A 46,343-nucleotide genomic window follows, 5' to 3' on the forward strand; every position below is an offset into this window, starting at 1 on the left:
CGCGAACAAGAGTGGTTGCTACTCGCGATTGAGAGTGCATTAACGGATTTTCGTCGCCTGCGTAAAAAGTTAGACAGTGAAATAAACAAAGATGCGCTAGCCATTTTTGATCTTTTCACGCACTTACTGAACGATCCTATGCTGCGGACGGATCTTAAAGCTCAAATCCAGAAAGGTGACAGAGCGGATTGGGCATTGAGGCAGGTTGTGGAGACTTATTCCAACCGCTTTGCTCGTATGTCTGATGTCTATCTTCGGGAGCGTGCACAAGATGTTCGCGAACTAGGGCAGCGACTACTCTATTTCCTCCACAGTCGAGAGCAAGAACAGCAGAAGCTTGATGAGCCAGTCATATTGGTTGTCCGAGAGTTAACGGCATCCATTTTAGCGTCCATCCCCAAAGATAAATTACTCGCGGTTGTTTCTATTGAAGGGGCGGCGAATTCTCATGCGGCCATATTATCTAGAGCGCTTGGGATCCCTGCCGTTATGGGGGTTAATCTTAATCCTAAAGCGATTAATCATAAGCAGGGGATTGTTGATGGCTATAGTGGCGAGATTTTCATTGAGCCGAATAGGCAGCTATTAGCAGAATACCAAGAGTTAGTTCACGAAGAGAGTGAGCTTTCAACCATGGTTGAGGCGGAGCTTTTCCACGATGCTCACACCTCAGATGGTGAATCGGTAGAGATACTTCTCAATGCGGGTTTAAGTGCTGATAGTAACATCGCGATCAATAAAGGGGTCGATGGTGTTGGGCTTTATCGAACAGAAATTTCATTTTTACTTCAGCACCGATTCCCCTCAGAAGAAGAACAAATTCAGCAGTATCGCTCGGTTTTAAATGCCTACCCTGACAAGCGAGTTGTGATGCGTACACTGGATGTTGGCGGTGATAAAGCGCTTCCCTATTTACCGATCGAAGAGGACAACCCATTCTTAGGCTGGCGTGGAATTCGTTTTACCTTAGATCATCCTGATATTTTTGTTATTCAACTGCGAGCGATGTTACGCGCGAGCACTCAGCATCATAACCTGAGCATTTTATTGCCGATGATTTCGAGTACTCAAGAGCTGGATGATGCATTACAGTTGATTGAACAAGCATTTAATGAGGTCAACCTGCAAGATGCTTCTATCCGAAAACCCCTGATTGGGATCATGATTGAAGTCCCTTCAATGCTTTATTTGTTGCCTTTGATTGCTGATAAAGTGGATTTTGTGTCGGTGGGTACCAATGACTTAACACAATATTTATTGGCGGTTGATCGAAACAATTCACGGGTTTCTGATGTCTATGAATCCATGCATCCTGCTGTCATCATGGCTCTTAAGCATATTTATGATACCTGTGAGCGTCATTCGTTGCCTGTATGTATTTGTGGTGAGTTAGCGGGTGATCCTATGGGCTCATTGCTACTGCTTGGGCTTGGTTATCGAACCTTGAGTATGAATACCTCTAATGTGGCTCGAATTAAATATTTGTTGCGTCATTCTGATGCTCAAGAACTTAAGGTACTTGCTGACACAGCCTTGATGCAGCCGTATGGTGAATCGATTTATACTATGATGCTGGAATATTTTGAACGTAAAGGTTTTGCTGGCTTCATCCGAGCGGGTAAAAAATAGGAACCACTTTGAATTACGAATTATTAAGCTTGCTGCTTGCGCTAGGTGCAGTGGTAGGTGTGATGGCTGGCTTGCTTGGTATTGGGGGAGGCCTAATCGTCGTTCCCGCGCTGCTCTTTCTCTTACCTATGGCGAATATTCAGCCTGATATCATTATGCAAATTGCATTAGCTACGTCGTTGGCCAGTATCATTGTTACATCTGGATCCTCAGCGTTAAACCACCTTAGGATCGGCAATGTCGATATGTTTGTTGTTAAATGGTTGATGCCTGGCGTGATTGTTGGTGGGTTTGTCGGTTCGAATATTGCCGAATTGATCCCCGCCCAATATTTGCCAAAAGTCTTTGGGGTGATTGTGCTTCTGTTATCAATCCAAATGTTATTGTCGATTAAAACGACGATTCAACGAGCCATGCCGAGTTCAATCATCACTATGTGCTGTGGAGCAGGAATTGGTGTCGTGTCATCGTTGGCGGGAATTGGTGGTGGCTCGCTGTCTGTTCCGTTTCTAAATCGTCATGGCGTTGAGATGCGTAAAGCGGTAGGCTCCTCATCTGTGTGTGGTTGTGTGATTGCCATTTCTGGCATGCTTGGTTTTATCTTGCATGGTTCAGCAGTTGAAAGTTTACCCGCGTATAGCGTGGGTTATGTGTATCTTCCCGCATTAATCGCGATCACTTCTACCTCTATGTTAACCACTAGAGTCGGTGCAAATTTAGCCACTCGACTGCCAACTCCTGTGTTGAAAAAGATTTTTGCTGTATTTTTAATTTTTATCGCTGGCACAATGCTGCTGTAGACTCACTTTAAAAAGAGAACTTTCTTATGTCTCAGGGATTTATCGAATTCCCCAATATTGATCCTGTTTTACTTGAATTAGGACCAATCTCTATACGCTGGTATGGGCTTATGTATTTGGTCGGCTTCATGTTCGCTATGTGGCTTGCTAACCGCCGAGCGGATAAACAGGGAAGTGGTTGGACGCGCGAAGAAGTCTCTGACCTACTTTTTGCTGGCTTTCTTGGTGTCGTGATTGGCGGCCGAGTAGGCTATGTACTGTTCTATAACTTTGATCTGTTTTTGCAAGACCCTCTCTACCTATTTAAAGTATGGACGGGTGGCATGTCATTCCATGGCGGCCTGCTTGGTGTCATTACCGCGATGTTTTGGTATGCGCGTAGAAACCAACGTACCTTCTTTGCGGTTGCAGACTTTGTCGCACCATTAGTTCCATTTGGTTTAGGGATGGGCCGTTTGGGTAATTTCATGAACAGTGAATTATGGGGACGTGTGACTGATGTGCCATGGGCGATTATTTTCCCAAATGGCGGCCCTCTGCCTCGTCATCCTTCTCAACTGTATGAGTTTGCGCTAGAAGGGGTTGTTCTCTTCTTTATTCTCAATTGGTTCATTCGTAAACCGCGCCCTGCTGGATCGGTGGCTGGTTTATTCTTGATGGGTTACGGCACCTTCCGTTTCCTTGTAGAATACGTTCGCCAACCTGATGCTCATTTAGGATTATTTGGTGGCTTTATCTCAATGGGACAGATTCTTTCTCTTCCTATGGTATTGCTAGGGGCTCTGCTTATTGCTTGGGCCTATAAAATAAATAACAAAGTAACACGCTAACAGTTAGCAAAGGATAGACAGTGAAACAGTATTTAGATTTATGTCAGCGCATTGTTGACCAAGGTACTTGGATTGAAAATGAGCGAACGGGTAAGCGCTGTTTAACCGTGATCAATGCTGATTTGACCTATGACGTTGGGCATAATCAATTCCCACTTGTTACCACGCGTAAGAGCTTCTGGAAAGCCGCAGTCGCTGAGTTACTTGGTTACATTCGAGGCTACGATAACGCTGAAGATTTTCGTAAGCTGGGCACGAAAACGTGGGATGCAAACTCGAACTTAAATGAAGTATGGCTCAAGAGTCCTTTCCGTAAAGGGGAAGATGACATGGGACGCGTGTATGGCGTTCAAGGTCGTGCTTGGGCGAAACCTGATGGTGGCACGGTTGATCAGCTACGTAAGATTGTTGATGACCTAACCAAAGGGGTGGATGATCGCGGTGAGATCTTGAACTTCTACAACCCTGGTGAATTTCATATGGGTTGCTTGCGTCCGTGTATGTACAGCCATCACTTTTCTCTACTGGGTGATACTCTGTACTTAAATAGTACTCAACGCTCGTGTGATGTCCCTCTAGGGCTTAATTTTAATATGGTTCAAGTTTATGCATTTCTTGCCATCATGGCGCAGATAACCGGTAAGAAAGCGGGTGTGGCATATCATAAGATTGTCAATGCACATATTTATGAAGACCAACTTGCACCAATGCGTGATATTCAGCTGAAGCGTGAACCTTTATCGGTTCCTCGATTTAAAATTAACCCGAAGATCCAATCGTTAGAAGATCTAGAAACATGGGTGACTTTAGATGACTTTGAGGTTGAAGGTTATGAGTCTCATGAAGGTATCAAATACCCATTCTCGGTGTGATGTCACTGTAAACTCATATTGCCGTAAACGAATCTAATACTAAAAAGCCCCAATACCTTTCGGTGTTGGGGCTTTTTTATTATTCATAGTTAACGAAGCTCATAGCGAACTAAGCTGAGAAATTAAACCGTTAATGCGAGGATTGTACCTGGCATGATGATAAACACGCTGACTAAGTAAGCGGCCACAATACCTCTATTCTTAACTGCCATGTCTGAAATAAAGTCAGCACACTTAACAGGCAGTTCACGAAGGAACGGAATACCGAAGATAAATACCGTCGCCAGAATGTTAAAGGCTAAGTGAACCAAAGCAATCTGTAGTGCGAACACGGCAAACTCACCAGATACAGCCGTTGCAGCTAATAGGGCTGTAATACACGTACCAATGTTTGCTCCAAGGGTAAATGGGTACACATCGCGAACTTTAAGCACGCCAGTACCAACCAGTGGCACCATCAAGCTTGTCGTTGTTGAAGACGATTGTACGAGTACCGTAACGATAGATCCTGAGACAATGCCATGAATCGGTCCACGACCAATCGCGTTCTTTAGAATCTCACGAGCACGACCAACCATTAGGCTCTTCATCAACTTACCCATGACGGTGATAGCAACGAAGATGGTCGCAATACCGAGAACAATAAGCGCAATACCGCCAGCGACATCCCCAAAGGTTGATAGAGGCTCTTTAAGCGCGCTGACAACAGGTTTAGTGATTGGCTTTATAAAGTTTAAGCCTTTAATGCTCATATCACCGGTTGCTAGCATTGGTGAAACTAACCAGTGTGAAATCTTTTCTAGAATGCCAAACGCCATCTCTAACGGTAAGAAAATAGCGACTGCGAGTAAATTAAAGAAGTCATGGATAGTGGCACTAGCAAAAGCTCGTTTGAACTCTTGATTACATCGAACGTGGCCTAGGCTCACTAATGTATTGGTGACTGTTGTACCAATGTTTGCACCCATGATCATAGGAATGGCGGTTTCAACAGGCAAGCCACCAGCCACAAGGCCAACAATAATCGATGTGACGGTACTTGAAGATTGAATTAAAGCTGTCGCAACTAAGCCAATCATTAAACCGGCTACAGGGTGTGAAGCAAATTCAAATAGAACTTTTGCCTGTTCACCTGTTGCTAATTTGAAGCCGCTTCCAACCATAGAAACAGCAAGTAAAAGTAGGTATAGCATGAACGCCAAGTTAGCCCAGCGTAGCCAACGAGTCGTGCTTGAAATCGGCGCTGCAGCAGCAGTTGCTTGGTTAATCATAGTTATCTCCGTTTGACCATTTAAAGTAGGTTTGGTCGATTGTTGAATCTGTCCGCGATGTTAGAGGTTAAATATTTCAGTAATATGACACTTATGTGGCGAAGAAAGTTTTTTGTATGAATTCTCAGGAAATATTCATTTTTCTTGTAATTTTTGGCTTTAAGTTGCTGATATTAAGGGTTTTTAAAGCGTAAATTGTTTGAGGTGTCTAGATGTCTATCGAGTAATTAATTTCAATTTAATGGCATTCCTATTACTTTTTTATTTTAAATATGAACATCATTGTTCGGGAAAAGTATGGAATTAGTTTGAACTGGTCGTAATTTCCGATAGTTTGTTGTGTGATGTAACATTTGCTATAAAGGCATACTCAAATGACTAGCACGATGGCTAACAATGTCTCATTTAAACTATAACCACCTATATTATTTCTGGATGGTGTGTAAACAAGGCTCAGTAACGAAAGCGGCGGATGCACTGTTTTTGACGCCACAAACAGTGACCGGTCAAATTAAAGCTCTCGAAGAGCGTATGGATGGGAAACTGACTAAGCGTAATGGTCGTAGTATCGAACCGACAGAGCTTGGGCAACTGGTTTTTAAATACGCTGATCGTATGTTCGGCTTGAGCTATGAAATGCTTGATATTGTTAACTACAGTCAGCACTCCAACATATTATTTGAGGTAGGGGTGGCGGATGCGCTCTCCAAGCGAGTGGTAAGTAAAATCTTAATGACTACTGTTCCTGATGATGACAGCATTCACCTACGTTGCTTTGAGTCGACTCATGAAATGTTACTAGAACGTTTATCTCAGCATAAACTGGATATGATTTTATCTGACTGTCCGGTTGATTCAGGCAAGATCCCGGGTTTATTTAGTAAGAAGCTTGGTGAAACAAATATGAGCTTCTTCTGTACGGGTAATGTGGAAAATGTGAGTTTTCCAGCTGTTTTGGAAGAACGCAAATTGCTCATCCCTGGGAGCCGAACATCAATGGGGCGGAAAGTTCTACAGTGGTTTGATCGCCAAGGGCTTCAGCCTAATATTTTAGGTGAATTTGATGATGTTGCTTTAATGAAAGCTTTTTCACGCTACCACCAAGATGTGATTTTCTTAGCCCCAAGCTTGTATATGAACGAGATAGAAGATGAGCGTACATTGCAGTTATTAGGGCATATGGATGAGCTAAAAGAAGAATATTATGTCATTTTTGCTGAAAGGATGATCCAACATCCAGCCGTAAAAAATGTATGTGACGCCGATTTTAGTCAATTGTTTAAATGATCGCTTTTATTATCGCCAGTAAATGGATTATCATCGAATTATTATAAAAACATATAAAGTTACACTTATTTTATTTTACAGGGGTAGTACATGAACCTTGAAGAGATGGAAAAAAACTCTGCGAACGCGGTTGTTTTGCTGAAGGCCATGGCGAATGAAAGACGCTTGCAAATCTTATGTTTATTGCACAATCAAGAACTCTCTGTCGGTGAGTTGTGCTGTAATTTAGAATTGAGTCAATCTGCATTATCACAACACCTAGCGTGGTTGCGTAGAGATGGCTTGGTTGATACTCGTAAAGAAGCGCAGACGGTTTACTACAGCTTAAGTAGTAAAGAAGTGAAGGCGATGATTGAGTTGCTTCATGGACTTTACTGTCAGGACTAATTTTAGATAGTCGCCATAGAGCGTGATCAATGAGAGAAGGTTGGTATGAAAATATCAGCCTTTTTTATCGTTTAAATATTTAATGATGCAGTCTGAAGGTGAGGTTTTGTTTACGGCTATAAAATTTAGATATAAAAAAACCGGCAAAAGCCGGTTTTTTTCGTTCACTAGAATCAAATTTCTATTAAAGAGCTTTGATTGCAGCAGTGAAACGAGACTTATGACGTGCAGCTTTATTCTTATGAATAAGGCCTTTAGTCGCCATACGGTCTAGAAGCGGTGTAACTTCTACTAGTGCAGCAGTTGCAGCTTCTTTATCGCCAGCTTCAATAGCTGCGATTGTTTTTTTCATGTAAGTGCGCATCATAGAACGACGGCTAGCATTGTGCTGGCGACGTTTCTCAGCTTGGATAGCGCGCTTCTTAGCAGATTTACAGTTTGCCAAGGGTCTAACTCCCAAAAACTTTAGTTCGGTGACAATTTAAGGGCGAGGACTATCCCTCATAGGCGCTTAAATGTCAAATGATTTGTGCAAAAACCCACCTGAACCAAACAAACTTTGGTATGGAAAGGTTATCGCGGTTAAGATGGCGGGGATTCTAACAGCATTTTTATACCAATGCTAATAAATATGATAGTTGAACGACGATAGTCATCAACATGACGCAAACTCAATGACATAGCATTGATAGCATTCCGAGGTTTTTGTGAGTAAACGACTATTAAAGTCAGGCTTGATTGTAAGTGCGATGACTTTTATTTCTCGTGTTCTAGGCTTAGTTCGCGACGTGGTAGTAGCCAATTTAATGGGAGCAGGGGCAAGTGCCGATGTATTTTTCTTTGCTAATAAAATTCCTAACTTTTTACGTCGCTTATTCGCGGAAGGTGCGTTTTCTCAAGCTTTTGTTCCTGTTCTAACGGAATATCACGCCTCTGGAGATAAAGATAAGACTAGAGAACTTATCGCGAGGGCGTCGGGTACATTAGGTGTCATTGTCACTATCGTAACGTTAATCGGCGTTTTAGGCTCTGGGGTCGTAACGGCTATGTTTGGAGCGGGTTGGTTTATTGACTGGCTAAACGATGGACCGGATGCCGGTAAGTTTGAGTTAGCAAGCTTCATGTTGAAGATAACGTTCCCCTATTTATGGTTTATTACTTTTGTCGCGTTATCTGGAGCGATCTTAAATACACTTGGTAAGTTTGCCGTCTCATCATTTACGCCTGTTTTTCTGAATGTGATGATCATTGGCTGCGCGCTTTTTCTTGCGCCTAACTTAGAACAGCCAGAAATTGGATTAGCGATTGGAGTTTTTTTAGGTGGGTTAGTACAGTTTCTTTTTCAACTGCCATTTCTTATCAAGGCGGGCATGCTGGTTAAACCTCAATGGGGTTGGCATGATCCGGGTGTGGTAAAAATTCGCACATTAATGATCCCAGCGCTATTTGGTGTGTCGGTAAGCCAGATCAATTTGTTGTTTGATACTTTCATTGCCAGTTTTCTCGCAACGGGATCAATCAGTTGGCTTTATTACTCAGACCGTTTACTCGAATTTCCTTTAGGGCTATTCGGTATCGCGATTGCGACCGTCATACTGCCTGCGTTATCGCGTAAACATGTTGATGCTCAAAGTGAAGGCTTCTCCCACACGATGGATTGGGGGGTTCGAATGGTGACTCTTCTTGGGGTACCAGCAATGCTAGGGCTGATGGTATTGGCAAAACCCATGTTGATGGTTCTGTTTATGCGTGGAGAGTTTTCTCCTCATGATGTCCAACAAGCTTCTCTTTCTCTCCTTGCTTACGCATCCGGCCTACTTAATTTCATGCTGATTAAGGTGCTTGCTCCCGGTTATTACTCACGTCAGGATACGAAAACACCCGTTAAATATGGCATTATTGCGATGGTGACCAATATGGTATTTAACGCCATATTTGCATCACTCTATGGATATGTTGGACTTGCCATGGCGACGGCGCTCTCTGCTTTTGTCAATATGGCGCTCTTGTATCGAGGTCTGCATATTCAGGGCGTGTATCGCCTCACAAAGAGAACATTACTGTTTGTCGCGCGGTTAATGGTTGCTGGTGGTGTTATGGTCGCTACGGTGATTTGGCTGCTTGATGATATGTCCCTTTGGTTGATGTGGAACTTTAGCCAGAGAGTGCTCACCCTTGTTTATTTGATCGCAGCGGGAGCGGGTTCTTATCTATTAACCGTGTTACTTCTTGGTTTGCGCTTGAAAGACTTAAAAGTGGGAACTGATTAAGCGTTTTTGGATGCTGACTGAGCAATAGTGGAAACGTAACAATTAGTATATAATCCGTCGGTTTCATACAGTGTTTAATGATAAATATAGGTTTTTAGTTAATTCAAATGGAATTGATCCGAGGCATTCATAATATAAAGTCGCAGCATCATGGCTGTGTACTCACTATCGGTAACTTTGATGGTGTTCATTTGGGACATCAAGAAGTTTTAAGCCAAGTGTCTGAACAAGCAGATGTTTTAGGTTTACCTTCGGTAGTCATGACGTTTGAACCTCAGCCAATGGAATTGTTTGCTAAAGACAAAGCTCCGGCGAGACTAACTCGATTGCGTGATAAATATGTACAGCTCAGCAAGCTGGATATAGATCGTTTACTTTGTGTGAATTTTAATGCGTACTTTGCTAATTTATCGGCAGAAGCCTTTATTCGTGACTTGTTGGTCACTCGTTTGGGTGTTAAATTTCTAGTCGTTGGTGATGATTTTTGTTTTGGTAAAGGCCGAGAAGGCAACTTTTCTATGCTCAAAAAAGCAGGAGAGGAGTTTGGTTTTCAGGTCGTGAGTACTCAAAGTTATTGTTTTAAAAATAATGGCTTACAGAAAAGAGTCAGTAGCACCGCCATTCGAGAAGCATTAGCCGCAGATGACATGAAAGCATCGGCTGAGATGCTTGGCCGAGAATACAGTATTAATGGTCGTGTTTCTCATGGTCGAAAATTAGGCCGAACCATTGGCTTTCCAACCGCGAATATCCCATTAAAACGCTGTGTATCTCCAGTGTCAGGGGTGTATGTTGTTCAAGCATTAGGTCTTGGAGAACAGCCTGTCGGTGGGGTAGCAAATATAGGTCAAAGGCCAACAGTTGATGGCGTTCGTCAGCAACTAGAAGTACATTTATTTAATTTTAGCGCGGATTTATACGGTAAGCAGTTAGAAGTAACGCTTTTGCATAAATTACGCGACGAAAAGAAATTTGAATCATTTGATGCTCTTAAGCAACAAATAGAATTGGATGCTGAAGCCGCAAGGGTGTGGTTGCTTCAGCCTAAACGTTAATCGGACAATTCCACCGATTAGCATAATGTCTAAACTTCGCCCAATATAACGGAATTAAGAATCGATGAGTGATTATAAAGATACCCTGAACCTACCTGAAACAGGGTTCCCAATGCGTGGCAACTTAGCCAATCGCGAACCAGAAATGCTTAAGCGTTGGTATAAAGAAGATCTTTACGGTGAAATCCGTAAAGCAAAGAAAGGTAAAAAATCTTTCGTATTACACGATGGCCCTCCATACGCTAACGGTGATATTCATATTGGTCACGCGCTGAACAAGATTCTTAAAGACATTATTATTAAATCTAAGACCCTTTCTGGTTTTGATGCACCGTACATCCCTGGTTGGGACTGTCACGGTCTACCAATCGAATTGATGGTAGAGAAGAAGAAAGGCAAGCCTGGTCAGAAGATCACAGCCTCTGAATTCCGTGAAGAGTGCCGTAAGTACGCTGCTGTTCAAGTTGAAGGTCAGAAAGAGAGCTTTAAACGTTTAGGTATCATGGGCGAGTGGGATAAGCCATACCGCACTATGGACTTTGGTACTGAAGCGAACATCATCCGTTCTCTTGGTAAAATCGCTGATCAAGGTCACTTACTGAAAGGTTTCAAACCTGTTCACTGGTGTACAGATTGTGGCAGTGCGTTAGCCGAAGCTGAAGTTGAATATAAAGATAAAGTATCGCCATCAATTGACGTTAAATTCCTTGCGGCAGACGAAGCTGCAACAGTAGGTAAATTCTCTCTGGCTGGCGATCACGCTGGTGAAGGTGAGCTTTCTATTGTTATCTGGACAACAACTCCTTGGACGCTACCGGCTAACCGTGCAGTTTGTCTGCGTGAAGATCTTGAATACGTAATGGTTCAAGTCGAAGCAACGGAAGAGCAAGCGGCTCAACGTATTATTGTGGCTTCTGAATTAGCAAAAGATGTGATGGATCGTGCTGGTATTGCACACTTCCATAACCTTGGTTTTGCAAGCGGTGCGGATCTTGAGCTTACTCAATTCAACCACCCATTCTACGATTTCACGGTTCCTGCTGTTCTGGGTGATCACGTAACAACTGATTCTGGTACTGGTGTGGTTCATACCGCTCCTGGCCATGGTCAAGAAGATTTCGTGGTTGGTAAAAAATACGACCTAGAAATCGCAAACCCAGTTGGCTCAAATGGTGTTTATCTACCAGATACAGAGCTATTTGCTGGTCAGCACGTGTTTAAAGCGAACGATTCAGTACTAGAAGTATTGAAAGAGAAAGGCGCATTACTGCACCACCACGCTTATGAGCACAGCTACCCACATTGCTGGAGACACAAGACGCCAATCATTTTCCGTGCAACACCACAATGGTTCATCTCAATGGATCAAGCTGGCCTACGTGCAAAAGCACTAGAGTCAATTAAGAGTGTTGAGTGGTTGCCTGAATGGGGTCAAAGCCGCATCGAAGGTATGGTTGAAGGTCGCCCTGAGTGGTGTATCTCTCGTCAACGTACTTGGGGTGTACCAATTGCTCTGTTCGTTCACAAAGAGACGTCAGAACTTCACCCAGATAGCCCAGCGCTTATTGAAAAAGTAGCGAAGCTTGTTGAAGAGAAAGGCATTCAAGCTTGGTGGGATGTTGACACAGCTGAACTTATGGGCGCAGAAGACGCTGATAAGTACGAAAAAGTCATGGATACGCTAGACGTATGGTTCGACTCTGGTGTGACGCACTTCTCTGTTGTGGATTCTCGTGAAGAGTACAACTTCCCTAATGAAGAGAGAACTCACAGCGCTGATCTTTACCTTGAAGGTTCAGATCAACACCGTGGCTGGTTCCAGTCTTCACTGATTTCATCTATCGCGATGAAAGACGTAGCGCCTTACAAGCAAGTGCTTACGCATGGTTTCGTGGTAGATGGTAACGGCCGTAAGATGTCTAAATCTATCGGTAATGTTGTCGCGCCTAAAGATGTAACCAACAAACTAGGTGCGGATATTCTGCGTCTGTGGGTTGCTTCAACAGACTACACTGGCGAAGTTGCGGTTTCTGATGAAATCCTTAAGCGTTCAGCGGATGCTTACCGTCGTATTCGTAACACAGCACGTTTCTTCCTAGCAAACCTAAACGGCTTCAACCCTGAAACTGATTTAGTGCCAGTTGAAGAGATGGTTGCTCTGGATCGTTGGGCTGTGGGTCGTGCATTCGCAGCACAAGAAGAGATTGTTGCAGCATACGGTGAGTACAACACACACGGCGTAACACAACGTCTTATGCAGTTCTGCTCTATCGAAATGGGCTCTTTCTACTTAGACGTAATCAAAGACCGTCAGTACACTGCGAAATTGGGCGGACACGCTCAACGCAGCTGTCAATCAGCACTTTACTACATCGTAGAAGCATTGGTTCGTTGGATGGCTCCAATCATGTCATTCACTGCTGATGAAATCTGGAACGAAATGCCAGGCACACGTGATAAGTTTGTATTCACTGGCGAATGGTTTGACGGTTTGGTTGCTCTATCTGAAGAAGAAGCTCTGAACAACGAATTTTGGACTGAAATCCAAGGCGTTCGTGGCGCAGTAAACAAACTTCTAGAAGATGCTCGTAAAGAGAAAACCATTGGTGGTTCACTTCAAGCTGAAGTGACGCTTTACGCTGATGATGCTCTAGCGGCAGCCATTAACAAGCTAGAAGATGAACTGCGTTTTGTATTGCTAACGTCTAAAGCACAAGTGAAAGCGCTAAGCGAAAAAACAGACAGTGCACACGCTACTGATGTTGAAGGTCTATTCGTAGAAGTCGCGGCAACAGAAGCTGAGAAGTGTGATCGTTGTTGGCACCATACATCAGATGTCGGCACAATCGAAGGTCACGAGAAAGTATGTGGTCGCTGTGCAACAAACGTATCTGGTGAAGGTGAAGAGCGTAAATACGCTTAACCAATTCAATTATTTACGATTGCATTGAACTTTTAATCTATTTAGCAGCCCCAGTATTTACTGGGGTTGTTTTTAGGATTTGGAATGACAGAAGTAACATTGAAACAGTCTGGTGTTCGTTGGTTATGGCTTGCTGTACTGATCTTTATTGCCGACATTAGCATCAAGTTATTCGTGATGGATAACATTGGTTATGGCTGGGCGAATCGCATTGAAGTATTGCCCTTCTTTAATTTTTTGTATGTTCATAACTACGGTGCTGCGTTTAGCTTTTTGAGTGATCAAGCGGGTTGGCAACGTTGGTTGTTTACTGGTATCGCTTTTGCTGTAACGGCAATGCTCACCTATTGGATGAGTAAGTTACCTGCAAAAGATAAATGGAACAATATTGCTTACGCCATGATTATTGGTGGTGCAGTCGGCAATGTATTTGATCGAGTTGTTCATGGTTTTGTTGTCGATTATCTTGATTTCTTTTGGGGAACGTATCATTGGCCGGCCTTTAATTTAGCGGACTCTACGATTTGTGTTGGCGCTGCGATGATCATCCTTGATGGTTTTCGTAAAAAAGACGATGCAAAGTAACCGCCTCGCTCAAAATTAGAATAACCTTAAGCGCTGTCCGTTGATTCGGTCGGCGCTTTTTGTTATTTAAGTTAAACGTATAAAAACAATAACGAACATTAAATTGACCCAAGGAAGAACCAACGTGACAACAATACAGAAAGAGAGCGCAGTAACCCTGCATTTTACGATTAAACTGAGTGATGGTTCTGTTGCTGATAGTACACATAGCATGGATAAGCCGGCGAAACTTGTTATCGGAGATGGTAGCCTAAGTGACAGTTTTGAGCAGTGTTTAATCGGGCTTCAAGTGGGTGAGAAGCAAGCGATAGAGCTTAAAGCTGAAGATGCTTTTGGCATGCCAAACCCAGACAATATCCATCATATGGACAGAGCTAAATTTGTTGGAGATGCAGAGGTTGAAGTTGGCACTATCATGGCGTTTAGTGGGCCGGATGGTATGGAAATTCCTGGTATCATCGCTGATATTGCGGGCGATTCAGTGACGGTGGATTTTAACCATCCACTGGCAGGGCAAGATGTCACTTTTGAAGTTGAAATTTTGTCTGTTGAGTAACTCATCGTTTAACGTAAAATAGCCGACCAAATAAGATAATACCCATGAGCAATGAAATGAAAATCATGTTAGCCAATCCACGAGGTTTTTGTGCCGGAGTGGATCGTGCCATTAGTATCGTTGAGCGCGCACTTGAACTGTATCAGCCGCCAATTTATGTTCGCCATGAAGTGGTGCATAACCGTTTTGTGGTTGAAGGGTTAAAACAGCGTGGTGCCATTTTTGTCGAAGAACTGAATGAAGTGCCAGACGATAATATTGTGATTTTTTCAGCTCATGGTGTATCGCAAGCGGTTCGACAAGAAGCTAAAGAGCGAGAGCTTACGGTCTTTGATGCGACTTGTCCTCTGGTGACCAAAGTGCATATGGAAGTGGCTCGTGCAAGCCGTAAGAATATGGAAGTGGTGCTCATTGGTCACGCTGGACATCCAGAAGTCGAAGGCACAATGGGGCAGTACGCCAGCCAAACGGGTGGGATGTATTTAGTCGAGAAGCCAGAAGATGTAGAGAAACTCGTCGTCAACGATCCGAGTCACTTGCACTATGTGAGCCAAACGACCCTATCTGTAGATGAAACGTCTGACGTGATTGAGAAGTTGCGTGAAGTGTTCCCTGAGATCCAAGGGCCGCGTAAAGATGACATTTGTTACGCGACTCAAAACCGTCAAGATGCGGTTCGTGAACTAGCGGAAGACGTTGATGTAGTCGTTGTCGTCGGCTCTAAAAACTCATCAAATTCTACCCGTTTGAAAGAGTTAGCTGAAAAGCTAGGCACTCCAGGCTACTTAATTGATTGCCCTGAAGATATTAACCCTGAATGGTTTGAGGCTAAATTGAAAATAGGTGTGACGGCGGGGGCATCGGCACCTGAAGAGTTGGTGAAACAGATCCTAGATCGCATTCAAGAACTCGGTGCTCAGAGCATTGAAGAGGTCTCTGGTCGTGAAGAGAATATGTTCTTTGAAGTGCCAAAAGAGTTACAAATCAAGCAGATTGATTAATTGCATTTCATTATGATTGTAAAAGGCGACCCTATTTGAGGTCGCTTTTTTATGGGTTTAAATTGACTGAATCTGATCTAAACGTATCAAAACGTCTACTGGATCCCTAGGGTCTCTTTCAGAGCTTTTAAAAACCGTCGACTGACTGGAATTTCATAATCCGTCAGTGTGAGGATCTCGGCCAATCCATTTTCCAATAGTTTGATCTCTTTAATCGCTTTTATGCTGACCAAATACTGGCGGTGACACCGGATCAAGTCAGTTTTCTCTTCCAAATTTTTCAGCGTTAACTGAGTCGATGCGGTTTGGTTTTGCGTTCTAACATGCACACCACTGATATCACTATAGGCACATTCAACGTTTTCTGTAGCAATGATCATAATACGATTATGTCCAACACAAGGAATCTGGTCTAAGTGCGTGGGGGCAATCGCAGCGATGTTTTGTGGCTCGGATTGAGCGTTAAAACGGGCAACTTTAACGAGACGAGAAACGGTTTTCTTTAAGCGGCAAGGATCGACAGGTTTCAAAAGATAATCAAAAGCATTATCTTCAAAAGCTTGTATTGCGTATTGATCAAAAGCCGTCACAAACACCACCGTTGGCATGGTGTCAGGATCCAGCATGCTCAACAGTTCGATACCTGAAATCTGAGGCATCTGAATATCGAGAAAAACCACATCAGGTTTCAAACTGTTGATCTTCTGTAGGCCTTCGATAGCGTTGCTTGCAAGATCGACGACATCAATTTCGCCCGTTTGTGCCAGTAACTCTGCAAGCTCTTCCCGAGCAAAAAGTTCATCATCTATGACAAGTGCAGTTAACATTCAATCGCCTTAATGGTCAGCTTGATTTGAAGGAAGAATGATAAAGCTCATTCGAGTGTAGTGCTGTGGTTTTACTTCTATTTTTAGTGTTATGTCACGGCCCAACTTATTGGTGAGACGTTTACTCACAATATCTAAGCCTAACCCTGAGTGATCAGACTCCGGTTTAACATAAGCTCCCGCATTATCCTCCACCACAATTTGATAGCCCTGCTTACATTGTTGGCTATAAATCTTGACGCAGCCACCTTCCAGTAAATTTGAAATACCGTGTTTAATCGCGTTTTCGACTAAAGGTTGCAGAGTAAAACTAGGGATTTTGACTTCCAGTAACCTAGGCTCGATATCAAATTCAACCTCTAACCTATCGGTAAATCTCGCCTTTTCTATGGTTAGGTATGCATTGACGTGTGCCAACTCATCTTTCAGCGTCACCGTCTCGATATTCTGCTTTAAGTTACTACGGAAGAAGTGTGAAAGGTGCTGTATGAGTTCTCGTGCTTTGTCTGGATCTCGGCGCGTGATCGCACTGATGGTATTGAGTGCATTAAACAGAAAATGCGGGTTAACTTGTGCGTGTAGCAATTTGATCTCCGCTTGAGTGAGTAAGGTCTGCTGCTGTTGATAGTCACAATAAAGGATCTGGCTTGAAAGAAGTTGAGCGATCCCTTCAGCCATCGACATATTAATCGTCGAGAAGAGTTTCCTACGAGGTTCATACAACTTAATGGTACCAACCACCTCGCTTCCTGCTCTCAGAGGGATAATGAGTGCTGAACCAAGTTTACATTCAGAAGAAATTGAGCACTGGTAAGGGTTTTCGGTTCCATCTAAATAGATAATATCGTTTTTCTCCATAGAGGAGAGGGTGCATTGAGAAGATATGACAGTGTTGGGTTTATGGTGGTCATCGCCAATGCCGACAAATGCGAGAATTTTCTCTTTATCTGTGATGGCGACAGCGCCGACGTTAGTCTCTTCGTAAACGATACGAGCAATTTTTTCTGCATTTTCGGAGTTGAACCCGGTGTGCAAAATGCCAACTGACCTATCTGCAATTGAGAGTGCTCGACGTGAGAAAGTGGCTGAATATTTTTCAAAAATGGTTTTCCTGTCCTGAAGGATACTCATGAAAAGGGCTGCACCAACGGAGTTTGCGATGATCATTGGTGCTGCAATATCAGAGACGAGAGCATAAGCTTGGTCGAAAGGTTTAGCGACCAATAGAAGCAGCAGCATTTGAACAATTTCCGCAACCAGAGTGATGCTAAATACCACCACCGGATTAAACAGTTGCTCGCTCTTATCTTTACGCACTAAGTAAATATGCAGTAGTCCGCCAATTAAGCCTTCAGCTGTCGTTGAAATGGCACAAGCTACATCGGTAAATCCACCTAATGTATAACGGTGTATTCCGCCAGTTAGACCGACAGCAAATCCGACAATTGGGCCTCCAAATAGCCCGCCCATTACCGCGCCAATGGCTCTGGTATTGGCTATCGCATCGTTGATCTGCAAACCGAAATAGGTGCCCATGATACAAAAAAGGGAGAATAAAACGTAGCAACTGAACTTATGACTGAAACGAGATGAGATGTTCAGTAGAGGCAAAAAAATGGGTGTTTTACTTAGCATGTAGGCCAGTACAAGGTAAACACACATCTGCTGAAGCAGAGATAAAACCAATTCCATAATTGTCACCTAGGGGAGATATAGGGTGTATTTTAAAGCAAACTACTAGGATGTGTTGAGCTTTCGTGATTAAAACTGACTGAATCGCTCTCCTTTTGTTTTTAAGAGATAAAATAAAACCCATCACGGAGATGGGTTTTTTCTTAATTTAGCAAGTGAAGGTAACGTTGACGCTTATGCTGTTTCAGTGACAGCTTTAGTTTTATCGGATGTTTCATCTTCATCAGCAAAGTCGTCACCTTTGCCTTTTGAACGTTTAATCACATAAGCCGTAACGGATAGTGCCGTCACAATCCCTGCAATGGTTGAAACCGTCATTGGTAAGCCGAAACCGAGTTGGCTATTGCTTAGAATAAAGGTCACACAAACAGTGGTCATAAATATCGCTGGAACCGTCGCAACCCAATGCAGTTTATTGTGGCGTAGTAGGTAAGCTGAAGCCGTCCACAACATCATCACTGCTGTCGATTGGTTAGCAAAACCGAAGTAGCGCCAGATGATACCGAAATCAACTTGAGTTAAGATTCCACCAAGAACAAACAGAGGCAGTGCCATAAATAAACGGTTACGCAGTGTTTTCTGTTCCATGTTGAAGTATTCAGCCAAAATCAAGCGGCTTGAACGGAAAGCGGTATCGCCAGAAGTGATAGGCAAAATGACCACACCAAGGAAAGCCAACACGCCACCAAATACACCAAGCAGACCAAATGAAGCGCTGTACACGACGTTACCCGGACCGCCATTCTTAATCGCTTCTGCAAGAGAATCTACTGAGCCGAAGAAAGACAAGGCAAGTGCACACCAGATCAGCGCGATAATGCCTTCACCAATCATTGCTCCGTAGAAGACAAAGCGACCATTCTTTTCGTTTTCCATGCAGCGCGCCATCAAAGGAGATTGGGTAGCGTGGAAGCCAGAGATTGCACCACAAGCGATAGTGATGAATAGAGCAGGCCAAAGTGGCAGATCGTTAGGGTTCATATTTGTGAACATGTCGCTCACTTCATAGCCGCCTAAGATCGTATGTTCATCTGATAAGCCAATGGCAGTGATAAGACCGACAGACATGAAAATCAGCAGTGCACCAAAGAATGGGTAGAAACGGCCAATAATTTTGTCTACCGGAACCACGGTAGCTAGAATGTAGTAAGCGAAGATAATGATGACCATCGTTGTCATCGACATAGCGATATCAGTTTGATCGTTAACTAAAGTAGTGATCATGCCAGCAGGCGCTGAAACGAAAACCACACCAACAAGTAGAAGTAGAATAATGGCAAAAATGTTCATGAAATGTTTTGCGCCATTGCCTAGGTATCGACCTGTGATGGTAGGTACTGATGCGCCGCCATTTCGAATAGAGAGCATACCTGAGAAGTAGTCATGAACGGCACCGGCAAAGATACAACCAATGACAATCCATAGCATTGCCGCGGGGCCGTAAAGCGCACCCATGATAGGGCCGAAAATTGGACCAACGCCTGCAATGTTGAGTAGCTGAACCAAATAGACTTTCTTGGTCGACATTGGTACGTAATCCACACCATCTTGTTTTGTTATTGCTGGTGTAGGGCGGTTTTCATTAATACCAAATACTTTCTCAATGAAAGCACCGTAAATAAAATAGCCACCGATTAGTGCGGCCACACAAGTTAGAAACCACATCATAATTTGTTATCCCTTCTATTTGTATTCCGAATTCAGGTTAAGTTTGTCTGTCGTATGAGATAGTAAAACTGCCACTCGCTCACGTCATGCGCTTCTAAGGTGAGTGGTGGAATAGCGAATTAAGTGGTAGCCATTAACGTTAAGTGGTTTTGGCTATTTCGAGAAATCGTCAGTGATATGAAAGTGGATTATTATTATGATTGTCTGCGAAGAGTTTTGGTAAACTAACCTTATTCTGAGCGGGTGAACCTCTTAGATATTAAACGTCTAAGTTTGGCTAAAATACGGTGATTCTGTTGAGCCCGATTGAAAATTAATGTGCACCATAAATGAGTACTACAAAGGATTGAGTGTGAGAAAAACAATAGTAGTTGGCCTGTTAATTGGTTTGGCGGGATGCGCGGCATCGACACAGCAGTTAGCAGAAGATGGAGATTGGTCTGAAATTGGATATCGTGATGGCTTAAGAGGCCAGACTCAACGCAGTTATAGTGCGTTGAATAAGTTTGGGCAGGCAAATCAAGCCGATTATGACCAAGGTTACTTAAAAGGTGTGGCGGAATATTGTAATCCTGATCATGCGTATCAGATTGGTTTGTCGGGTTTTAATTATGAGGGAGTATGTGAAGGGACAGAGGAAGCCCAACGATTCCGAATGGAATGGCAACGTGGCTGGGCAGATTCAAATAATTAGAGCCGGTCATTCTTAATCATCCATAGCCAAATCCATAGTCAACATGACTGCTTAACTATGGATGACTGATGTTATTTAGATTGCTCTACCGCTTTACGTAAGAACCCTTGTTGATGGCTTAATTGTTCTTTCGCTTCGTCTAAGTTGAGATCCGTTAAGATCATCAATATTGCCAGTTTGACATCATAGTCTGTGTGTTTCAGTGTAATCACAGCTAATGATTTTGGGCAGTCGGTCGCTTGCATGACAATCCTGACGGCGCGCGCAACTAACTTCTCATTTGTTGCCTTCACGTCGACCATCAAGTTCTGGTAACTTTTACCTAAGCGGATCATACTGGCGGTCGTGAGCATATTCAGTACGAGTTTTTGTGCGGTTCCAGATTTCAAACGTGTCGAACCTGTCAGTACTTCTGGGCCTACGACTGGGCAAATCGCGATGTTGGCGATATCCGCGATAGGAGAGTTTGGGTTGCAAGAGAGTGCAACGGTTGTGGCTCCAATGTCATTCGCGTACTCCAAAGCTCCAATTACATAAGGTGTGCGACCACTTGCCGCGATCCCAACCACAACATCGTTGGTATTAAATTGGATGTTTTTGAGATCTTGTTCACCGAGTTCCAGTGAATCTTCCGCCCCTTCTTGCGCTTTTAGAATGGCTTTTGGACCACCGGCAATTAAACCGATCACCATTTGATCTGACACGCCAAAAGTGGGTGGGCACTCCGAAGCATCGAGCACGCCTAAGCGGCCACTGGTTCCGGCTCCCATGTAGATCAAACGCCCGCCAGACTTGAAAGCAGCAGTAATTTTTTCAACGGCTTGCGCGATCTCTGGAATCACTTTTTCGACCGCGATGGGAACTTGTTTATCTTGTTGATTGATCCGTTGGATGATTTCATGCGCCGAAAGCAAATCGATATCCATGGTCTCAGGGTTACGTCCTTCAGACACTAATTGTGAAAGCGCTGAAAGTAGAGCGTCGTTTGTCATTAAATATCCTTAATCCACATGACAGGGATCGATAGGGTAAATTACCCCGAGAGAAGCAAGTCGGCTTGCTCCTGTTACTTGTGGCAAGTTGCTTGGTAAGCCATGAATGCGTTGATGAGCTAACCATGCGAAAGCCATCGCTTCCATATAGTCACTATCAATACCTTTAGTTTGTGTCGAAGCTACTATCCAATTTGGAAGCAACTGTTGCAGGCGAGCCATGAGAAACGTATTTCTTACGCCACCGCCACAAACTAACAGTTCGGGCTTATTTCCTACTTGATAACGCAACACTTCATTGGCAATTGAAACCGCAGTGAACTCCAGTAGTGTTGCTTGTACATCTTCACCCGTAAGTGAGTGGTGGGCTAATTGTAATTCTAACCAAGGTAAATTAAACCGCTCTCTTCCGGTACTTTTGGGCGCGGCTTGAGTGAAATAATCATCACTTAACAGTTGGTTTAGTAATGGTTCACTGACTTGCCCACTTTGAGCATATTGCCCATCATGATCATATTGCTCCCCGCGCTGCTTTTTAATCCATGCATCCATAAGCATATTGCCAGGACCTGTATCATATCCAATAACGCTAGGCTCAAAATTGATGTCACTCGGATGTTCAGGGTTTAATTGCGCTGGAAGTACGGAAATATTTGAAATACCGCCGATATTCAGAACCACGACCGTTGAATCTTGTGTGTTGAAAATATGCTGATGAAAGGCCGGAACCAGTGGAGCACCTTGCCCTCCTAAGGCCATATCTTTACGGCGAAAGTCAGCCACAGTCGAAATATTTGTCCGTGCCGAAATAATATTGGCATCACCGAGTTGCATGGTAAATGGAGCATCACCCGTTGGCTGGTGAAACACGGTCTGCCCATGGTTACCAATGGCAGTGACCGCAGAGGCCTGAGTGTTCGATTTTTCGAGGAGTTGCAGTATGGCATCGGCAAATAGGTGACCAAGCTGGTGGTCCAGTTCGCCAATCGCAATCAGATCGGTTTTTTGCCCAATACAGACTTTAAGAAGACGTTCTTTCAGTTCGCTTGGCATAGGAAATTCATCATGCGCGAGTAGAGTGATGTTAGCACCCTCAATGGAAACTAAAGCGGTATCAACACCGTCCATACTCGTTCCAGACATCACGCCAATATAAAGTTCTTTATGATCTATTCTTAAGCTCTTGAACCGCATTCCTAAACTCTTCCAAAGATTGGTTTAAAAACATTGTAAAGCAAATTCAAAGGGAATAATCTCGTGAAGTGTATGAAATTTGGTTTAAAAAGGGATAAATATGGGACCGTTGTGGGTTGATGTTGCAGGCTACGAGCTGACCGCTGAAGACAGAGAAATTTTAGAGCATCCAACGGTTGGGGGCCTCATCCTATTTGCTAGAAATTATCACGATAGCAAACAACTGTCAGCGTTGAATAAAGCGATCCGCAAGGCTGCAAAACGCCCAATTCTGATCGGGGTTGATCAAGAAGGTGGTCGAGTACAGCGTTTTCGCGACGGTTTTTCGATTATCCCAGCCGCTCAAGAATTTGCGACAAAGAATAATGGTGAGCAATTAGCAGAGAAGGCTGGCTGGTTGATGGCTGCGGAGCTGATTGCCCACGATATTGATCTGAGTTTTGCGCCTGTATTGGACAAAGGTCACGACTGCAAAGCGATTGGCAATCGAGCGTTTGGTGAAGATATTGAGACCATTGTTCGTCATAGTAGTGCATTCATTAACGGTATGAAGTCGGTTGGAATGGCGACAACAGGAAAGCACTTTCCTGGACATGGCGGTGTGATTGCGGACTCCCACTTAGAAACCCCTTACGATCCAAGAGACGACATCTTCGAAACGGATATGGCAATATTTAAAGCACAAATTGAAGCCGGGATATTAGATGCAATGATGCCTGCTCATGTGGTTTATTCTCACTACGATGATCAGCCTGCGAGTGGCTCTCAATATTGGTTACAGAAGGTGTTGAAGCAAGAGTTAGGTTTTAAAGGCTTGGTTTTCTCTGATGACTTAACGATGGAAGGTGCCGCTATTATGGGCGGGCCGGCTGACAGAGCAAAAGCGGCCTTGAATGCGGGTTGCGATATGGTGTTGATGTGCAATAAGCGAGATGCACAAATTGAAGCTCTTGATCAATTAGCGATACAAGACGTTCCTTTAGCGCAATCATTGCTTAAAAAACACAGCTTTGATTTATCTACACTTCACTCAGATACTAGATGGAAGGAGGCCTCAGAGACGATTAAGCGAATGCTTGGCAGTGAGTGATAAATAGACACACTATAATTTTAGATAAGGCGATATGTTGAGTATTGCCTTTTTTGTATGTATGAAACTTACTCTCATCCTATTTGCACCATAAAGCGAGTTAAAATATGAGTGTAAATTTAATTTTACATTTAATGTTTTTTATTGTTTACACTTGCAATCGTTTTTGTAGCTGTTATTGTGTTTTTAAAGATAGTTAGCCCAAATGGAAATATTGGGTGTAAAAATAAATATACAGGTTGAGTTATGCAAAAAAGTGAATTAAGCAATGTCAATATCATCGACGAACAGGTACTGATTACTCCTGAGGAGTTAAAAGCAAAACTACCTTTGAGTGATAATGCTCGTCGTTTCATTCAAGAGTCTCGTCAAACTATCGCAAACATCATTCATAAGAAAGATCATCGCATGCTTGTTGTATGTGGCCCATGTTCTATTCATGATATTGAAGCCGCGAAAGAGTACGCGAAACGTCTAAAAGCCTTATCGGAGCAACTTAGCGACCAACTGTATATTGTTATGCGTGTTTACTTTGAAAAGCCTCGTACCACTGTTGGTTGGAAAGGTTTGATCAATGACCCTCATCTAGACGGTACTTTCGATATTGAGCATGGTTTGCATGTTGGTCGTGAGTTGCTTGTTGAACTTGCTGAGATGGAAATCCCACTAGCGACAGAAGCGCTTGACCCGATTAGCCCACAATACTTGGCTGATACTTTCAGCTGGGCTGCGATTGGTGCTCGTACAACTGAATCGCAAACTCACCGTGAAATGGCAAGTGGCCTTTCAATGCCAATTGGTTTTAAAAATGGTACTGACGGTAATTTAGGTACAGCAATCAATGCTATGCAAGCCGCTTCTTCTAGCCACCGTTTTATGGGGATCAGCAGCGAAGGACAAGTTGCACTACTGACAACTCAAGGCAACCCTAATGGCCATGTTATTTTGCGTGGCGGCAAGCAGACCAATTACGATTCGGTTTCAGTACACGAATGTGAACAAGAGTTGGCGTCAACAGGGCTAGATGCTTCGCTAATGATCGATTGTAGCCATGCGAACTCACGCAAAGATTTTCGCCGTCAACCGCTTGTCGCTGAAGACGCGATTCATCAAATTCGTGAAGGCAATAAATCGATCATTGGGTTAATGATTGAGAGCCATATTAACGAAGGAAATCAGCCTTCAGATATTCCTCTGAATGAGATGAAGTACGGGGTTTCTATCACGGATGCATGTATCAATTGGGATGCAACTGAGGCACTATTAAGACATGCTCATACTGAATTAGTACCGTTTTTAGAAAACCGTCTATAAAGATAAAAGGGACGTTAATGGCTGTTGAATTAAACGAATTACGCGATCAAATAGATGCCGTCGATAAACAGATGCTTGAGCTTCTTGCTCGTCGTTTAGCTTTAGTTGAAAAGGTTGGGGAAGTAAAAAGCGAGCATGGTTTGCCGATTTATGCACCTGATAGAGAAGCGGCAATGCTGGCTTCTCGTCGCGAAGAAGCGGCTAAGCAAGGAGTGCCACCACAACTGATTGAAGATATTTTACGCAGAACAATGCGTGAATCTTACGCCAGCGAAAAAGATTCAGGCTTCAAGTGCTTGAATCCACAGCTTCGCTCGGTAGTGATCATTGGTGGTAATGGTCAGCTTGGTGGGCTTTTTGGTCGAATGTTTAATTTGTCAGGTTATGACGTCAAAGTGCTTGGCAGCCAAGATTGGCATAAAGCGGATGAACTACTCAGTGATGCTGGTCTTGTGGTTGTAACAGTACCGATTCATTTGACTGAAGGTGTGATTGAAAAACTGGGTAATTTGCCTGACGATTGTATTTTATGTGATTTAACCTCTATCAAATCGAAACCCGTGCAGAGCATGTTAGCGGTGCATAATGGCCCTGTTGTTGGTTTGCACCCGATGTTTGGCCCTGATGTACCAAGCTTAGCTAAGCAAGTGATTGTTTACTGTGACGGACGTGGTGAAGAGTCTTACCAATGGTTGCTGAAACAGTTTTCAATCTGGGGCGCAAGTTTATGCCAAATTGAGGCGGGTGAGCACGATCATGGTATGACGTTAATCCAAGCATTACGCCACTTCACCTCTTTTGCTTACGGCTTACACCTAAGTAAAGAGAATCCAAATATTGATCAGTTATTGAAACTGAGCTCTCCGATTTATCGTTTAGAGCTGGCAATGGTAGGGCGGTTGTTTGGTCAAGACCCGAATCTGTACGGAGATATTATTCTCGCGTCACAAGATAACATCGACATGATTAAGCGTTTCCATCAAAGTTTTGGTGAAGCCATTAAAGTACTCGACGGGCATGATAAAGAAGCGTTTGTTGATAACTTTAATCAAGTCAGTGATTGGTTTGGTGATTACTCTCAGCAATTTTTGGAAGAGAGCCAGAACTTATTAAAACAAGCGAATGATGCGATTCATCGAGCTTGATTCGCTCTTAAGCCTTTATAGAACATAAGGTTAGATAGAAAATAAATATCGACAAAAAAGAGCTGTGAAATACAGCTCTTTTTTATTGTTTAAAATAACGCATTATTTAGCATTAGCGAGTGATGCTTGATTTATCATTTGCGTCATCACTCAATACCGTTTCGATACTGCTGTCAGTATACGGAGCATTAGTTAAGTTGATCTGTAGGCGAACCATGTTATCAATCAATTTGACCAGCGGAGCCCATTTCAGCTTCTTCTCTTTTTCAAATACGTAATTGAAATTTTCTGGTGTCCAATCCATAAGGTATTGTGGATTGAGTGAGCGACCTAGAAATCGTACTTCATAATGAAGGTGTGGGCCTGTTGAATTGCCAGAGTTACCACATGTCGCTAATACATCGCCCTTACTGACAAACTGACCACTCTTGGCTTTGAAGCTTTTTAAGTGAGCGTAAGAGCTCATGAATCCGAATGAGTGACGAACGGTTAGGAAGTTTCCAAACCCTTTTTTGCTTGGCCTTACGGTTTCAACGACACCATCCGCAGGGGCTAAAATCTGCTCTCCGCGCTTACAAGTCAGATCTATACCAGTATGAGTATGGCGTTTTCCGCTAATTGGATTGGTTCTGCGTCCATAAGAGGAGGAGATGCGCTGATAGGTGACAGGGCTATCATTTGGAATCAATCTAAACATGGTTGCGCGAACGGCGGAATCAATGGCAGCGGCATCGATTCTCTCTTCTAAAGAGCTATCATTGGTCAGTAAGTCTTCATCCGCCAAGCCTAATACGGATTCCACATCATAAACGCGCTTTCCTAAAATATGGATTTGCGAATTTTTTTGTTCAAGTGATTGAGATAATGAGTGGCTAGTATCAACTTGTTCCTCATAAAGCGCTTCAATAGCCTTTTTTTCAGTTTTTAGATTTGAAATGGCGGCTTCGAACTCTTGTTGAGTCGTATGCATTTCAGATTGCATTAACTGGCTATCGTTGTATTGCTGGTACAAAAAAGTACCGAGTAATGCAGGCACGGTCGTTAAAGTAGCCAAAATAGCTAATATTGATCTCTTACCGAAATGAAACGCTTGATCCCCGCTTTGTGCAGGGATAATGATGGAAATTTTTTTGGACATATTAACTTTTGTATATATTAACTAATGTGACTACGTAATTGGCAGACAATAGCAAAATCGTTTGATTAAGCCTCTTCGCCTAGATCTGATAAATGTTCTATTTCGCGGTGCAGTAAATGATCATCGCCCACGTTGAGTTCAACCAATCTTTTTAGGTGGCTGATACTATCAATATCAATATTATCAATGATTAGACGAATTATATCGTCTTGAGTGTTTAGAACTTTCGCTTGAAGATGAATAGTTATATCACTTTCAGGCAGTGTAAATGAAACGGTGACCGCCGAATTCATCTCTAGATCTGGAGTTTGCTCTGCTGATAACAGTAGTCCATGTAAAGATAAGTCTTTAATCGTGGTTTTTAATTCATACTCACCGTGTGAAATAAGCGCAGGTGCTTGATAAATAATGCGTGAAAAACGACGTCGCTCAACCATAATATTTCTCTCTGTATCAGTAGGTTGATTGCATTTCATCAATCAACATTATTTGGGTTTATACTCATCATAGCAAATAATGATTATGGCAATTAATCGGATATCAAAAAAGCCCACATGAATAACGAATTAATCACGTATTCTTATTTATGCCAAACGTACCAATACACAAAGGCCGCTGATCATAGCGGCCTTTGATTAAAATACAAGCTCTATCGTAATGGTTTATTACTTAGTCATACGTTTGTATTTGATACGATGAGGTTCTGCCGCTTGAGCGCCTACAGTCTTTTTCAGCCACTCAGTGTATTCAGTATAGTTACCTTCGTAGAAGTTCACCTGACCTTCATCACGGTAGTCTAGGATGTGGGTAGCAATACGGTCTAAGAACCAACGGTCATGCGAGATAACCATTGCACAACCTGGGAACTCAAGTAGCGCTTCTTCAAGTGCACGTAGAGTTTCAACATCAAGGTCATTGGTCGGTTCATCGAGTAGCAGTACGTTGCCGCCCGCTTTAAGCAGTTTAGCTAGATGAACACGGTTACGTTCACCACCAGAAAGCTGCCCGATGATTTTCTGCTGATCGTTGCCTTTGAAGTTGAAACGAGAGCAGTATGCACGTGCAGGGATTTCGAAGTTGTTGATCTTAATGATATCAGCGCCTTCAGAGATCTCTTGGAATACGGTTTTCTTGTCATCCATGCTGTCACGGAACTGATCCACAGAAGCAAGTTTAACGGTTTCACCTAGCTCCACAGTACCGGAATCAGGCTGTTCTGCGCCACTTAGCATCTTGAATAGCGTTGATTTACCTGCACCATTGGCACCCACGATACCCACGATCGCGCCTTTAGGCATGCTGAACGATAGGTCGTCGATAAGAACGCGATCACCAAACGATTTAGTAAGGTTGTTCACTTCAAGTACTTTATCACCCAAACGCTCACCCGGCGGGATGAACAGTTCGTTGGTTTCGTTACGTTTCTGGTATTGGCCAGTTGTTAACTCTTCAAAACGCGCCATACGAGCTTTAGATTTAGCCTGACGGCCTTTAGGATTCTGGCGAACCCACTCAAGTTCTTTCTCGATAGTTTTTTGACGTGCGCTTTCGCCTGATTTTTCTTGCTTCAGACGCTCATCTTTCTGTTCTAGCCAAGAGGTGTAGTTACCTTCCCATGGAATGCCTTCACCACGGTCAAGCTCTAGAATCCAGCCAGCAGCGTTGTCTAGGAAGTAACGGTCATGGGTAATTGCCACAACAGTACCGCTGTAATCAACAAGGAAGTGCTCAAGCCATGCAACTGATTCAGCATCCAAGTGGTTGGTAGGCTCATCAAGAAGTAACATGTCAGGTTTTTCAAGAAGTAGACGACAAATCGCAACACGACGACGTTCACCACCAGATAATAATTCAATCTTCGCATCCCATTCAGGAAGACGAAGTGCATCAGCAGCACGCTCTAGAGCGGTTTCTAGGTTGTGACCATCTTTCGCTTGAATCAGTGCTTCTAGCTCACCTTGCTCTTTAGCAAGCGCGTCGAAATCGGCGTCTGGTTCTGCGTATGCAGCGTATACCGCATCAAGACGAGTCAGTGCGCCTGCAACATCAGAAACGGCTTCTTCAACAATCTCACGAACGGTTTTAGATTCGTCCAGTACAGGTTCTTGTGGCAGGTAGCCGACTTTCAAGCCAGTTTGCGCACGAGCTTCACCATCAATGTCTGTATCAAGGCCAGCCATGATGCGTAGTAGGGTGGATTTACCTGAACCATTGAGACCTAAAACACCGATTTTAGCGCCAGGAAAAAAACTAAGGGAAATGTCTTTTAGAATTTGACGTTTAGGTGGCACAGTTTTGCTCACCCGAGACATGGTATATACGTATTCAGCCATTGCCGATCGTTCCTAATGTTTGCAAATTATGAAGCGGACATTTTATACCAAACGCTACCATTTTGTTACCTTCTGGCGAGACTTTACGGTTTATGAACCGAGACTTTATGGTGAAAATTTGCGGGTATACATGCCTAGGTGGTGAAGTTGTATGCAGAAATAGTGTGTTTTTTCTGGGACCGATTGCACTAAAAGCCAATCGATATGCAAGTTTGGATATATTTACAATTTCTAGCTTTACATTCGAATGTGTATGAGTTGTTAATAGAGGCTACCTAATAACAATTCGCACAAGGGAATTGAGCGTATGACGCAAAACAAAGCGCGAACAATAGGGCCACACTCAGTATTGAGAAATACGCTAACGACGATAGCGAAAGTGATTTCTTCAAGCCTTCTTATGAGTGTCATGGTCAGTCATGGTGTCGCAGCAAAAACCGTTTCTGAACGGGAATTACAACGAGTGAACTATGAAAAAGCTCAAGATTTATTAGATAAGAAAAAGGTGGAAGAGTACCAAGCTTTACGCAGTACGATTGCGACTTATCCTCTGACCCCTTACACCGACTATCGTGCATTTTTGGCTCAGCTGAGTAATAAGACACCCCCAGAAGTCGACAATTTTATTGAGAAAAACCGATTACTGCCGTTTTCATCTAGAATTCGAGCTCCTTACTTGGAAGTTTTAGCCAAGCAAGGCCAGTGGCAAACATTATTAACTTTTCAAACTCAGGAGCCTAAGGGTGAGAGTTACCAGTGTATTTATTATCATGCATTGTGGATGGATAACCAGAAAGAGGCCGCGTTTTCAGGTGCTGAGAAACTGTGGCTAAGTGGGCAAGGTATTGCAGACCAATGTGATCCTCTATTTGAGCAATGGGAAGAGGCAGGGCTTCGTAGTGACGCATTGATTTTAGATCGCATGTTGCTTGCGTTTGAAGCTCGGAACGGAAAGTTGATGACTTATCTGATGAAGTTACCAAAGTCCGATGCGGCAAAGAAACAAGCGGAAGCGATGAAAGCTCTGTATAGAAAGCCGGAGAGCGTCACTCAGTTTGCTAAGCAGCATGAGGCGTCGGATTTCTACCGATCACAAACGGAATTCGCCTTTAAAAAACTTGCCCGTAAGGATGTCTCCGCAGCACAAAAAGCATTGCCTAAAGTGGTTAACGCTCAGAAGTTGTCATCTCAAAAATCACAGCAACTCGCAGAATATGTGGCATTTCGATTAACCAATACCGATTCCGATGAGTTAGCGAAATGGAGAGATCAGGTTCTATTAAAAACAGAGCGGGTTGTCTTGCTAGAGAGAAGAGTTCGCTTAGCGATTCAGCATGCAGATTGGCAAGGTGTCCAGCGCTGGATTGCACGATTACCTGAGGTGAAGCAGAGCGCTATTCGATGGCAATATTGGCAAGGACGATCTGAGATTGAGCTTGGTGAGAAGGTAAAAGGGCAGCAGCGTTTAAAAAAACTCGTTGGAAAACGTAACTTCTACAGTGTGGCTGCTGCGAACGCTGTCAAGCAGTCGATAAACTACCCTACGACGACTCTTGTGCTAGATAAGGCGATGGTGAATCCTCATCGAATGGCATTAGAGCGAATTCGAGAGCTTATTGATCTCGATAAAATTGCGGCCGCGAAAAGTGAATGGCGCTGGCTGCTTAGCTATGTATCGAGTGATGAGAAAGAGATGTTAGCCGCGTATGCAGCAGTACAAGGTTGGCACCACTTAACGGTAACGGCCACGATCTCAGCTCGGATGTGGGATAACACGCATTTACGTTTCCCTATTGCTCACCGCTGGTGGTTTAATTTCTATGGTGAAAAGCACGACATAAACCCGATAACACTTATGTCATTAGCTCGTCAGGAGAGTGCGTTGGATATTGAAGCTCGTTCTCCTGTAGGTGCAAGAGGAATCATGCAGATTATGCCTGCAACGGCTAAATATACTGCGAAAAAGTACCGGATAAATTACCAAGGAAAAGATGACCTGTATGAAGTCGGTAAGAATATTGAAATAGGAAGTCACTACTTAGATGGTTTGCTAGAGCAATATGGCCATAATAGAATTTTTGCTCTCGCGGCCTATAATGCGGGCCCTCACCGAGTGAAAACATGGCGATCTCGAACGGGGGGAGAACTTGACGCTTACGCGTTTATTGAAGCGATACCGTTTAAAGAGACTCGTGGATATGTGCAAAATATTTTGATGTTCGAGACCTACTATCGAGATATTTTAGGGGTAGAAGGAACCTTCTTGAGTGATGAAGAGAGTAACGCAAAATATTAATTTAAAAGTGGCGCTAAAACTTTACAATAGAGATAAGTAAGTAAAGGTGAAAACAATATGGCATCAGAACCAGAATATAGTGATTGGCAACAGTTAATGAGCTTAGTGAAAGAGGCGTCTGAGCAAGATCAGCAACAGATGCTACTTACCATGATGATGACTCCAGATGAAAGAGATGCTTTAGTGGCGAGAGTAAATATCTTCTGTGAGCTGTTAAAAGGAGATCTATCTCAGAGACAGATTAGCCAAGTGCTCGGGGTGGGTATTGCAACAATCACTAGAGGTTCTAATGAATTGAAAAGTAAGTCAGAGGAAGAAAAAACGAAATTAGCAGAGTTGATGTTAACCAACAAGAACGCTTAGTTTTATCTTTCTATGATATAAAGTCTAAATATAAAAAGCACTCGTCAAGCGGCGAGTGCTTTTTGCTATCTTCCATTTACTAGCATCTGTCTAACATCGTTTGTTCGTTTGCAGCATATTGTGGTACGAAGAATAAACGTGTATCGAGAGTTGCGAACTCGCTTACAGATTCGCAGGGAAGTGAGTAGGATTAGTGAACGGGATCAGTGCCAATATGAGCGCTTGGTGATAAACAGAGCTGCGAGTCAATTGGTCTTGAGTCAGCAAGCTAATTGCCCCGCCTTTCTGCTTAATATTATCCGTTGAAAACACTTCATCCATTACGTCGCCTAGCTCATTTGCTGTTTTTAGTTTCTCAATGACTTCAGGCGGCAACATCAAACTGGCTGAGCGAGACTCACCTCGATGAGTCGCTGATTCAATCACCATCCACGCAAAAGTTACACTGCCCTCAATTCCCGCTTCTAAACCAACAAAGTAGTCAGCATTCGAATTAATTTGTTTCGCATTGCGTACTCGATTAAGGGCTCCATCATGAGTCTCTTGATCCGTCATTGGTTGATCAGCCACTTCGCTTGCTACGCTGACACCTTCAAACTCAAAAGTTTCAGTAGGGAAGGCTGCTTGAAATGCACTTTTGACCGCATTGATTTTTGCAGGGTTAAGAGAGGTGATAATTACGGTTTTCATGACAGGTTTAGAGTCCTTTTAGCTGTTGATACCAAATCGATAGCTGATCAATATCCATTGGTTTTCCAAAATAGTAGCCTTGCATAAAGTCACATTGTTGATCTGCAAGCCATTCATGCATCTCTTGGGTTTCAATGCCTTCAGCCGTTACGGTTTTAGATTGCGCATGGCACAACTCAATAAGTGGTTTGATTACGTTCTGATTATTCGTTGCGACTAACGTTTCTAAAAAGAGTCGATCGAACTTAATCTTTTGTACAGGGTATTGCACAAGTTGAGTTATCGAAGTATAGCCTGAACCAAAATCATCAATGGCGAGGTTGTAGCCTAATTTGGATAATTTATACAGTAGTGGGAACCCTTTTGAATCTGCTGCAAAAGTTTCCGTTATTTCAAAGTCGATCAAATGGCGTGGAATACCATATTGTTGAGCGTGCTCTTCGATAAACATGGCTAGTTTTGTACTACTAAGCTCAGCTGAAGATAAGTTAATCGACAACTGAACAGGAATATCAAACGCTGTTTGTAATTGATCAAAGCGAGCAAAAGATTGTGCGATTACCCAGCGGTCAATCTCTTCAAATAACCCCGTTTGTTCTGCAATGGGAATGAATTCATCAGGTGAAATGAACCCAAGTTGTTCGGAATGCCACCTCAACAGAGCTTCAACACCAATCACTTCAGTACCTTGAGTATTTAGGTAGGGCATAAATACGAGGCTGAACTCATCGATATATTGATGAGCTCTTAATGCTCGTTCGATATTCGAGCGTCGCTGAACTATTTTATCGAGGTCAAGAGAGTAGTGAGCGAATTGGTTTTTACCCGCACGCTTCGCTTGATACATGGCAGTATCAGCATTCGATAAGAGTTTTTCAATATGGTCACCATCCAAAGGATAAGTGGCGACGCCAATACTTGCGGTGATCGGAAAACTACCAAATTCAGATTTAAACCCGCCCTGAAGAGGCGCTAAAATTTGCTCAGCAAAGGCTTTTGCGGCATCTTTAAAGTTATTTGGTGAGCAGATAAAGATGGCAAATTCATCACCAGATAGGCGTGAAGCAAGGCTCTTGGTCCCATATTGATGGCTAAAATCATCACATAAGCGAGTCACTTGTTCAGCAAATTCAACCAGCAAAGAGTCACCCACCTGATGTCCATATTGGTCATTAACGAACTTGAAGTTATCCAAATCAATATACAGGACCCATATATTACAACTTGCTAATGGGGAGCTAAGTATACTATTCGCGTAATTCTGAAACTGATGACGGTTCGCAAGCTTGGTTAGGTGATCGTTTTCAGCTAATGTTTTGGTTTTTCGATACGTATTATCGAGTTCGTTATACATGTCATAGAAGCGTGTGGATAACCGTCCCATCTCATCATTGGTATTGAGTGGTTGGATATTGTCACGCTGTTTTTTTTCAACTTGTTGGAGTTGCTTATCTAAACGAGTTATTGGATTTATCACATAACGGTAGAGAAGAATAAGTAGCAACAATACCGTTATTAATGCCGAAGTCCCAAAAGATAGAATAAGTTGACGCCAAATATCTTGCAGCTTGTTATTGAGAATAAATTGAGCAGGATCGACCGTGATGTATAAATCATTGGCGAGTTTAATAGACTGAGTGAGCCCTTTGTTGGTATTAATTGGCTCGGAAGATGCGAAGATGCTAGTTTGGTTATCAAACTCGATCTGCCTTCGTAGCGTATTGAATTTGTCTAATGAAACGGATACGACGACGAAAAAAATATCGTCTTGTTGTTTAATCAGTGGACGAGCAATGGTTCTTTTGTCTAGTACTTCATAGCGAACTAGCATACCGTCACCTTGAGAACTTAAGACATAATTGATGTCCGAAGCGGCCAATGATGTTTGGTATTTCTGTTTTACATGGTGAAGTATCGCAGGATCAATTTCAGCGAAAGGATCGGTGCTATTTTCAGCATAATAAAGGAGATCTTGATTACTATCTAGGATCGCCAAAGAAGAGAAGCTACTGTCTCCTGCTTGCAATACTTTTATGGTTTCCTGCAAATTTTCGATGAGCTCAAGCTCACGATATGGATTTTGTGCGTTAAGAAAGTATTGCCGAATGATGTCACTCTTGGTCAAGGTGTAGGCGTAGCTGTTTAGAAATGAGCGAGCTTGACGAAAATGACCTGCCAACTTTTCCATATTGAGCTGTAAATAACTGTCTTCTCGTTTAATAAGAGCATCCTTTTGGCTAGCGTAAATAATATAGCTAGAGGCTGCGGCACTAATGATAATTACAGGTGCGATTAAAAGAAGTATACGTTTACTTAACTTCATAACGAATAAATACAAGTTACCTTATTTGGGGAATGTAATACCATGCTGTTGGTAGGTCTTAGCACTTGGTTTATAAAATAATAGCACTCTAAGCTAATGAAAGTACGGTTTTATTCTCATCTGAATGGTGAATACTTATTCTATTTGGCTACTATGTTCTTTGATTATGGCGTTGCGTATCCGGCTTCTAAGCGTCATCGATGCATTGTCCTGTGTTGAATAAAATTGTGAGCGTTGGATGATGCTCATATCTGGATAGAGTGATTGAGAGTGGTCACCTTCGGCTTCTAGTAATGTGATTGCTTTAGAGTTTGTGGTGGAATTGCCAAGTTCTCTCGCATTTATCGCTGCAATGTTTGGACGATGCAAAAAATTAATAAATGAGAGCGCCAGTTGAGGTTTTTTTGATGACTTCAAAACCGCTAAGCAATCGACCCATAATACTGTTCCCTCTTTTGGAACGGTATAGCCCCACTGGTAGTGAGAACCTAAATGATTGAGTACCTGCGTATCCCCGCTATAGGCGAGAGCTAAATGAATGTTCGCCATTTCTTGGGGGTTATGCATTAAGTAAGTCAAAATATACTCATAGGTTCTGACGAATGGAATTTGCTGTTGAAGCTCAGCATAGACTTGAGTTAAGTCTTCCTTATTGGATTCATGGATAGACAAGCCTCTTAAAAATAGAGAGGGCATCAACATATCGCTATAGTCTGCCAGCATGCCAATATTCCGCTGTTGCATATTTTTGGAATAAGATTGCGGATAGAGTAAAGCACGCCATGTCTTCGGTGGTATCGGGTAGATGTCTTTACGGTAAATTAACCCTAAAGTCCCCCAGAAATAGGGCACGGCGTTGGAACTGCACTGATTCTTCCAAATTTTTGGTACGTAGGACAAATTGGTTAAACTGTCCGTGGTTGTTAGGTCTAATAACTTGTTATTGCGGGTAAAGTTACGAGTCGCTACTTCATCGAGTACAGCAATATCAACCTCATTCCCTTGCAGTTGATTGATAATTCGATCTCTGTCGGTGTCACTATCAAAATAGATCTGCTTTATTTTGACATTGGTTTCCTGCTCCCATAAATCAATCACCGGTTCAGATAGGTAATATTGCCAGTTAAAAATGGTGAGTGTTTGTGGATCTTCTTGAGCGTAAGCTTTACCAGTATGCAAAAATATGACAAGCAAACAGTTGATTGCTGTAAAGAATGATTTCATTTAGTTCCCTATATCAAAACGGTTCGTTACAGAAATAATTGTCTGCTTATCTCGTTATTTACGTTTTACGTACCTGCGAAAGTTACGTTGTGCAGGCTACGTAAGTTTCACCTGAGTCGGTTTTACATTTTCGCTAGGGTAGCAGCCTAAAACTTTCAGGTGGCGAGTTATTTTGGTTAACTCCACAATAGCTTGTTGCATCTCTATAGAGTCTAAGTGAGATTCTAAATCGACATAAAACATCTCTTCCCATGGGTTGCCCATGATTGGTCGTGACTCCAATTTATTCATGTTAATGCCATAACGCTGTAGTACCAGTAGCGTCTCAACTAGAGAGCCCGCCTGTTGTGACGTCGACATGATGAGCGTTGTCTTTGCCGGGATCTGCGGTGAAACTTCAACGGGTTTACGAGCAACCACAATGAATCGTGTATGGTTTTCAGTTTGATTGGCGATGTTGCCTTGAATGGATTGCAATCCATACAGCTTGCCACTTGATGAGTTTCCAATCGCGGCCACATCGGTGCGATTTAACTCTTTTACTTTTTGCATCGCATCGGCTGTGCTCACACATGACTCTAATTTCACGCCTTTCATTCTGCTCAAGAACTCACTGCATTGTTGGTGCGGCTGAGGGTGTGAGTAGAGGGTTTTAATTTGTTCGATTCGGATCTCTTCTGTTGCCACAAGGCAGTGCTCAATGGGTTGGGTGAGTTCGCCAACAATATACAAAGTGGTGTGCTGCAGAAGGTCATAGACTTCATTAATTGAGCCTGAGCTGGTGTTCTCTATTGGCAACACTCCGTAATCAGCGTGGCCAGACTCTACGGTATTGGCGACATCTTTAAAGTGATCGCAATTGAGCTCAACAAGCTCCATATTTTTACGGCTGAAATATTCACGGCTTGCAAGGTGTGAATACGATCCTTTTGAACCAAGAAACGCTACTCGGGCTAAAGGTTTTCTATTTTGAGGATTCGCTAAATTTTGTAAGTAAGATTGTTGCAGCAATACGGAGTCTTCAATAATGGTATGAAAAAGCTTAGTGATGTATTGAGCATCAAGATCATACTTATTTTTGCCGTTGTTGATTAATTTGACTAACAGTTGCTGTTCGCGAGAAGCGTCGCGTACTGGTTTGGATGTTTCTACTTTGCTTTTAGCAACTTCAATACTGAGTTTACGGCGTTCTGAGAATAGGCTCAGAAGTTGGTCATCAAGTTCATTGAGTCGTAAACGGATCTCATCAAGAGAGATATGGCTGTCAGTCATTAAAATTGTCCTTATAAAAAAGCCCCCCATTTTGGGAGGCTTCTGTTCGTTTTTGACTTTTCTTTCGAAAACGAGTTCGCCCCCAGTTATGGAAGAAAAAATAAGTCAAAAAAGAACAGTTGTTTGGTATGCATAAATAGTAATTTATCGCTGAATGTTTAAACACAATAAGCAAGCAGGGATAAGGCGTCAAGCAAAAAAATAGCGCCTGTAGGCGCTATCTTAAATCCTTATTTTTTATTCGACTTCTTCAGCTTCTTCTATCTCAGGTTTTTCAGAACGACGAGCTTCTGGTTTGTGGCGTAGTTTATTCAGTTGGCGTTCTAGTTTTTGTTCTACTTCATTAACCGCTTTATATAGATCTTCGTTTACAGCGGAAGCAACAAGTTGTCCTTTAGGAACCGTGATAATAGCCTCGAATTTTTTCTGTTTATTTGGCTCTTCGCTAAAGCTTGTTTGACAACCAATGATGTCTACTTGCCACTTCTCTAGTTTCTTAAATTTAGCTTCAATGTGCTCACGAATTGCAGAGGTGATGTCGATGTTTTTACCAGTGATTTGTACTTTCATATTGAGTTTTCCTCTGTGTCATCCCTCATGGGTTAACTCCAGATTACGGATATAAAGCTAAATAAATGTGATGTAGATCACTCTTTGGTGCGGATTATAGGGCGGTGAAATTAAATGTGATCTTACGCAAATCTTTCTTTATTTTCTGCTGAAATACCTTGTTATCAAAAAAAAACAAGATAGATTGGTAAGGGTAATACGCTGAAAATTCATCATTTTTGGGGAGTTTTTACAGCCTGAATATTTTGATGATGAATAAACGCTCAGAGCCTAAATGTGATACAGATTCACTGATGCTCATAAGTTATACATTTGAATGTTAAAATGCCGCTCGTCATTTGATTGAGCGGCATTTTTGCATTTTAGTCATTGTAGCTTGATTACTATGGAGACATGTCCATAAACCTCACTTGGTTATCCTTCAAAAGTACTGCATTTCCTTTATCTCGTACTTTTTGAATGGCAGCGAGTTGTTTGTATACCACGTAATATCGATTGATGTTGGCAACATAATGAACGGGCTCCCTTCCGATGTTACGTCGGGCAATCACTTCTACATTTTTAAACCACACATTAGGATCATAACCATGCTTTAGAGCTAGTTTGCGGATTCGTCTTATTTGAGCTGGCCCTGCATTATAGGCTGCTAACGAAAAATAGATTTGATCATCAACACTCATGTCATTATCTGAAAAATAGCGATCTTTAATAAATCTCATATATTTCACCCCAGCATGAATATTATTCTCTAATTGATAGATGTCTGGAATGTTGACATAAGGATCTTTTGCGGTACTTGGGAGCACTTGCATAATACCGACTGCGCCTCGGTGCGACACTTTACTTTGGTCTAACCCGGACTCCTGATATGCCTGTGCTGAGATCATTAGCGGTTCAAATTCATATTGACTTGAGTATTGGCTGAAGAGCTCTGATATATGATTAAGTTTGGCGATTTTCTTTGGATTTAAAGCACGACTTAGCCATCGAGTGTTGTCTATATATTTGTCATAAATAACGTTGCCCAGAAGTGTGCCCGATTTTGCAGTCTTAATGTATTTATTGAGTGTCGCTTTGAGCTTCGGGCTGTTTTGGCGTAGTGCCCATGCTATCTCACCATTTTCTCTTAGTGGGAGTTGCGGATGAATTTGGATATTTTCCATCACATTAAGCCATAACTTAGTTTTATGACTATCTAAGATAGTGGCATTGATGTACCCCTGGTTAACCATTTCGATAAGTTCATAATCCTGTAGCGTCTCTTCAATGAACTGCACGGTGACAGGGGCCAAACCTTGCTGGTCGAGTTTTTGATTGATAACTTGAAGGCTTTCAAAATAACTAGAGCTGGCTCGCACCCAAACCTCTTTACCACTGAGTTGTTCGATAGCGGTTATTTGAGGATGATCTTTGTTGGTAACGATGATCTCTTGGATATTGTTGATAACAGGGTTACTGAAATCGATAATTTCTAACCGCTTGTCGGTGATGGTTAAATTGGCGACTGCCACATCACCGTAGCCGCTAGTCAGTGAGGGTAATAAATCATCACGTTGAACTGGAATAATTTGAACATTTAAATATTGAGACTGTTTTTTAAGTTGTTTCTCAAAATGGTATAGCATTTCAGCAATGATGCCTTTCGGCTTTCCTGCTTCAACATAGTAAAAACCTAGATCAGCAGAGACAAGAACTCGTATGACATTCCGTTTTGATAGACGATCAAAGTCACCCACATACGGTTCTTTGCTCAAAGGCGATAGCTCTAAAGCGAGTCCTTTGGGAGGAATGAATATCGTGATAACGAGCAGTAAAAGTAATTTTTTCACACCAACCTCCATGTTGATACTTTGTTAAATCATTACATTTATCATACGTATTGAACAACTATCCAGCAAGTTTGTCAGTCGATAGACATAAAAAAGCCGCTTAATAATCAAGCGGCTTAACGGTGTCATTCAACGAGTTTAAGTTAAATTGGATTTAATTCTATCAACGCTTCTGTTCGTGCAATGGCGTCTTCCAACCCTAACTCTTTATAAGCTTGAAGCTGAATATTGAGTGATTTTCGGGCGGCTACTGTATCAGGATATGTTTTTTGTAGCTCTTGGCAGCGATTGATCGCAGCAATCCATGCTTCACGGCGTAAGTAAAAATCAGCGGTTGCTAAATCATATTCAGCAAGACGATTTTTTAAAGCGAACATGCGTTTTTGTGCATCTTCTGCGTAAGGGCTTTCAGGGCTACGCTGCAATAGTTTTTTAAAGTCAGCAAACGCTAATTTTACTGGCTCTGGATCGCGATCCGAACGGTCAATGCTCAATAGATCATGCATGAAGTTTCGGTCTTGAGCCATGTGTGTCAAACCTCGCATATACAGTACCCAGTCCGCCTTCTCATGTGTCGGGTTTAGGCGAAGGAAGCGAGAAATCGTGGCTAAACCTAGAGCGAGATCATCGTTTTTGTAGTAAGCATAAATAAGATCAAGTTGAACCTGTTCAGAGTATGCTCCAAATGGATAACGAGAGTCTAACGCTTCAAGTTTTTCTATTGCAGTAAACCAGCTACCACTTTGTAATGATATTTGCGCTTCTGAATAGAGCTCTGATGGTGGCACATCAGGTACAATTTCTTCACTACTAGAACATCCAGCCAGCAGTGATATAGCTAATAAGCCTGATAAAGTTTGGCGTTTCATGTCAGGAGTCGATTCCTTGAATTTAAATATTTCGTAAGCTTCCGTTACTTTCTTATCAGTAACAGATACAATGATGCAATTGTCCTATTCTATCCATACTCATGGGTATTAGTCTCACGGTTTTTAAAAAAGTTCGATATGGCTCAGCAGATCACACTAACAGATACAGTAAAAGACAGCCAACTTGGTCAACGTTTAGACCAAGCAGTCGCTGAACTTTTCTCAGATTTTTCCCGCTCGCGTGTAAAAGAGTGGATTTTAGACAGCAAAATCCAAGTCGATGGCGTTGTTATAACTAAACCACGTATCAGAGTTATGGGCGGTGAAGAGATCATCGTGCATGCTGAACTTGAAGACGAAGAGCGTTGGGAAGCACAAGATATTGCACTAGATATTGTTTATGAAGATGACGACATCTTGGTAATCAATAAGCCTCGTGGTCTTGTCGTTCATCCTGGTGCAGGTACTCCTGATGGTACGGTATTAAATGCGTTGTTATTCCATTATCCACAAATTGCTGAAGTGCCACGTGCTGGTATTGTGCATCGTCTGGATAAAGATACGACAGGTTTGATGGTGGTTGCGAAAACCGTACCAGCACAAACTCGTTTAGTTCGTGCTTTGCAGAAGCGTCGTATTACCCGTGAATATGAAGCGATTGCGATTGGTAAAATGACCGCTGGTGGCATGATAGAAAAGCCGATTGGCCGTCATACTACGAAGCGTGTTCTTATGGCCGTTAATGAAATGGGTAAACCTGCGGTAACTCACTACCGTGTTGCGGAGCATTTCCGTGAGCATACTCGTATTCGTTTACGTCTAGAGACAGGTCGTACTCACCAAATTCGTGTACATATGTCTTACCTTCAATATCCTTTATTAGGTGATATTGCTTACGGCGGTAGAGCTCGCATCCCTAAAGATGCCTCTCAAGAGTTGACTGACATGATCCGTGGGTTTGATCGTCAAGCGTTACATGCGGTTATGCTTAAGTTTGATCATCCAGTAACGGATGAGACAATGGAGTTTCATGCTCCTGTGCCTGACGATATGATCGAAATGGCAGAAGCGTTACGTGTTGATGCGAAAGAAAACTTCTCTGAAGATATTTAATGAAGTTAATCATCCCTCAGTGGAGTGCACCTAAAAATATTAAAGCTTTCAGTTCGACTCGCTTCGATGGCGTGTCGAATGGGGTATATAAAGGCTTAAATTTAGGTACTCATGTGGGGGATGATGAATCTATCGTTATTCAGAACCGTAATAGGTTAGTTAAGCACTCGAATATGCCGTCTAACCCAATATGGTTGAATCAAACACACTCGACAACGGTATTGAATATAGGCTCTCCTACTGAGTCAATATTAGATGCTGATGGGCTATTTACCCAGCAGTCCAATGTTGTTTGCTCTGCTATGACGGCAGATTGCCTCCCTGTGTTATTAACGAATACCCAAGGTTCACAAGTCGCAGCTGTTCATGCTGGTTGGCGTGGATTAGCTAATGGTATTTTAGAAAATGCAGTAGAAAAGTTTGATGGTGAAGTTATTGCTTGGCTTGGCCCTGCGATAGGAAAAAGTGCGTTTGAAGTTGGTGATGATGTTGTGAATGCATTCGTTGAGTTTGATGAGCATGCTATTGAGGCTTTTCGACCTCAATCTCAAGCAAATAAATATTTAGCGGATATTGGGTTGCTTGCAACGCAAAGATTAAATCGAGCTGGTGTTCAATCTGTCTTTAACAGCAATCTATGTACGTATCGCGACGCAGATAGTTTTTATTCTTATCGACGTGATGGTATTACCGGTCGCCAAGCCGCCTTTATCTGGATTGAATAAAACGTCATTTCTCAGAATTTAACCTCCAAAATTTGATTGCCAATAACTTATTGCTGAAAGGCACTCTCTCCCTCTTGAAAATCTCTATTATCGTATCCATCTTTGTTTATAAGAATTATCTCATTGAGGTATGGAGATAGATATGCGCCTTGATCGTTTTACAAGTAAATTCCAAATAGCAATTTCTGATGCTCAGTCATTGGCCTTAGGTCGAGATCATCAATATATAGAACCTGTTCACCTTATGGTATCGCTGCTTAACCAAGATGGTAGTGCGATTCGTCCACTCCTAACGATGTTAGACATCGATATTGTTCAGCTTCGTTCAAAATTAAGCGAAATGCTCGACAGAGTGGCAAAAGTGAGTGGTATCGGTGGTGATGTTCAGCTGTCTAGTGCCATGGGTGTGCTATTTAACCTGTGCGATAAGGTAGCCCAGAAGCGACAAGATAGTTTTATATCTTCTGAAATCTTTCTTCTAGCAGCCATTGAAGATAGAGGCCCGCTTGGCAAGTTACTAAAAGAGCTAGGACTCACAGAGTTAAAGCTTTCTCAAGCGATTGAGCAGATCCGTGGTGGTCAAAAAGTCGATGATCAAAATGCTGAAGATAAAAGACAAGCATTAGAGAAGTTCACGATAGATCTTACTGAGCGTGCGGAACAAGGAAAACTTGATCCTGTAATTGGCAGAGATGATGAAATTCGTAGAACGATACAAGTATTACAGCGCCGAACTAAGAATAACCCGGTCATTATTGGTGAGCCTGGCGTGGGTAAAACTGCGATTGTCGAAGGGTTAGCGCAACGAATCATCAATAATGAAGTTCCAGAAGGTCTTCGCGGTCGTCGAGTACTTTCTCTTGATATGGGTTCATTGGTTGCTGGGGCGAAATATCGAGGTGAGTTTGAAGAGCGCCTAAAATCGGTACTCAATGAGCTATCAAAAGAAGAAGGTAACATCATTCTTTTCATTGATGAGCTTCATACCATGGTCGGTGCAGGTAAAGGCGAAGGCTCTATGGATGCAGGGAATATGCTAAAACCTGCACTCGCTCGTGGTGAACTGCACTGTGTTGGGGCGACAACCTTAGATGAATATCGTAAGTACCTTGAGAAAGATCCTGCATTAGAGCGCCGTTTTCAAAAAGTGATTGTTGATGAACCGAGCGTAGAAGATACCGTCGCTATTTTACGTGGCTTAAAAGAACGTTATGAGCTTCATCATCATGTGGAAATCACTGATCCAGCCATCGTATCGGCAGCAAGTTTATCGCATCGTTATGTGTCGGATCGCCAATTACCAGATAAAGCGATCGATTTAATCGATGAAGCAGCATCGAGTATCCGAATGCAAATAGACTCAAAACCAGAGTCACTCGATAAATTAGAACGAAAAATTATTCAACTGAAGATAGAGCAGCAAGCACTATTTAACGAACATGATGACGCAAGTGAGAAGCGTCTAAACACGATTAACTCTGAGTTGAAAGTGAAAGAGCGTGATTTTGCTGAACTAGAAGAGGTGTGGAATGCAGAAAAAGCCGCTCTTTCTGGAACGCAGCATATAAAGTCTGAGCTCGAACAAGCTCGAATGGATATGGATTTTGCTCGTCGTGCGGGCGATTTAAATCGGATGTCAGAGTTACAGTACGGGAGAATTCCGGAGTTAGAGAAGCAACTAGATTTGGCCACTCAAGCTGAAATGCAGGAGATGACGCTACTCAGAAATAAAGTGACAGACGCTGAAATTGCAGAAGTATTATCGAAACAGACTGGCATTCCTGTCTCTAAGATGTTGGAAGCGGAAAAAGAGAAGCTTCTTCGCATGGAAGAGGTATTACATAAACGAGTTATTGGTCAGGTAGAAGCGGTTGAGGCGATATCTGATGCGATTCGTCGTAGCCGTGCAGGTTTGTCCGATCCGAACAAGCCAATAGGTTCATTTCTATTTTTGGGACCAACAGGGGTAGGTAAAACTGAACTGTGCAAGACATTAGCCAACTTTATGTTCGATAGTGAAGACGCCATGATTCGAATTGATATGTCTGAGTTTATGGAGAAGCACTCTGTTGCGCGTTTAGTTGGAGCACCTCCAGGATATGTAGGATATGAAGAAGGCGGCTATATAACCGAAGCCGTTCGTCGTAAACCATATTCTGTCATTTTACTTGATGAAGTAGAGAAAGCTCACCCTGATGTCTTTAATATATTACTCCAAGTATTGGATGATGGTCGATTAACTGACGGACAAGGTCGTACCGTTGATTTCCGAAATACTGTTGTGATCATGACATCGAACCTAGGTTCAGATCGTATTCAAGATAATTTTTCGGTTCTAGACTATTCAGGAATAAAACATGAAGTTATGGAAGTGGTTAATAAACACTTCCGACCTGAGTTTCTAAACCGAGTAGATGAAACGGTCGTATTCCATCCGTTAGGCAAAGAGCATATTAAATCTATCGCTTCTATTCAGCTTGATAGATTGGCTCATCGAATGGAAGAGAGTGGATATGAGCTTGAAGTGTCAAATAAAGCATTGGAATTAATTGCTGAAGTAGGGTTTGACCCAGTATTTGGTGCTCGTCCACTCAAGAGGGCGATTCAACAGAGTGTCGAAAATCCATTGGCTAAGGCAATATTGGCTGGAAAAATAGATTCAGATAAAAAAGTACAGCTTTTAGTAAGCAAAGATAAAATTGTAGCTCATCAAGCATAATTAATATTACGGCATTAAATAAAGGGGATTCTTACCCATTTATGGCCTATTTTTCATCGCTCTGGTTGAATTCTAGCCGAACCGACTGTGGGGAATGATTTATTTGGTTTTTACCCTTGCCTTTGATGACCAACTGCCTATAATGCGCCTCCGTTGACAGGGAAACTTATCTTAGTTTCAATGTTCAACTGAGGCAGCCAAGTTAAGATAAAAAGTGTTTGACACAATGACTTATCTAGCTAAAATGGCCGTCCGTTTTGAGCAAAGCTCGAAACAAGCTCTTTAACAATTTAGACCTATCAATCTGTGTGGGCACTCGTTGATGATAATCACTAGTTTCGTACTGTTTGTTTTCGCTTTTTAAAGCGAAAGTAAATTAAGTCGAAACAAAAGATATCAATGAACTGAGTGACCAATACAAGTTCTTAGAACTTGGCACAGTCAATTCATTACCATTCTGTTGGAATGGTAATAGCTTTAATTTACTAAGGTAATTTAAAGTCAGTATTCATTGAGCCGCATCTTAGGATGCAAAAAACTTTAATTGAAGAGTTTGATCATGGCTCAGATTGAACGCTGGCGGCAGGCCTAACACATGCAAGTCGAGCGGAAACGAGAAGTAGCTTGCTACTTCGGCGTCGAGCGGCGGACGGGTGAGTAATGCCTAGGAAATTGCCCTGATGTGGGGGATAACCATTGGAAACGATGGCTAATACCGCATAATGCCTTCGGGCCAAAGAGGGGGACCTTCGGGCCTCTCGCGTCAGGATATGCCTAGGTGGGATTAGCTAGTTGGT

38 protein-coding genes, 1 rRNA gene and 1 other annotated feature (1 of these 40 running past the window's edge) are annotated in these 46,343 nt (G+C 42.6%); of the genes, 22 read left to right on the top strand and 17 right to left on the bottom strand.

Annotated features, from left to right (window positions below):
• The 4 genes in view from ptsP to L4C39_RS13290 are tightly spaced (at most 26 nt apart) and all read left to right on the top strand, a layout consistent with a single transcriptional unit that may run on beyond the window.
• On the top strand, positions 1 to 1,629 hold the 3' portion of the coding sequence (gene ptsP, locus L4C39_RS13275) for a phosphoenolpyruvate--protein phosphotransferase (RefSeq protein WP_113799366.1). Its footprint begins 618 nt before the window's first position; 1,629 of the gene's 2,247 nt are visible here — the last part of the coding sequence; its start codon lies beyond the left edge, outside the window; its stop codon occupies positions 1,627 to 1,629.
• 8 nt (positions 1,630 to 1,637) lie between these two features.
• Entirely contained in the window at positions 1,638 to 2,429 is a 792-nt protein-coding gene (locus L4C39_RS13280; RefSeq protein WP_429746326.1) for a sulfite exporter TauE/SafE family protein, read from the top strand.
• Between the two features lie 26 nt (positions 2,430 to 2,455).
• Positions 2,456 to 3,259, top strand: a complete 804-nt coding sequence (gene lgt / locus L4C39_RS13285; protein WP_429746328.1) for a prolipoprotein diacylglyceryl transferase — start codon at positions 2,456 to 2,458, stop codon at positions 3,257 to 3,259.
• Between the two features lie 20 nt (positions 3,260 to 3,279).
• Positions 3,280 to 4,131 carry a thymidylate synthase gene (locus L4C39_RS13290; protein ID WP_429746330.1) on the top strand — a complete coding sequence of 284 codons (852 nt, stop codon included), beginning with the start codon at positions 3,280 to 3,282 and terminating at the stop codon, positions 4,129 to 4,131.
• Between the two features lie 122 nt (positions 4,132 to 4,253).
• Here the strand turns inward: L4C39_RS13290 and L4C39_RS13295 are convergent, their stop codons facing one another.
• Positions 4,254 to 5,402: a Na/Pi symporter gene (locus tag L4C39_RS13295; RefSeq protein ID WP_216599552.1), complete on the bottom strand. Its 1,149-nt coding sequence runs from the start codon at positions 5,400 to 5,402 to the stop codon at positions 4,254 to 4,256.
• Between the two features lie 396 nt (positions 5,403 to 5,798).
• Between L4C39_RS13295 and nhaR the strand changes: the two genes are divergently transcribed.
• Both nhaR and L4C39_RS13305 read left to right on the top strand, forming a co-directional pair.
• The gene (gene nhaR, locus L4C39_RS13300) at positions 5,799 to 6,689 is read left to right on the top strand and encodes a transcriptional activator NhaR (protein ID WP_113799362.1); all 891 of its coding nucleotides are present in this window, start codon (positions 5,799 to 5,801) and stop codon (positions 6,687 to 6,689) included.
• Between the two features lie 90 nt (positions 6,690 to 6,779).
• Positions 6,780 to 7,076: an ArsR/SmtB family transcription factor gene (locus tag L4C39_RS13305; protein WP_017053674.1), complete on the top strand. Its 297-nt coding sequence runs from the start codon at positions 6,780 to 6,782 to the stop codon at positions 7,074 to 7,076.
• A 184-nt stretch (positions 7,077 to 7,260) separates the two neighbouring features.
• On the opposite strand, the gene rpsT is transcribed toward L4C39_RS13305, so the two are convergent.
• Positions 7,261 to 7,521 carry a 30S ribosomal protein S20 gene (rpsT, locus tag L4C39_RS13310; protein ID WP_017053673.1) on the bottom strand — a complete coding sequence of 87 codons (261 nt, stop codon included), beginning with the start codon at positions 7,519 to 7,521 and terminating at the stop codon, positions 7,261 to 7,263.
• Positions 7,522 to 7,783: 262 nt separating this feature from the next.
• Here rpsT and murJ point away from each other — a divergent pair, with 262 nt between their 5' ends.
• From murJ to ispH, 6 genes are all read left to right on the top strand, one after another.
• Positions 7,784 to 9,346 (top strand): murein biosynthesis integral membrane protein MurJ, encoded by a 1,563-nt coding sequence (gene murJ / locus L4C39_RS13315; RefSeq protein WP_429746333.1) that lies wholly within the window; start codon positions 7,784 to 7,786, stop codon positions 9,344 to 9,346.
• A gap of 107 nt (positions 9,347 to 9,453) precedes the next feature.
• The gene (gene ribF, locus L4C39_RS13320) at positions 9,454 to 10,401 is read left to right on the top strand and encodes a bifunctional riboflavin kinase/FAD synthetase (protein WP_429746335.1); all 948 of its coding nucleotides are present in this window, start codon (positions 9,454 to 9,456) and stop codon (positions 10,399 to 10,401) included.
• A 64-nt stretch (positions 10,402 to 10,465) separates the two neighbouring features.
• Positions 10,466 to 13,324 carry an isoleucine--tRNA ligase gene (gene ileS, locus L4C39_RS13325; protein WP_429746337.1) on the top strand — a complete coding sequence of 953 codons (2,859 nt, stop codon included), beginning with the start codon at positions 10,466 to 10,468 and terminating at the stop codon, positions 13,322 to 13,324.
• Between the two features lie 84 nt (positions 13,325 to 13,408).
• Complete coding sequence (lspA, locus tag L4C39_RS13330; RefSeq protein WP_017053669.1) at positions 13,409 to 13,909, top strand: signal peptidase II; 501 nt, start codon at positions 13,409 to 13,411, stop codon at positions 13,907 to 13,909.
• Positions 13,910 to 14,033: 124 nt separating this feature from the next.
• Entirely contained in the window at positions 14,034 to 14,465 is a 432-nt protein-coding gene (gene fkpB / locus L4C39_RS13335; protein ID WP_017053668.1) for an FKBP-type peptidyl-prolyl cis-trans isomerase, read from the top strand.
• Positions 14,466 to 14,509: 44 nt separating this feature from the next.
• Positions 14,510 to 15,466: a 4-hydroxy-3-methylbut-2-enyl diphosphate reductase gene (ispH, locus tag L4C39_RS13340; RefSeq protein WP_017053667.1), complete on the top strand. Its 957-nt coding sequence runs from the start codon at positions 14,510 to 14,512 to the stop codon at positions 15,464 to 15,466.
• Positions 15,467 to 15,561: 95 nt separating this feature from the next.
• Here the strand turns inward: ispH and btsR are convergent, their stop codons facing one another.
• From btsR to L4C39_RS13355, 3 genes are all read right to left on the bottom strand, one after another.
• Entirely contained in the window at positions 15,562 to 16,293 is a 732-nt protein-coding gene (gene btsR, locus L4C39_RS13345; RefSeq protein WP_113799352.1) for a two-component system response regulator BtsR, read from the bottom strand.
• A gap of 9 nt (positions 16,294 to 16,302) precedes the next feature.
• The gene (locus tag L4C39_RS13350; RefSeq protein WP_113799350.1) at positions 16,303 to 17,985 is read right to left on the bottom strand and encodes a sensor histidine kinase; all 1,683 of its coding nucleotides are present in this window, start codon (positions 17,983 to 17,985) and stop codon (positions 16,303 to 16,305) included.
• A 174-nt stretch (positions 17,986 to 18,159) separates the two neighbouring features.
• On the bottom strand, positions 18,160 to 19,653 hold the full coding sequence (locus L4C39_RS13355; RefSeq protein ID WP_017053664.1) for a carbon starvation CstA family protein: 1,494 nt from the start codon (positions 19,651 to 19,653) through the stop codon (positions 18,160 to 18,162).
• A 316-nt stretch (positions 19,654 to 19,969) separates the two neighbouring features.
• On the opposite strand from L4C39_RS13355, the gene L4C39_RS13360 reads away from it, so the two are divergent.
• The gene (locus tag L4C39_RS13360; protein WP_084654873.1) at positions 19,970 to 20,347 is read left to right on the top strand and encodes a DUF2799 domain-containing protein; all 378 of its coding nucleotides are present in this window, start codon (positions 19,970 to 19,972) and stop codon (positions 20,345 to 20,347) included.
• Positions 20,348 to 20,418: 71 nt separating this feature from the next.
• Here L4C39_RS13360 and murQ read toward each other — a convergent pair whose 3' ends face one another.
• The gene (gene murQ / locus L4C39_RS13365) at positions 20,419 to 21,339 is read right to left on the bottom strand and encodes an N-acetylmuramic acid 6-phosphate etherase (RefSeq protein ID WP_017053662.1); all 921 of its coding nucleotides are present in this window, start codon (positions 21,337 to 21,339) and stop codon (positions 20,419 to 20,421) included.
• Positions 21,340 to 21,348: 9 nt separating this feature from the next.
• Entirely contained in the window at positions 21,349 to 22,512 is a 1,164-nt protein-coding gene (locus tag L4C39_RS13370; RefSeq protein WP_429746366.1) for an anhydro-N-acetylmuramic acid kinase, read from the bottom strand.
• Positions 22,513 to 22,633: 121 nt separating this feature from the next.
• Between L4C39_RS13370 and nagZ the strand changes: the two genes are divergently transcribed.
• The 3 genes from nagZ (at position 22,634) to tyrA (ending at position 26,082) form a co-directional block, all read left to right on the top strand.
• Positions 22,634 to 23,623, top strand: coding sequence for a beta-N-acetylhexosaminidase (gene nagZ, locus L4C39_RS13375; protein ID WP_429746341.1), 990 nt, complete (start codon positions 22,634 to 22,636; stop codon positions 23,621 to 23,623).
• Positions 23,624 to 23,869: 246 nt separating this feature from the next.
• Complete coding sequence (locus tag L4C39_RS13380) at positions 23,870 to 24,937, top strand: 3-deoxy-7-phosphoheptulonate synthase (protein WP_113799344.1); 1,068 nt, start codon at positions 23,870 to 23,872, stop codon at positions 24,935 to 24,937.
• 17 nt (positions 24,938 to 24,954) lie between these two features.
• Entirely contained in the window at positions 24,955 to 26,082 is a 1,128-nt protein-coding gene (gene tyrA, locus L4C39_RS13385; RefSeq protein ID WP_171756179.1) for a bifunctional chorismate mutase/prephenate dehydrogenase, read from the top strand.
• A 112-nt stretch (positions 26,083 to 26,194) separates the two neighbouring features.
• Here the strand turns inward: tyrA and L4C39_RS13390 are convergent, their stop codons facing one another.
• The 3 genes from L4C39_RS13390 to ettA form a co-directional block, all read right to left on the bottom strand.
• Complete coding sequence (locus tag L4C39_RS13390) at positions 26,195 to 27,220, bottom strand: M23 family metallopeptidase (RefSeq protein WP_017053107.1); 1,026 nt, start codon at positions 27,218 to 27,220, stop codon at positions 26,195 to 26,197.
• 65 nt (positions 27,221 to 27,285) lie between these two features.
• Entirely contained in the window at positions 27,286 to 27,657 is a 372-nt protein-coding gene (locus L4C39_RS13395; protein WP_017053106.1) for a PilZ domain-containing protein, read from the bottom strand.
• A 228-nt stretch (positions 27,658 to 27,885) separates the two neighbouring features.
• A complete protein-coding gene (gene ettA, locus L4C39_RS13400; protein WP_429746344.1) occupies positions 27,886 to 29,553 on the bottom strand; it encodes an energy-dependent translational throttle protein EttA in 1,668 nt (555 codons plus the stop codon).
• A 400-nt stretch (positions 29,554 to 29,953) separates the two neighbouring features.
• Between ettA and sltY the strand changes: the two genes are divergently transcribed.
• Both sltY and trpR read left to right on the top strand, forming a co-directional pair.
• The gene (gene sltY / locus L4C39_RS13405) at positions 29,954 to 31,849 is read left to right on the top strand and encodes a murein transglycosylase (RefSeq protein ID WP_429746368.1); all 1,896 of its coding nucleotides are present in this window, start codon (positions 29,954 to 29,956) and stop codon (positions 31,847 to 31,849) included.
• Positions 31,850 to 31,906: 57 nt separating this feature from the next.
• Positions 31,907 to 32,212, top strand: coding sequence for a trp operon repressor (gene trpR, locus L4C39_RS13410; protein WP_429746346.1), 306 nt, complete (start codon positions 31,907 to 31,909; stop codon positions 32,210 to 32,212).
• Positions 32,213 to 32,374: 162 nt separating this feature from the next.
• Here the strand turns inward: trpR and yjjX are convergent, their stop codons facing one another.
• The 7 genes from yjjX to L4C39_RS13445 all read right to left on the bottom strand — a co-directional run bounded on the left by yjjX (position 32,375) and on the right by L4C39_RS13445 (position 40,989).
• Positions 32,375 to 32,902, bottom strand: a complete 528-nt coding sequence (yjjX, locus tag L4C39_RS13415) for an inosine/xanthosine triphosphatase (RefSeq protein WP_136994125.1) — start codon at positions 32,900 to 32,902, stop codon at positions 32,375 to 32,377.
• A gap of 7 nt (positions 32,903 to 32,909) precedes the next feature.
• Positions 32,910 to 35,225 (bottom strand): putative bifunctional diguanylate cyclase/phosphodiesterase, encoded by a 2,316-nt coding sequence (locus tag L4C39_RS13420; RefSeq protein ID WP_261888518.1) that lies wholly within the window; start codon positions 35,223 to 35,225, stop codon positions 32,910 to 32,912.
• Between the two features lie 135 nt (positions 35,226 to 35,360).
• A complete protein-coding gene (locus L4C39_RS13425; protein ID WP_429746349.1) occupies positions 35,361 to 36,449 on the bottom strand; it encodes an ABC transporter substrate-binding protein in 1,089 nt (362 codons plus the stop codon).
• A gap of 96 nt (positions 36,450 to 36,545) precedes the next feature.
• Positions 36,546 to 37,721, bottom strand: a complete 1,176-nt coding sequence (gene pheA / locus L4C39_RS13430) for a prephenate dehydratase (RefSeq protein ID WP_429746351.1) — start codon at positions 37,719 to 37,721, stop codon at positions 36,546 to 36,548.
• Positions 37,722 to 37,734: 13 nt separating this feature from the next.
• Positions 37,735 to 37,852: a sequence feature (Phe leader region), on the bottom strand.
• A 106-nt stretch (positions 37,853 to 37,958) separates the two neighbouring features.
• Positions 37,959 to 38,291, bottom strand: a complete 333-nt coding sequence (hpf, locus tag L4C39_RS13435) for a ribosome hibernation-promoting factor, HPF/YfiA family (protein WP_017053098.1) — start codon at positions 38,289 to 38,291, stop codon at positions 37,959 to 37,961.
• 383 nt (positions 38,292 to 38,674) lie between these two features.
• Positions 38,675 to 40,120: an MltF family protein gene (locus L4C39_RS13440; protein ID WP_371712735.1), complete on the bottom strand. Its 1,446-nt coding sequence runs from the start codon at positions 40,118 to 40,120 to the stop codon at positions 38,675 to 38,677.
• Between the two features lie 143 nt (positions 40,121 to 40,263).
• Entirely contained in the window at positions 40,264 to 40,989 is a 726-nt protein-coding gene (locus L4C39_RS13445; protein ID WP_171756174.1) for an outer membrane protein assembly factor BamD, read from the bottom strand.
• Between the two features lie 138 nt (positions 40,990 to 41,127).
• Between L4C39_RS13445 and rluD the strand changes: the two genes are divergently transcribed.
• The 4 genes from rluD to L4C39_RS13465 form a co-directional block, all read left to right on the top strand.
• Complete coding sequence (gene rluD / locus L4C39_RS13450; protein WP_136994129.1) at positions 41,128 to 42,102, top strand: 23S rRNA pseudouridine(1911/1915/1917) synthase RluD; 975 nt, start codon at positions 41,128 to 41,130, stop codon at positions 42,100 to 42,102.
• Positions 42,102 to 42,827 (top strand): peptidoglycan editing factor PgeF, encoded by a 726-nt coding sequence (gene pgeF, locus L4C39_RS13455; RefSeq protein ID WP_429746354.1) that lies wholly within the window; start codon positions 42,102 to 42,104, stop codon positions 42,825 to 42,827. The genes rluD and pgeF overlap by 1 nt, the downstream gene beginning before the upstream one ends.
• 142 nt (positions 42,828 to 42,969) lie before the next feature.
• Complete coding sequence (gene clpB, locus L4C39_RS13460; protein ID WP_113799318.1) at positions 42,970 to 45,546, top strand: ATP-dependent chaperone ClpB; 2,577 nt, start codon at positions 42,970 to 42,972, stop codon at positions 45,544 to 45,546.
• 541 nt (positions 45,547 to 46,087) lie between these two features.
• Positions 46,088 to 46,343 (top strand): 16S ribosomal RNA (locus L4C39_RS13465); the annotation flags it as partial.

This window comes from Vibrio clamense (assembly GCF_050337905.1).
Taxonomy (GTDB): Bacteria; Pseudomonadota; Gammaproteobacteria; order Enterobacterales; family Vibrionaceae; genus Vibrio; species Vibrio cortegadensis.

Coding starts and splice junctions, on each gene's coding strand:
- lgt (WP_429746328.1), top strand. CDS start 2,456: ATGTCTCAGGGATTTATCGAATTCCCCAATATTGATCCTGTTTTACTT.
- L4C39_RS13295 (WP_216599552.1), bottom strand. CDS start 5,402: ATGATTAACCAAGCAACTGCTGCTGCAGCGCCGATTTCAAGCACGACT.
- nhaR (WP_113799362.1), top strand. CDS start 5,799: ATGTCTCATTTAAACTATAACCACCTATATTATTTCTGGATGGTGTGT.
- L4C39_RS13305 (WP_017053674.1), top strand. CDS start 6,780: ATGAACCTTGAAGAGATGGAAAAAAACTCTGCGAACGCGGTTGTTTTG.
- ribF (WP_429746335.1), top strand. CDS start 9,454: ATGGAATTGATCCGAGGCATTCATAATATAAAGTCGCAGCATCATGGC.
- ileS (WP_429746337.1), top strand. CDS start 10,466: ATGAGTGATTATAAAGATACCCTGAACCTACCTGAAACAGGGTTCCCA.
- lspA (WP_017053669.1), top strand. CDS start 13,409: ATGACAGAAGTAACATTGAAACAGTCTGGTGTTCGTTGGTTATGGCTT.
- ispH (WP_017053667.1), top strand. CDS start 14,510: ATGAGCAATGAAATGAAAATCATGTTAGCCAATCCACGAGGTTTTTGT.
- btsR (WP_113799352.1), bottom strand. CDS start 16,293: ATGTTAACTGCACTTGTCATAGATGATGAACTTTTTGCTCGGGAAGAG.
- L4C39_RS13350 (WP_113799350.1), bottom strand. CDS start 17,985: ATGGAATTGGTTTTATCTCTGCTTCAGCAGATGTGTGTTTACCTTGTA.
- L4C39_RS13355 (WP_017053664.1), bottom strand. CDS start 19,653: ATGATGTGGTTTCTAACTTGTGTGGCCGCACTAATCGGTGGCTATTTT.
- L4C39_RS13360 (WP_084654873.1), top strand. CDS start 19,970: ATGTGCACCATAAATGAGTACTACAAAGGATTGAGTGTGAGAAAAACA.
- murQ (WP_017053662.1), bottom strand. CDS start 21,339: ATGACAAACGACGCTCTACTTTCAGCGCTTTCACAATTAGTGTCTGAA.
- nagZ (WP_429746341.1), top strand. CDS start 22,634: ATGGGACCGTTGTGGGTTGATGTTGCAGGCTACGAGCTGACCGCTGAA.
- L4C39_RS13380 (WP_113799344.1), top strand. CDS start 23,870: ATGCAAAAAAGTGAATTAAGCAATGTCAATATCATCGACGAACAGGTA.
- tyrA (WP_171756179.1), top strand. CDS start 24,955: ATGGCTGTTGAATTAAACGAATTACGCGATCAAATAGATGCCGTCGAT.
- L4C39_RS13390 (WP_017053107.1), bottom strand. CDS start 27,220: ATGTCCAAAAAAATTTCCATCATTATCCCTGCACAAAGCGGGGATCAA.
- L4C39_RS13395 (WP_017053106.1), bottom strand. CDS start 27,657: ATGGTTGAGCGACGTCGTTTTTCACGCATTATTTATCAAGCACCTGCG.
- ettA (WP_429746344.1), bottom strand. CDS start 29,553: ATGGCTGAATACGTATATACCATGTCTCGGGTGAGCAAAACTGTGCCA.
- sltY (WP_429746368.1), top strand. CDS start 29,954: ATGAGTGTCATGGTCAGTCATGGTGTCGCAGCAAAAACCGTTTCTGAA.
- trpR (WP_429746346.1), top strand. CDS start 31,907: ATGGCATCAGAACCAGAATATAGTGATTGGCAACAGTTAATGAGCTTA.
- yjjX (WP_136994125.1), bottom strand. CDS start 32,902: ATGAAAACCGTAATTATCACCTCTCTTAACCCTGCAAAAATCAATGCG.
- L4C39_RS13420 (WP_261888518.1), bottom strand. CDS start 35,225: ATGAAGTTAAGTAAACGTATACTTCTTTTAATCGCACCTGTAATTATC.
- L4C39_RS13425 (WP_429746349.1), bottom strand. CDS start 36,449: ATGAAATCATTCTTTACAGCAATCAACTGTTTGCTTGTCATATTTTTG.
- pheA (WP_429746351.1), bottom strand. CDS start 37,721: ATGACTGACAGCCATATCTCTCTTGATGAGATCCGTTTACGACTCAAT.
- hpf (WP_017053098.1), bottom strand. CDS start 38,291: ATGAAAGTACAAATCACTGGTAAAAACATCGACATCACCTCTGCAATT.
- L4C39_RS13445 (WP_171756174.1), bottom strand. CDS start 40,989: ATGAAACGCCAAACTTTATCAGGCTTATTAGCTATATCACTGCTGGCT.
- rluD (WP_136994129.1), top strand. CDS start 41,128: ATGGCTCAGCAGATCACACTAACAGATACAGTAAAAGACAGCCAACTT.
- pgeF (WP_429746354.1), top strand. CDS start 42,102: ATGAAGTTAATCATCCCTCAGTGGAGTGCACCTAAAAATATTAAAGCT.
- clpB (WP_113799318.1), top strand. CDS start 42,970: ATGCGCCTTGATCGTTTTACAAGTAAATTCCAAATAGCAATTTCTGAT.